This is a genomic window from Rhizobium altiplani (genome assembly GCF_001542405.1).
GTDB lineage: Bacteria > Pseudomonadota > Alphaproteobacteria > Rhizobiales > Rhizobiaceae > Rhizobium > Rhizobium altiplani.
In genome coordinates, this window is the sequence record NZ_LNCD01000005.1 from 1 (window position 1) to 41,290 (window position 41,290).

Consider the following 41,290-nt stretch of genomic DNA (forward strand, 5'->3'; position numbering starts at 1 on the left):
ACGGCGTAGTGATGCCTCCCAGTTCTTCTCGAGCTGGGCGGCAATCAGGCGGTTATCCGGATCGCACGCCGCGTAGCGTCGCTCGGCGAGGGAAGCTTCGTAACGAGCCTGTTGCAACTCGAGTTCGAGAATGCGCTGTTGTTCCCGTTGGGTTTCCATGTGCGTCCGCTCTGCAACAAGCGCTGCTTGAATTGCAATCGGCTGAACGACCCGCACCAACTCACGCGCAATCGCCGTGTCGACTCGCTGGCCGCCAAAACACATGCACCGTGGTAGTCCGAGAGCCGTCCGGCCGACGCATTGGTAGACAGGATAAGGGTAACGCCCTCGATACGCTACCCTCAACCGATGCCCGCATTGACCGCAGGTCATCAATCCGATCAATAGAGATCGGCCACCTCGCCCAGACTTGGCTCCGTCGCGTTTACCATATGCATTGATGGCGAGTTGCTTCTGATTACGCTCGTATATTCCCCAGTCGATATAACCTTCATGGTGATCCTTCAAAAGGACCTCATACTCGTTGAGTGGCAGAAGGTGACCGTACGTCTTGTGGGGGCGGCCGTCGACGACTTCGGTTCTGCTCTTGCTTTTGCCATAGGCGTAAGCTCCAGCATAAAACGGATTCTTCAACACCGAGATCACATTGCGATAGCGGATCGGCGTCCAGTCGAGCGCCGTCAGTTTCCTGCCATCGGAAGGGCGAGGAAAATGCATCCCTTCGCGATGCAGCGCCAAATGGGTCTGACGAGCGCTTCCCAGTTGGCGAAACCGGCTGAATTTCTGCCGTACAGCCTCCTGCACGCGAGCGTCAGGATCCAGGCCAAGGCCGACCTCGCGATGCCAGATATAGCCAATCGGCACGCCAATACGCAGTTCTCCTCGTCGTGCCTTGGAGCGGACCGCTTCGTGCATGCGAGTTCGCAAAATATTTAACTCGAATTCGCTGATACTCCCCTTCATGCCCAACAATAGCCGGTCATTCGGACGGCAAGGATTGTAAACACCGTCGAGGTCGATCACCCGAGCTTCAACAAGGCCGCACAGTTCTAATAGGTGATGCCAGTCTCGGCCGTTACGGGCGAGACGGGAAGCGTCGAGACAAAGGATGGCGCCTACATTACCAGCACACAACCAAGCCACCAGCTTGTCAAACCCAGGTCGCGCGACGGTCCCGCTCGCCGAACGGCCAAGATCGTCATCTATGACCTCGACATCTCGAAATCCGCGCCGCCGTGCCTCCTCGACAAGTTCATACTGGCGCCGCTGGCTCTCGCGATTGAATTGCACTTGGGCGGGTGTGGACTGACGGACATAAACGACGGCCTTGCGCTTCAACAGCGATGCGGGAAGATCAACGGTCGTCATCGCTGCCTCCAGAACCGTTATTCCGCCCGCCTGCAGGATCAATTGCGCGAGGCGCATAATCATCACTTGTCGCTCCGCCGTGTTCATTCGCGTCACCTCGGGCGTTTCCAACGTCATGCTGAGCTGGCAGGGTCTTTTTACGATGGCGGGGTGCTGTCTCGCTTTCATCACATGCCTCCTCGATAACTGTTGCGTCATCTGAAAAGACTTGCCTAAGTCCGTGATCCTTGAGTACCCGATCGAGGTCCTTCAGCGCTTGCACCGATACCTGCGGCTCTCCCAATGTCATCGCGGCACAGGTCGCGCGGTCGAGCATCCACCGTTCCACGGCCGTCGTTACTCCGGGTTCGTGCTCGACAACGACAACTTCCGATCCGCTGCGCCGCTCGCCGTAGTAGCGTCGGGACATGCCGACCATAAAATGCATGTCAGCGGTAATGGATCTCTACTTCTTCCCCGATATGGGCAGAATGTCCGGAAGATTGCTTTGGGAAGAAAAGCCTGGCTGTTTGCAGGTTCAGACCGCGGTGGTCAGCGGACGGCCGCCATGTACAGCTTGATCGTCTCGGAACCGGATTGAACCACAGGCTTTGCTTGCCGACGTCCTTGCCCGGATCGACCTCGATGATCCAATTGTCGGGCGGTGTCCTCCGGGGGCATCGGAGGCCGTGCGGATATGGCGGCAAATGGAAGTGCCGATCACACAAGAAAATTTGATGCTGCGCGCCACGGCGAATGCTTACCTTGGTATGGGAATTTCCCATTTGATCGGCGGGCGGAGCTCGCCTTAGATGCCGCTCTTTATAACTTGATAATACCTAAGTTTATCGCTTTCACCGCTGCGACTGTTCTGCTAGCAACATCAAATTTTCGCATCGCATTTTTTATATGGAAATTGACGGTATTTTCGGATATTCCTAAGATAATACCTATATCCCACGACGATTTCCCTCTCGCGACCCACAAAATACACTCCTTTTCTCTTAGAGAAAGATGGGGAGCGCTTGCAGTCCCACTAGGATTTGCCAATTTCGCAACCTTTGAGTGGAAATGTGCCCCGGCAAGTTGCAAGTAGGTGATTGTTCTGTTGTCGAATTAGCGTTCTACAGGCTGAGCAAAAGCCCATGGTGGCAAGCTGCAGTCGGGGCCGTGGATTGGAAACACTTATGCCAGACCTCAAGCCGACCGTCGGGGCATCGTCGAAAACCCGCCGTTCGATTTCTGTCGTGTTAGCGTCGTTGTACACTTCGCTCCAACGAAAGGCGCGCGCCCGCTTTCGGCTCTTGTTGATGATGGGATCTATTCTGTCATAACCCATTTCGGAATAGCGCTTCAGCCATTCATCAGGATAATTCAGCATCACGTTCGGATCGCGTCGAGCCGGGCTCGAAACCTTCTGGGTGGGTCTAACAGGACCATAGGCAAGCCACGGGCAATCGAAATTAAGGGCAAAGCTAGACAACAGATCGAACAACAGATCGGTTCGGGGAACGGCATCAGCCTGGTCGAGAAATCGGCAAAACTCGACAGCAAGCGCCTCGGTCGCTGCCTTGGGGAAAGGCGGGACCAGAGAAAATGGATCGGACACTCTTGCTGCTGGCCTTCGAAGTTGAGCGACCGCATTCATCCATCGGCGTTCCATAGTCGCTCCTTAAGTGCATCAAATGTTGTCACTGGTGCACGAAGCTTCCGGCTGTAGGCTGCGGCTCTGCCGCCCTTGGCAGGGCGGCATCGCTAATAGCACCGTTATGCGGATTTATGCAGACCTGGGATGTCCCATCAGGTCGACAGTTCCTACCGCCTAGCCACGATGGAGCTTCAAAAATCGTGCCAAATTTGCAGCTACAGCCTCAATAGACTATGTTCGGGTGTTTCATCTCGTCAAAGCCGACAGTAGGTGTCGGTTTCCCGGCGTCATCGGCGACAGAGTTTCCGGCCAGGAAACGGCCTCTAGATACCTTCAGCGGAATTCACCCGTGCCATACCAGCCGCGCTCCGCATTACCCGATGTCGGGGACGTCGCAAATACAACAACAATGCTTACGCCATCTTATTGGTTTAGAACCGCAGCCAACTTTGGCACGGTGCATGCATGATTATTAGCAAATGCATCCGAACCGAGGAGAGATCGTCCTATGATAACTCGTATCAACAATGCTGTCGCCGACCAAACCGCTCTTTCCAAAGTCGCTGAGCCGACGAAGGCTTGGTCCTGGACGAATAATCTGAGGTGGCCCAGATATGATTGCTGAACGGGATCTGCGGGTTGATCAATCCACGATCAACCGCTGCATTGTTCCCGTCTCTACTCAACTGCTGGAGCGGTTCAACGAATGCATGACCCCGCCGGGAACTGTCGTACATGCTGACTTGAAAGCTTCGTGTTGGCGGCAATTCAGTAAGTCTACAATCCTTGTCCACCATTCTGACCGAAATCACGTGGCCTCATCAGCGCAGTCCACTGCTCTTAGCGTCCAAAATTCAAACTCGCGACAGAGGCGCAAATAAAGCGGCCGGTCGAAGGCACATGTGAAGGGTTACGCGATGTCGAATGACGCTACTAGTCCGGGTTCCCTGCCACCGCCGATGGTGCTGATCGCTGCGGCAGACGATAGCTTTCGCACGTTTTTGGAGTATACCGTTAAAAGCAAGGGCCTTGTTGTTACGGGGGTGAGCGATGGCGAGGCGCTGGCCAAGCGCCTTCAGACGATAGCCCCTGATCTACTGCTTCTCGAATCACGTATGCCCGGTGTGGAGACGCAGACGCTCTGTGAACGTCTTCGCCTGGACCGCCGGACGCGGTCGATGTCGATTATCGCGCTTGCGGCCGAAGGAGACGAAGCAAGTCGGCAGAAAATGCTCGAGTCTGGTGCCGACCAGTATCTCAGCAGACCATTCTCACCCGAGACACTCATGACAAGTATTGGCGCGATCTGGCACGACGCAAATCGGGATCTCGCCCTCGGCCCACGAGAACTCTTGGCCTTTCTCGATCTCGAACTGGATGTCAGCAGTTATCGCGTGCGACGAAACGGCCGCACGATTCACCTCGCTCCAACCGAGTTTCGCCTGTTGCACCATCTAATGAAGAACCCCTATACGGTTTACTCCAGGGATGAACTGCGGGACGCAGCTTGGCTGCGCGCTGTTCATGTTGGCCCCCGCACCATCGATGTTCACATCGGCCGCTTGCGAGCGGCTCTCAATACGGTGGGCGGACGGCACCTCATACGAACCGTATGGTCCGTCGGATACGCGCTTTCCGAGTAGGCGCGGGCTACCTTGACTCCAGGTAGCTTCGTCGACCTGCGTCCCTCCCGTGCCCTCAATTACACCAATTGTTGGGCGAGAATCCCCATTCTTCGCAGATACGTTCGTGAACGGAGCCGTTCCATACCATCAAAATCAGTTGGGATGCGACTTACTATTAACAGCGATGGATGACAAGCAAGCTGAATATCCGCTCATTCCTGCTTTTAACGCACTGCCTCACGCGCCGGGCCTCAAGTGTCTTTGTGCGGTGGCCTCATCCTCTTCGGCACCCTCGGCGGCATCATTGTGCACTTTCCGAGGCATCATCTGTCCGGATGAGCATCGAAATATGAGTGGAGCGCTGCTTCGCCGCTCTCGGCGCAACTGGTTCGCCGTCTGTTCCGGGATAGATTCGTTCATGGATCTCGCGCGCCCGGGAAATCGCCCGCGTATAATCGTCTTCCAAGTGGACGCGCGACTTTGAAGAATCCAGCTCAGTCACTGCGGTTCTTAAACGAACGGGGACCGAGCGGCTGCCGGTCAGCGCGACAATCCGAAGGGCAAAATCAACGTCGCTTAAAATGCATATGCCGGCCCCGCGGTTGTCCTCCGTGCAGATTGCGCTGATGTCCTCTTGCTCAAGAAGCGCGCGGAGCCTGTTGCGTTCTGCGATACTGCCGCACGACAACACCGCTGCGTCGCGAGCCAGTGTCACAGAAGGGGCGCTCCCATGCCCTGTAACAACCGTGCCACTAACTACTCCGTCGCTCGTGAGCGATTTGCAAGCAATGGTGACCGAGTGCTTTTCGGCATACTCCACCGCCCTGTGGTGCAGCACTTTCGCGCCATATCTCGACATCCGTGCGATAGTCCCATAGGCAATCTTCGGAATCAGTCTCGCTCCCGGCACAAGATAAGGGTCTGCTGTATAGACGCCCGGAACATCCGAGTATATTTCACACGCGTTCTCTCCTAACATGGAGGCAATTACGATAGCTGTCAAATCAGAGCTATTTCTGCCGAGAAACGTTAACCTGCCCGACTGATCAATTGCCTGTCCGCCCGTGGCAATGACAATGTCATTCTCCTGTAATGCTGCAATAATTGAACTGGGATCTACGCTTTCTACTGAAGCGCGGCCGAAGTCTGAATTCGTACGTATCCCAAGAGAATAGCCGTTTAAAGACATCACGGGAATCCCTTGCCGGCTCACGGCGGCCTCCAACAGGCAGGCACTGAGCATCTCTCCGGTTGCAAGCGCCGCATCGAGGTTCGATGGTTTTGCTTCCTTGTTAACGCCGAGCATGAGTGCTTTGAGGTTGTCGGTCGTTCCCGACATTGCGCTGACAACTGCAACGATTTTGTTTTCGCCCGCCGCGAGTCGCTCGGCTAAATGCCGAGCGACTCGACCGAAGTCTTCAGGATGCCGAAAACTAGAGCCTCCGAATTTCAGAACCGTTGCGTTCATTTTCCACCAACGATGTTGTTGGAAATTGCAAGCTTTGCGATGAGAAGTGCGTTAACCGCCGCACCAACCTGAAGATTATCTGCGACGATCCAGAGCCAGAGCCCGCATGGATTCTCGGGGTTTACTCTAACGCGCCCGACGTGAACAACCATAGGATCTTTCAGAAGGCGCGGCATTGGATATCCTTCGTGAGTTCCGTCTATATAAAGCCGAACGCCTGGCTCTGTCGCCAGCAACTCATGAACCTGTTTGAGGTGAACGGGCTCGTGTAGCTCGAGATACACCGCCTCCGAATGGCCATTTATTACGGGAACTCGAACGCAGGTGGAGGTTAACCGCAAATGAGGCAGACCCAAGATTTTTCGAGACTCTTGAACGAGCTTGCGCTCTTCTAAAGTCACCCCCTCCGAGGCGATCTCACCGACTTGCGGTATTACATTGAACGCGAGAGGAAAAGGGAAACGCTCCGCGCGTGGCGGCGCGCGTCCACGCGATACGCTTCTCGTCCCTTCCAATAGCTCGTCGATACCTTTCAGGCCGCCCCCCGAGGCCGCCTGATAAGTGGTCAAGATGATCTGGTGAACATCAAAGGCAGTTACCAATGGCCTGAGAGCGCGGACCAGCTGAATTGTGGAACAGTTTGGGTTTGCCACTATCCCCGAACGCGGGCGAGCCGCGAGCGCATTAGGATTAACTTGTGGTACGAGGAGTGGTACGTCCGGGTTCATTCGAAAGGCGTTCGAGTTGTCGATCACGAGGGCGCCTTGGGCGGCGAACAGATGTCCATATTTGGCGCTTACCGCGCCGCCTGCGGAAAAGAATGCGATATCGGCTTGGGTATCGTTGATCTCGTCGAGTGGCTCCACTATGCAGATTTCATCTCGAAACCTCAAGCGGCGACCGCCCGAAGTGCGGGATGCCAGCAGCCGTAACCGAGAGACCGGGAATCGGCTCGATTCCAGCAACTTGATCAGTTCAGCTCCGACGGCCCCCGTGGCTCCAATGATAGAAATATCCAAGGCTCTCATGATACTCGACCTCCAGAGGGCAGTTGCGGGCAGCTCGCTGCCCGCGCGGCTATGTTGAAGGCTGTGTCAGGCTCCTACTGGGGTATGGTGGACGATCACCGCACCACCACACTTTATGTGATGATGGAATCATCAAAAACTACCAGGTCCGGTAGGGGCAGTATTGAATGCACCCGCTGTCCATGACACAGAAAACATTCAGCATACTGTACTATTTGTTGCAGGCGCCCTGTCACTGCCGACGTTGGTTCTAAATTTCCGAGACTCGCAAGAGCACCTTCGTGAAGCAATGCAATCACTTAGCGCGTGCGTGCGCCGCAACATCGCCTGGCCTCAGCCGTTGCGAAAGGTATAGCTGTAACCGTTGATGGCCGGCGCGCCACCTAGATGCACATAGAGAACCTTCGATCCCTCTGGAAAAAAGCCCTTCTGCACTAGGTCGACCATCCCTTGCATTGATTTGCCCTCGTAGACTGGATCGATGATCATGCCCTCCAGCCGCGCGCACAAGCGGATGGCCTCGTTCGTTTCCTCGGACGCAATGCCATAACTGGGATATGCATATCCCTCGAGCAAAAGCACGTCGTCATCGTCGATTTCCTTGCCGAGCTCAACGAGCGTTGCAGTATGCCGGGCAATTTTTAGCACCTGCGCCCTGGCTTGGGCGGGGGTTGCGGAGGCATCGATCCCGATCACGTTGCGCTGTCGCCCGTCTCTGGCGAACCCGACCACCATGCCGGCTTGCGTAGACCCCGTCACCGTGCAAACCACGATATAGTCGAAGGCAAATCCGAGCTGCTTCTCCTGTGCACGGACTTCCCCCGCGAAGCCGACGTAGCCGAGACCACCAAATGTGTGAACGGATGCCCCGGCTGGTATTGCGTAAGGTCTACCTCCTCTTGACTTGACCTCGTCGAGTGCCGCTTCCCAACTGCCGCGGATGCCGATGTCAAAGCCCTCATCGACCAGCCGCACCTCTGCTCCCATGATACGGCTCAAGAGAATGTTTCCAACTCGGTCGTAAACGGCATCTTCATGTGGTACCCAGCTCTCTTGCACAAGCATGCATTTCATGCCGATCTTGGCGGCGACCGCCGCGACCATCCGCGTGTGGTTGGACTGCACGCCGCCGATGGAAACAAGCGTATCGGCTTTTGACGCGATCGCAGCGGGGATGATGTATTCCAGCTTGCGAAGCTTATTTCCGCCGAACGCGAGACCGGAGTTGCAGTCCTCGCGTTTGGCGTAGATTTCCACCTTTCCCCCTAGGTGCTTGCCGAGGCGGTCGAGCTTCTCAATGGGCGTAGGTCCAAAGGTCAGCGGGTATCGTTCGAACTTTTTCAGCAATGTTCTCTCCCGTGACGTACCTTAATTAGACTTCGACTACTCGCCGAAGAAGACGCCCAAGAGATCGGTGCAGGCGATCTTGCGCTTGGCGCGGGCTTCGATGGCGAGGCCAAGCTTGCCGCTCACCACTTTCTGCCAGCCATCGCGCAGGCAGCGGACCTCGAGATCGAGGTCGAGCGTCACATTGCTCTCGTTGATCACATGCACATCGAGACTGTTGGTGCCTTCGTCGGTGAAAAGCACCTGCACGGGCCGAAAGGCGCGGCGTAGCGCATACCATGTTAGCTTCGGTTCCCCGGTCGAATCGATCACGTCGCAGCCGGGGCCAGGCAATAAATCCTGCAGCGTCCAGACCAGCGCGCCGTTGCAGCCCGAACCCTGCCGCCACTCGGCATAACACTCTTCTGCGACTTCGCCGGTGACCGCCTGCGACAGAGTAAGATAGAGTTCGGGATCCTCCCGCCGCAGATCGCGGAGATAATGATCGCGCACATCCTCGAAATCCCAGGAGGCGCCCCGATCCCGCGGCACACGCTCCTTCCATAGCGGACTTTGGACTGGAGAAACCGACAGATGCCGCGACAGCGTCCGGGCCTGTGCTACATGCGCGAAACCCAAGCTTTCCGCAGCAAAGCGGACATCGGCGCGGCGTGCGTCATCAAGAGGACGCATATAGGCTCCGACGCCGTAATAATGCGTCACCCCTTGATTCGGAGAAAACGGCATGGCGCCATCGAAGGGCGAATTGACGACATAGGGGACATCCCGCCGAAGCGATCGGGCAACCGCCGGTATGATCTCCTCCACGATCGGGCTCGCCCACAATCGCTCCGGCAGGCCGAGCATCGCCGCCTGCTGATGGATTTCGCTGCCGCCGCAAGCGACTGCGAGTGATGGCGACAGCCGCGTGGCGGAAAGAAACTGCGCCACTTCCGCCTCGACATGGGCGTTCCAAGCCTTATCGCCTTTCGGATAGTCGAAATTGGCGAACTGAAATCTTGCCAGACCAGCAGGCCGAACTCGTCGCAGGGGCGGAAGAAATCCGGCGTCTCATAGGCCATAGTGCCGCCGATGCGGATGATGTTCATGTCGGCCCCCGCCGCCAGCCGCAGCCACGGCTCATAATCGTCGCGGCCGCCGGGCAGCCGCCCGATATCGGCCGTGGTCCAAACCGCGCCACGGCAGAAGATGCGTTCGCCGTTGACCGAGAGGCAGAAATCCCGGCCATCGGCGCAGCGATCGATCGCCAGCCGGCGAAAGCCGGTACGACCGAGCGGGTGCTCGACGTCGTCGATGATCAGCGTGACATGATGGAGGTGCGGTATTTCATGAGTGTGTGGCCACCATGGGGTCACGCGAGGAATCTTCAGGATCGCAGCGCAGTGGCCGTGGCGGTTCCGCTCGAAGGCCTGCTCGATCTCGCCGCAGCGAAGGGTGACGTCGCTGACATACCCTTCGATCGAAACCGAGGCATAGGGCCGTCCCTCTCCATCCTCCAGCAGATCAGGCCGCAACGAAAGGTGTCGAACGATAGGCTCATGCGGATAAAGCAGCGATACCGGCCGCCCGGGTCCGACTGCCTGTATTTCCGGGCACCAGCCAGGCATATGGCCGAGCAGGGTCGTGCGCACCAGCCGCAATCCCTGCGGCGTGATCATTTGTGGCCGCCAGCGGGCGCGCGGGCCGGGTTCGCCAAGGCCCGGCTTCAGCGCACGGAAGCACAATGCCAGTTCGTAGCCGCCATGAAGGTGAACGGCAAGATCATGGGTTTCGAACATGCTCTCGGAGACGAGAATTTTCTGGCCGTTCAGGAAGACTTCGCAGAGCGTTGCCAGACCTTCCAGCCGCAAGACGGCATCGCCGGCATTGACATCGACCAACCGGCAGAGATACCAAGCGTCGCGCTCGTTCAACGGATGCGAATGTTCCCGGTCGAAAAGCCCGGCCTTTTCCAGAGCTTCCGCCACAGTGCCCGGCACCGGCGCCGGGATGACAGCCGAAAGCGACAGATCCGCAGGCGAAGCGCAGGCGCCCGCATCCGTCAGAACCAGATTCCACCCATCGCTCTGCAGTGTGTCGCCGCTGATATCAGCCAAACGCCCTTGCATTGGATCCCCCAACTCAAAACATGATCCCAAGAAGTGAAAAGCGACTTTTGGAGGAGATCATGTTCAACTACAGCTTTTGTGCAAGCAGGCCCATCATGGAATCCCATGCATCCACGGCCGGCTCAAGCACCATCTGCAACTGCTCGAATTTCTTGCGCGTCACGGCTCTGGCAAGCTGGAACTGCACCGATTTCGCCACCTCCGAAATCCGCCGTGCCTCACCAGCCGCCTCCGCGAAATCCGCCGACAGCCAATCGAGATGACTGCCCGTCAGCTCGAAATTGGCCCCGAGCTGGCGCAGCGTATTGAAGGCATATTTATGGAAAAAGCCGAAGGACCGCTCGGCCACCGCTTCCGCCTGCGCCGGGAAAACCGCTGCGAAGGCACGTATGGGGTTGGCCGTGGGGCGGCGGCAGAAATGGAAATCGAGGAGCTGCCGCGATGTTTGCCGAATGGCGGATTCTCCCGGCGCCTTTTCCGGGAATTTAGCAAATTCGGTATAGGGTAGGAACGGCGGATCCTCTTCCGTAAGCTGCAATTGCAACAGTCCGTCGAAATCCTCGCCCGAAAGGCTGAAGAAGCCGCCATTGTGAAAATAGTCGAGCGAACGGCCAGCGATATCAAGCCGATTGATCGCCATCGTCGTCTTGCCGTGCTCGCAGCGATAGCCGAGGCCCCGCGTATCCGGCATAAAGAAGGGGTCCGTCTCCACCAGGCAAAGCCGGCCACGACCGATCTGTTCGGCAACGTGATGATGGACCTCGTCGTAGATCGCCAGCTCCGTGCAGCGGATGCCGTAGATCGCTTCGAGATCTTCGAGCGGCACCTTGAAGAAGGGGAACTGGTCGCCCTCGAAATCCAGAGTCACAGTGAAGCCTAGCATGGCTTCCGGAGGAAGCCTAAGCGTGTTCAGCACTTCGATCCAGAGGTCGATATAGCAGTTGGTTTCGGGCCACATGCGCTCGCTGGCATGCAACGCGTGCGACTTATGGGTAGCGGGATCGAGGTCCCTAAAGACGGAAGCCATGATCAACCCCACAGTGCCTTGCGCACGCTCTCGGGCCAAGCCACGGTATTAAGCCCATGATGATGGAGAAGCGCGAGCGCGATGCGCTCGAGACCGAAGCCGACGCATGCAGTGTGCGCGACGCTGCCGTCCTCGAGGTTCAGACCCCATTTCGCGCCGAAGGCGTCCTGATGGTAGTTGAAGCTCATGCAGGCGGTCGGCTTGGCGGAGGAGGTGATCGGGATCAGCAGCTCGAACTTCAGTTTCTGGTCGCGCTGATTGTTGGCGAGCATCTTGCCGGCGCGGCCGAAGAACGGATCGTTGGCGACATCGATGGTGATCTCGAGACCGACGGCCGTCATCATCTCGACGCCGCGGCTCATCCAGCTCTGGCGGAAATCCGTGACATGCTTGGCGGTGCCCATGCAGACATATTCGCGCATGCGAAATAGCTGCTGGCGGGCCGGGTCCTTGGAAGACTCATGGCGGAAGCAATAGGATTGCAGGTCGAACAGCGCGCCGCTTTCCGGCAAGGGACCGCGCTTCGCGACTGTCGGGTAGAGCGGATAGCAGGCCGCCGGCGTCAGCACGATGTCCGTCGCTTCCTGGTCCTTCGTCCAGTCTTCGCCGACTTCCATGCATTTCAGCAGGCTCATGTGGTCGAGCTCGTTGCCGCAGAAGCTGTGCACGGTGCCGGCGAGCTGCGGAAAGCTCTTCATGTAGCCGCTCGTCTCGAAGAAGGCGCGGTTCATGCCCGACGGAAAGCGGATGACTTCGGCGCCATCGGCGCCGCCGAACCTGTCGATCAGCCGCTCGAATGCGGCGATGACATCTTCGAACTGGGCGCTGCGGCCATAGAGGCCGTCAACGCCGGTGTCGATCAGAAGACCGGATTCGAATAGACGGTCGAGAAAAGACGTTTGTATATCCATGACCATTACCCCAACAGGCTGGTATCTTGCTTATGGACGAGCAGCATGGTCGCCGTATTGCCGAGAATACGTTCGTCCGAGATCATCAATTGAGCGGAATGCGCATCGCGCAGATGGCGACCGAGGCTATAGGGCGTGCCGTTTTGGTAGCCCAAGATGCCGCAGATGAGCATGGCGTGGTTGATGATCGGCAGGATCATCTCCGACGACGCGATTTTGACGTTATTCATGGCGACGGCAAAGGTTATGGAAGAGAGCCGATCGGGATCGGCCCTAGCCTCTTCATAGATTTTCAGGCCGCGAACTATATTGGATTTCACCATCTGCAACTGGCTGGAAACCTCCGCCAGACGCAGCGCCCCGGGCGGCGTGCCGGGCGATTTGCGGGCGGCATCACGCACGAAAGCCTGGGCACGGGCGACCGCATCGGCAGCAATGCCGTACCAAACGCCGCTCCAGAGCAGATGCGAGCTTGCCAGCATCGACTGCGCGGCGATCTCGGCGAACGGCTTCGGCAGGATCTGGGCGGCCAGCGCCTCGCCCTTGAAGAGGAAGCCGTCGGAGCAGGTGCCGCGCATGCCGAGTGCGTTCCACTCTATAGTGCGCTCAAGCCTGTATTGATCCCTGAGGAAGACCGTCAGCACTTGGTTGGAGGAGGCCGCCTCGGCATGGCTGCGCGAGGTGGTCAGGATCGCATCGGCATGGGCACCATAGGAGATGGCGGTCGCATCCTTTTCCAAAAAACAGGTGTCGCCCTCGAACTTGAGGGCGCAGATGCTTGTGCGCAGATTGCCGCCGATCCCGCGTTCCGACGTCGCCGAGGCCAGCAGAAGCTGTTCTTTAGCGATACGGCGCATGAAGTCCCGGTGCCAGTCGCTGCCGGCGCCGTGTTCGACCAGGCTCGACAGCTTGATCTGGTGCATGGCGAAAACCATGGCGCTGGCAGCACAGGTCTGCCCGAGGATCGAGCAGAGCTCGGCGATCTCGGTGATCGACGCACCCTCGCCACCAAGATCGGTGGGGATCTGGATCGACAGAAGCTTCTCGGCCCGCATCGCCTCCACCGCCTCGCGCGGGAAGCGGCCTTCGACGTCGACAGGATCGGCATATTTGCCGGCGATCGCCGAGACGCGCGCGGCACGCATCGCCGCGTCTCCGGCCCTGGCTTCCATCAGAGCGCCCTCGACGTTCATCAGACGACCTTTCGGCTATTAAGGATCATGCAGACTGTCTTTTCGATGGCAACGATGCTGGCAAAGGATTTACGGTTCAGCAGATTGTCGGGAAACTCGATATCGAAAGCCTCTTCGATGCCGAGCATGAGTTGCACCGACGCAAAGGAAGACAAGCCCGCCGCATAGAGATCGGCGTCGTCTGCAATCTGATCCATCGTGACGGGGAGCGCGCACTTGGCCAGCAAATCGCGAATAGTCTCATTCATCCTGTAGGCCCTCTAGGCAATCCGCAAACACTATGACGGTCACGCCGTCTTATCCTGAGCCGAGAAGAAATAGGGAAAGCCCACCTAAGGGGGCGCCGATACTCGGAAGGTTGGACCCGGTTGGAGCGCGTCGGAGCATTCATTTGTTGCCCTCATGATACGCTTGCGACTGATAGCGTCCTTCCTGGCAATGATCGAAACGCTTAGCCTTTTGGCGACCGCTCTGAGCGCGGCTAGACCGCCAGATGAGAAAGAGCATGCTTGCGAAATAAGCCACTTGAAGAAGGAGCCAAGCACCCATCGTTGTGACCACTACGCTGCGGATGGAATGCGAGACGAAGTAGCTCGTTAGGGCGCTGGCGCCTACGATGAGCAGCAGGAGGCAGAAAAAGATTCTGAAGGGCAACTCTGTTCTCCTGATTAGTTCGCAAGATCACGCAGCAACCTTGTCTGCGGCAACATGAGTCTGGCAGTTCTTCGGGCAGACGCGGGCACAGGCTCCGCAGCCAATGCAACGGCCGGCATGGTCGACGACCATGATCATGCGATTGAGCTCGCCATCGAAGTCGTCGTCCTGGCCGTCGCAGACGCCGAGGATTTCACCGCTGTCATCGATGCCGTAAAGGTGCATGACCTCGCGCGAGCAGACCTTAAAGCAGCGGCCGCAACCGATGCAGGTCGTGCCATCGATAGCGCTCAGATATTCCGGCATCCATCCGGAGCCGTCGCGGGTAACGAAAGGGCCCATCATCGTGAGTTCTCCAATGAGCCGAGCTCTCGCTTCGCAACCTCCAACTCGGCAAAAAACCCGAACGTCTTCTCGGCGACCGCCATGATCTCGGTCCAGTTGACCGGGAGGTCCTCGGCTAGGTCGTGCAATTCCATCTTCGCATTGCCCGCCCGCGACTGCAGCATGCGGACCTTCTTCTGCAGTTCCTCAAAGTCTGACATGATCTCCTTCCTCAAAAATCGGGCCCATCACGCCCGCGCCACATTGGGATAGACGTCGATGACTGCGATCGCATCGTCGACCATTTTCGTGCCAACCTCGGCGAGTTTGGCAAGCGTCTCAAAGCCGAACCGGTGGACATCGCGCAGGGTCTTCGACAGAACGACCAACCGCCCAGTCGTGAGAAGCACGCGGCCGAAGCCCTCCTGGCCGATCAACATGATCGGCGATGCCACCAAGCCGGAGCGCTCCTCGATCACAAGCCCCACGCAGGCGTAAAAAATCTGGAGCCTCCACAGCACGTCCGGATCGGGATCGCCGATGATCGGGATCTTACGGCGCTGCTCCTTGGTGAGGATGAAGTCGGCCAGCAGGTCGGCGTCGGATTTGCTTTCCCACGCCCCATGGGTATCCTGAGCGCGGATCAGCCGTATGAGGCATCTGAGGAAAGGGGTAGCAAGGGCCCTATCCTCATTGACAGCAGGGCCATTCGTAATACCAGTCAATGTTTCCATGATTAGTCGTCCTCATCGTCGAACGGTTTCTTTTCGGCGGCGCCTGCTTCCGTTAGCACCTTGCGCAACCAGGGCGGCGGAGCCGTCCTCAGCATCGTCCGGGTTCGGGACAGTACGTCTTCGATTGATTGAGGATTGGGCACTTTGATCGGGTGGATCTTGGCCGAAACAACCTTGGCTGCCGAGGGCCCGCCAATGGCCAGACAAAATAGCAGGTGACAGCCCTTCAATGCCTCTACTTTCGGGGTAATGCGGTCGTCGCCCTCGGTGCGATGCTCCCCGCTCTCGTCGGAAACGTCTTCGAAGTCCAGGACTTCCACAAGTTTCCAGTCGTCGGGGCTCACGTCATAGACGGCGAGGCGCTTGGCCGATCCAAAATGGGCATTGAGGCTCTTCATATCTTGCGTGGCGATCGCTACACGCAATGAACCTGATTTCCCTTTCGGCCCCGGTGGGTGAACCTCGTCAGTGACGAGAGAAAGTCGGCGGGCGGCTGTCATCTGGCACTTCTCGGTTACGGAATGGGTCGAGTGATTGAGGCGTCGGCGCGTGCTGGCTGGCCTGGAAGATATTGGCAACATCGAAGATCAGGTCGCGCGTCCCCTGATAAAGCGTCGTTAGCCTGTGCTGGCTGCCGAGTCGGTCGAAGATCGGGAAGCCCGCGCGCATGAGCGGAATGCCCAGGCGCTCGGCCGCCTGCCGTCCATGCGAATGTGTGACAAGCAGATCAGCGCCCGCTGCAAGACCTTCGAGATCACCAAGATCGCCGACCTGGACCTGCTCAGCCGGCACTTTCTCGAGAATTTTCGAGGTGCCGGTCGTGGTGACAGCCGCGGCGATCTCGGCCCCCATGCCGGTGAAGAACGTCGCGAGCTGGTAAAGTTGGTCCGGCTCGGCGGCGATGGCAATCTTTTTACCGCCGAAATGGAAATGTCCGTCGAGCAAGGCGTCCTGCAGCTGTGAGCGGCGACGGCGGATTCTCGCCGGCGCTGAAGCACGGGAAACCGACGAAAGCAGCGAGACGAAGCGATCTGTGTCCTTCAATCCTGTAATCGACTGGAACAACGCGTAAGGCACTCCGGTCAGCCCCTGCAGTACCTCCGCTGGACGGCGCATATGTTCGCAGATTGCGATGCACTGCATCGCCGTTCCAAGCTCCTGGATGTCCTTGACGGTGGTTCCGCCATAGCTGGTCGGCACCCAACGATCGTCAGGCACCGTACCGTCGAGCGAGCCGGAGAGGTCGGGCAGAATCACTGCCTTAAGCCCGAAGCTTTCTACCGTTTCGCGCAAATGCTCGATGTCAGCGACGGTGAGATTCCACCCTGGCAGGATTGCGATCTTCTTCGACTGCCGCGCCTGCTCACCCCGCAGTGTAATCCTTTGGATCATGGCAGTGACCGCCCTGGCCCAGCCCTCCTCGATCGCGCCATCGAAATCCGGCGTGTTGGCCAGCACGATCTCGGTGCCCGCGAGTTCTCTGGCCCGCAGCATTTTGATGTTCGAGAGATCCCTTGCGAAATCTTCGCCACGGGTTTCCACCAGCGCCGTTGTACAGACCCCGATCAGCTTCGGGTTCGTGCGGGTCTTTAGATTGAGGATCGCCTCTTCGAGATGGTCCATGCCGCCGAGGATCGTGGCCACCTCGTCCATCGCCGTCGTCTGCAACGGAATGAGTTCCTTGAAGTGCCGCACGAGAAGTACCAGGGCGAAGCTGGTGCAGCCTTGGCTGCCATGGAACAACGGTATCGCACCACTGACCCCCAGAAAGGCGAGGGCGGCGCCAAGCGGCTGTGATGACTTTAGCGGATTGACCGCCGCCGATTTGGTTTGGGGAAGAATACGGGTCATAGGCTTTCCTCAGCGCTTGCCGAAGCCAACAGTTGCGGTGCGGATTTTTTTTTGGCGTGGACTGTCTCGGGTCCGCCCTGCGTACTCGGCAGCTCTTCCTCGACACCAGGTTGGTATTCCCAAGGTGCCGGCTCCCTCACCTGGCGCCAGATCGGGTTATGAATGGCAAGGTCGATCTGGCGTACGAGTTCTACCATGCCCTCATAACCAGCATAGGGATGGTGCCGCTCCTGGTTGATATCGAGCCAGGGGGTCTTGGCCTTCAGCGCAATGAATTGCGTGCGCCCGCCCGAGAGCATAATGTCGGCTTTATGGTCCGCGAGCATGGTGTAAAGCTCGCGCGGCGCCATCGACTCGAACATGTGGTTCTCGTCCTTAAGAGCCTGCTTGATGCGTTCCTTGTCTTCGACCGTCGATTTCTTGACCGAGGTACCGACGATCTCGATGCCGATCTCCATCAGTGCATGGACAACCGACCAGGACTTCACACCGCCGGTGTTGAGCAGCACGCGCTTGCCTTGGAGCCTCGGCCGGTATGCTGCGAGTTTCTTCCACGCAATCGCCTCCTCCTCCTCGATCAGTGCCTCGGTGCGCTTAAGGATTTCCGGATTGGCGCCCTTCGCCACGAGCAGTTTGGCGATCTGCCTGAGTGCTTCCGAGGTGTCGGTGATACCGTAGAAGGAGCCCTCGAAGAATGGGATGTCCCAGCGCTCCTTCATCTCGCGGGCGAGATTTATGAGTGCCGTCGAGCACACCAACATCGACGCCTTGGCGCGGTGCGCGCAGGCAACATCCCGGTAGCGCGCGTCGCCCGGAATGCAGGCGCGCACCCGGATGCCGAGGCGATCAAGGAGCGGCTTCACCAGCCAGAACTCGCCGGAGAGGTTGAATTCGCCAAGGATATTGATGTCGTAAGAACCTACATCATCAGGTTCCACCGTGCCGATGACATGGTCCAGCAACGTCTCGCCGGCAAGCTTGTTGCCAAGATTCTTGGAACCGACGAAGCCCGGCGCATTGACCGGCACCACCGGCAAGCCGAACTTTTCCGAAGCGCGCTTGCAGACCGCCTCGATATCGTCGCCGATCAGCGCCGTCACGCAGGTCGAATAGACGAAGATCGCCGGCGGCGCATACGCTTCGTTGATCTCGCGGATTGCTTTGAACAGCTTCCGCTCCCCCTGCCCCATGACCACGTCGAGTTCCGTGAGGTCGGTTGTGAAGCTCGTGCGCCAAAGCATCGGCCCGGACGAAGCCGAGCCGCGGTTGTCCCAGGAGTTGCCCTCGCAGGCAAGTGGGGCATGGATCAGATGCGCGACGTCGGTGATCGGCTGCAGCACGATCTTGGCGCCGTCGAAAGCGCAGCCGCCGGCTGCCGCTCCGGGTATCAGCGGCTTCGAACAGCCGCTTTTGCGCGCCTTGGCATCCTTGCTGCGGTTCTTCTCGCATGCGGGCTCGTTGAAGACATCCTGGATTTTAGCAGTGAGCGAGGGCATTGCGCCGGGTCTCCAAGTCCAAATGAAGTCGGCCGGCCTAAACAGGGCCGACCGCCGCTCTTAGCGGGTCAGATCATAAGAATAGTCCGTCACACCCGGCTCGCTCGTCTCGCGATCGAGCTTGTCGAAGATCTTGTCGAGGATCATCGTTAAGACGCGCAGTCCGCCCAGGTAACCCATGAGCGGGAAACGGTGGTGATGGTGTCGGTCGAAAATAGGAAAGGTCAGCCGGATCAACGGGGTGCCGGTGTCGCGCTCGAGATACTTACCATAAGAATTGCCGATTAGCAGGTCCACGGGTTCGGTGAAGAGCAGCGAGCGCAACGCCCAGAGGTCCTTACCCGCCCAAACCTGGGCATCCTTGCCAAAGGGCGAGGCTGCGAGCAGTTCCTTCATCTCGGCTTCCCAGGCCGCCGTTCCGTTGGTAGCGAGGCAGTGGGTCGGCTCACCGCCGGTTTCCATGACGAACCGGGCAACGGCGTAGACGAAGTCGGGATCACCGTAGATCGCGTATTTCTTGCCGTGCAGCCAGGCCTGACTGTCCGCCATAGCGTCGACAAGTCTGCCGCGCTCCAGGCCGATTTTCCCCGGGATTTCCTTGCCGGAAATCTCCGAGACCTTCATCAGGAATTCGTCAGTCGCCTTGACACCAAGCGGATAGTGGAACGAGGCCGTCGCCTGACCGACCTCGTTGCAGTATTCCAGCGTTTTGCGGGTGTTATAGTGCTGCAGCGATAGCGTCGCTTCGGCGTTTAATGCCGACTTCACGTCCTCGATCTTCGTTCCGCCGTCATACATGCGGTACATACCGTCCGACGGCGTGTCGAACTGGTCGGAGGCATCCTGGATGAAGATGTAGAATACGCCCATTATGTCGAGCAGGCGCTTCAGTTCGCGATTGTTGCCGACGCAGAAGCCGTCGAAGCCGGGAATGATGTTGATAGTGTTAGCAACTTCCTTGCGCGCGCTGCCGTTCCAGAAATGCTCCAGAACACCTTTCACCATGCTGTCGTAGCCATCGACGTGGCTGCCGACGAAAGCGGGGGTGTGGGCGAAAGGAACATCGAAGTCGGGCGGGACCGAGCCCTCGTTCTTGGCGTTTTCGATGAAGCTATGCAGGTCGTCACCGATGACCTCCGCCATACAGGTGGTCGATACAGCAATCATCTTCGGGTCGTAGAGCGCATAGGTATTGGCGAGCCCGTCGACCATGTTCTTCAAGCCGCCGAACACCGCTGCATCCTCGGTCATCGAGGACGAAACCGCTGATGACGGCTCCTTGAAGTGCCGCGACAGATGCGAACGGTAATAGGCAACGCACCCCTGGCTGCCGTGAACGAAGGATATGGTCCGCTCGAAGCCTGCGGCCGCGAACACGGCGCCGAGCGGCTGGCAGGCCTTGGCCGGGTTCACAACGAGGGCTTCGCGGGCGAGGTTTTTTTCGCGGTATTCCCAGGTCTTGGTGTACTCGCTTTGATCGGTAACGATCTCGTCCGGGTGGGGGCATTCAAAATTCAGCTTCTTCTCGGCGAGCATCTGCCTGTATTCCGGCTCGCGGAACAAGGGAGCATGGTCGAGAACTTTTTCGGCCGACTGCGGCATGGTGGTCACCTTTTCCTTCTGGCGCCGGGCGGCGGCACAGGACCTCAAGACGTTTCAGGTTTCCCGCGGATCAAGGGTCGCGGGCGTTCATCGGCCCCCCTGCTCCTGGGAGGCCAGTTTCTTATTCGGCCGCCACCGCCATCGGCGGCACGGCTTTTTTCTTCCAGGGGGCGTCGTAAAGGTCCCAGACAGGATTATTGATGGCCAGATCCATGTCGCGGGCGAAAATGGCGAAGCCGTCATAGCCGTGATACGGTCCGGAATAATCCCAGGAGTGCATCTGACGGAACGGAATGCCCATCTTCTGCACCGGGTACTTCTCCTTGATGCCGGAACCAACGAGATCAGGGCGGATCCCCTCGATGAACTTTTCCAGCTCGTAACCGGTTACGTCGTCATAGATCAGCGTACCCTTGTTCACGTAATGGCCGGTGCGCTGATAGTCATCGTTGTGTGCGAACTCGTAGCCGGTGCCGACGATCCTCATGCCGAGGTCCTCGTAAGCTGTGATGACGTGGCGAGGGCGCAGGCCGCCCACATAAAGCATCACCGTCTTGCCTTCGAGGCGCGGCCGGTACTTGGCGATGACAGCATCGACCAAGGGCCGGTACTTGGCGATGACAGCCTCCGTCTTGTCGACGATTTCCGGCCCGAAATGCTTGGCTATCTCGCGCAGAGAGGCTTCGATCTGAGAAGGACCGAAGAAATTGTATTCCATCCAGGGGATGCCGTACTTTTCCTCCATGTGTCGGCAGATGTAGTTCATTGAGCGGTAGCAGTGAATGAGGTTGAGCTTGGCCTTCGGCGCCCGCTCCACCTCAGCGAGCGTTGCATCCCCCGACCAGTTGCCGACCACGCGCAGTCCCACCTCCTCCAAGAGGATGCGCGTAGCCCAGGCGTCGCCGCCGATATTGTAGTCGCCGACGACGTTAACATCGAAAGGGCCGGCCTCGAACTCCACTTCCGTCTTGTCAAAAACCCAGTCGCGGATCGAGTCGTTGGCGATGTGGTGACCGAGCGACTGCGATACGCCGCGGAAGCCTTCGCAGCGCACCGGCACGATCGTCTTTTCGTGCTCCTTGGCTTTCTTGCGCGAGACCGCCTCAATGTCATCGCCAATCAGGCCGATCGGGCATTCGGACTGCACGGAGATTCCCTTGTTCAGGGGAAACAGTTCTTCTATCTCGTCGATGACCTTTTCGAGCTTCTTGTCACCGCCGAAAACGATGTCCTTTTCCTGGAAGTCTGAGGTGAACTGCAGCGTCACGAACGTGTCGATGCCGGTCAGGCCGACGTAGTAATTGCGGCGTTGCGACCAGGAATAATGACCGCAACCGACCGGCCCGTGTGAGATGTGGACCATATCCTTAACCGGGCCCCATACCACGCCTTTGGAGCCGGCATAGGCGCAGCCTCGGATCGTCATCACGCCCGGAATGGACTTGATGTTCGATTTGACGTCGCATTCGGAAAGGGCCTTTCCCTCCTCGCTCGGCTGGTCGCCGCTCGTTGCGACGCTGAGGTGCTTCTTGCGGCGCTTCGCCGACTTGTCTGGATATTGTGACAGCACTTCCCCTATAAGCTTTTCATGGAGAGCGCTGTCATTCTCGTAATCAAGGCTCATGGGCCTTTGCCCCCTTTCAAGGTTCGGATAACGCCCGCCGATCAGGCATCGTTCGTGGAAGGGCGCGCCGGGTGGTCCAATGGTCCGGCGCGCCCTGTCGACAGCGGCGATTATTGGGCGGCCGCCACCGTCGCTTCCTTGGCCTGAAGTTCGGCAAGCATTTGCTCGTCAGTCTTCATGATGCCGAAATCAAGCAGCATGTCCTCGAGCTCCTCCATGGTGATCGGAGTCGGAACGGTGCCTTGGCCCGAATTGGCATGGATCTTCTCGGCTAGTGCGCGATATTCCCCTGCCTGCTTGGAGTCCGGCGCGTACTGGATCACGGTCATCTTCCTGAGTTCGGCGTGCTGGACGATGTTGTCACGCGGCACAAAGTGGATGAGCTTGGAATTGAGCCTGGCAGCCAGCGCCTCGGAGAGGTCGAGCTCGCGATCCGTCTGGCGCTCGTTACAGATCAGACCGCCGAGCCGCACGCCGCCTGAGTGGGCGTATTTCAGGATGCCCTTGGCGATGTTGTTGGCAGCATAGAGCGCCATCATCTCGCCGGACATGACGATGTAGATCTCCTGAGCCTTGTTCTCACGGATCGGCATCGCGAAGCCGCCGCACACCACATCGCCGAGCACATCATAGGAGACGTAGTCGACATCGTCATAAGCGCCGTTCTCTTCGAGGAAATTGATCGAGGTGATGACGCCGCGGCCGGCGCAGCCGACGCCCGGCTCCGGACCGCCGGACTCCACGCACTTGATACCTTTGTAGCCGGTCTTGAGCACGTCCTCGAGTTCGAGGTCTTCCACCGAACCTTCCTGTGCTGCGAGATGCAGAACCGTGTCCTGTGCTTTCGCGTTCAGGATCAGGCGGGTGGAGTCGGCTTTGGGATCGCATCCGACGATGAGGATTTTCTGCCCGAGGTCGACGAGCGCCGCGAGCGTATTTTGAGAAGTGGTGGACTTGCCGATGCCCCCTTTGCCGTAGAATGCGATTTGACGCAAATCTGACATATTGCCTTCCTTCCTTCGTTCCATCCATCGCGAGTGCCGGTCGACAGTTCCCGCCTCGCAATAAATAGTTTCAATACGCGTGCCAATTTTGTTTGACCGGGGCGAAGGAAAGATTCTTTTTTGTTTTTCAGCTACTTAGTGCGACCAATATCAAGAGATTTGGCTAAACAAGCCTATGTCGCTGACCGGACAAAACCCACAGACGGTTGTCGACATGGATTACTTGAGACCGCTGTAGGTCGATCTCGCGGAGAGAGGACGACGACTGACAGCGAGATAAAGGAGCTTTCAAATGGCGACAATCGCACATCGAAGCTTCCCAATGGAGAAAGGGGCGTAGCTTACGATTCCGCAAACACCGAGGGAGATCGAACGCGAACATGAATTCGATAGGTACCTGCGCTGAACGTCTTTTTCGGGTGTAAGACGACATCGGGCAGGTTGCGCCCTCTTCGGGCGCGGCCCAGGAAAGGCGCGACGATAATGGCTCAGCAGCCGCGTCCGCGAAGGTACGCCAGATAAGAAATGTCGCTCGAGCCTATTGCGTCCCGCAGCAGCGGCAGCCACTTTCCAGCGAAGGCGAGTAAGCCCAAGCCTTGGTCGATCGGGCTACAGAGGCTCAAAGACGGCAATCAGCTGACCAGCCCGCCCGAGACGCTGCTTACGCAGCTGGGCTCTGAATGCGTGTCTTATATCGAGGCCAACCCATTTCCCGCGCGGGAGCAGACGAACCTTGCGTCCGCTGTGAAGCTATCCGCGCTGCGCTCTCACACTGGGTCGGGTTGACCCGCTCCATCGACGACGGTCGCATCGAGAACGAATATCACATCGTCGAACGCTCGATGCTGCGGATCGCCCTCAACAGGAAAATCCCTCTTCGCCGGTTCCAACGCCGCGACCGAACAATGGGCAACCATTCCTTCGTTGATTGACCCTCAGTCTCCGACTCAGAGCCTCAGCTCTCTTCAATGAGTCCGCAGCCAGCAAGGGCTGAGACATAATCGTACACGTCACCACCGGTGACGTCATACCGTTCTGCCTTAAGCTCGCTCAGTATTCTCCGCATTGTATGTTCGCCGTCGAGTTTTGAAATCATAACGGCGACCCAAGGCGGAGGAGACTGGATGAGCTTTTTTGATTTTCCGGGGATCTTTCCGACGCAGATACTCCCGTCCTCTGCTACCAACACCTGATGAGAACGCTTTAATAAAGGTTTAAAGTAATTCACGAGGTGCCTCACTCAAAAACGAGGGTCGACTTCGCCACAGGTTTACAGCCTGGACAAGCACAAAGTCGCCTTTGTTGCAGTATTGACTCTTTTTCGCCAATAGCAAAAATGCGCTTCTCAAGGTCCGAAAATACAATGTCGTTCATGCTCCTTTCCTCTCTTCCTTAAGCCACATCATAGTTGGTGACATTTCGAGCGTATCAAGAAAACATCTTTTTTGACGCGGCTTCGCGAGGGGCCAGACGGTTGCGATGGAACACTCCTGCACTACGCTTGACCGTTTCGGCCGAGCACTTGCTGACACCAAGCTCACATCCCTCGCCACGAGGAGACTCAAAAATCGTGCCAGCTGCGCACAGAGCTTGGAAAACGTTTTTGTTCAATGGCTTAAGCGAGGCTGCATCAGCAAGCTGGTCGAATAGTATCGTGTCGCGGATTCGACCAACTCGGCAGCGCCGCGTCCTCCTCCGTGCCGATCAACCGGAAGCCGAGGGGAAGCCGTCGAGCAGCTTGAGCGCTGGTTGAAATGGCACTTGCGCGTGACCTCGAGGCAGGCGCAAGCGGCGGGCCTTGCGCGGGCTGCTCGCCGCGGAAAACGATATCTAGAAAGCTGAAAAAAGCCCACGTAGCAGCCACGTATGATTTGCATTGTCGGTGTAATCAATTACCGGGCAGTTCACGTCGAGCGCGATAGCGCTGGACCTCCGGGAGAATGACGCCGGTGAGGAGCGTCGCCCACCGAAATCGAATTCGCCATGCCCGACCGTGTCGCCACCATAGTCACATGAGGCTCTGTCGTCATGTAGGCGGCGAGCGTCGTTTTGCGCCACAGGCTGCCTCTCGGGTTTGCGGCATCCCGCCAGAACCTGTTAAGGTATCGACCGCGGCAGGTAATCAGGGTGACCTTGGCCCGTCGAAACTCGCTGCCAAGCGTGTCGCGGTCGCCCCTCGAGCCGCGGCCCACCAAAGTTTGGCAGAGTTCTCGCCGATTGATTGGCGTACCAGACAATGGCCTTCTCGCCATCGATGTCTTCGAGCCAGGGACTTGGATCATTTTCGGGCATTTAGCTTCGGGCGAGGTATATTTCGGTCAAGATCCGAACTACTTCGGATCGAAAATCACTCCGTCGTCCGAGAAGGCGGCAATTCTGTCACTTCGGGCCCATGACCTAGCGACTTGTTGACCTCCGGGATGATCTTGTCTCCCCAGAGCTCGATTTGCCGCAGCATCGTCTTCTGGTCGAAATCTCCCAATTGGGTCTGAATAGCGATCTGGTTCGGTTTCAGGATGTCTATCTCTTCCAACAGCCGATCGATCACATGATTCACGCTACCGATCGGCAGGTTTTCGCGCATCGTCTCGAAGGACAGGTCCTGCTGCGTCGGCGTTTCATGCAGCAGATAGCCATCTAGGCTTTGCTGACGGCGCAGAAGAAGGGCTTCGGACAAGCGGCGTTGGAAGCGGGCATTATCGAGATAGCTGTTGATCTCCGCCTCGTCGTCGCTGGCATAGCAGCAGCGCAGCAGCGATATCTTGGCGTCCGTAACATTCTTACCTTTTGAAACTGCTGCTTTCTCGATGCTTTCGCGCAGCGTGCTCAAAGTGTCCAAGCCGTCGTGGAATGCTGTGACGAAGAGATTGTGTCCCTCACGATAAGCTCGGCCCATGCTGTATCCCGTCGCTGTCGCGATCCAGATTGGCAGTGTTGGCTTCTGGGCTGTGCGCACCGAAATCGCTGTTGGAGGTATCTTCTCATACCGCCCGTCGTGCTCGAAAATCCTCTGATTGAGACCCTTGAGAAGGATGTCCAGATATTCAGAAAAGACAGACGGCGCCTCATTGACATTGACGCCAAAGCGCTCGAACTCGAACTGCTGGTATCCCGAGCCGACGCCGAGCTCGAGCCGGCCGTTCGAAACAATATCGGCCAATCCGATCTCGGAGAGCAGGCGAAGCGGTTGATAGAGCGGCAGCACACAGACCGCGGTGCCGAGGCGAATAGTGCTTGTCAGTGCGGCGCAGTGCGCCACCATCATCAACGGCGACGGAATTAGGCTGTAATTGTTGAAGTGGTGCTCGGCGAACCATGCGGTGTTGAAGCCAGCCTGCTCCGAAACGACTGCCTGTTCGATGGAGTTGCGGATGACCTCGTGGGACGATTGATGATAGCCGCGCCGAGCGGCCAAGAGGAATGTCGCGAATTCCATGGTGTTTCCCTGTTTACGGCAGATTAGCGGTCACGGGTGCGCCAGCCTTGGTAGCGGCGTAGCCGATTATCCTTCCGCAAATCGCTTGCCATTCGACGATCACAGGCGCGCACAGAAGACCTCGAACGACTCCGTCTCCAATTCGGAGCATTTCGCTCATCGATGGAGACGCCACCCTCGATCCCGAACCGCGCTTCGGGAGAATCGCGCAGCTGGATCTGTTCGCGTCTGAATTTTTGGCCTCGATGAGCCGCAGCCAGCCACGTGGAAAACAGTCGAAATCATTCTTCGGCCTCCGCTAAATCTTCTGTGTTCGTCGACGAATCCCGCATCCCCGGACGAGGTCCAACGTCCACGTAAAGCGTTGAGCAGTTGATGTATATGCGTCAGACGATGCCAGGAAAACGCTGTGTCAGCGACCTCTTCCGGCTGTCCCAGCTTTCCGTCGGGATGCACGTCTGATTGATGTCCAGTCGATGTTGCCGAGCTTTACCAACTGGGCGACACCAGGCGTGTGGCTGTAGCCAGGAGCGACGGTGGCTGTCCCGATCAGGTTTACTGCCAAGACGCGTTGGAAGGCGCCCATAGTCGTGTCAACGGTCGCGGCCATAGTGGGCCCTATGGCGTTGTTGACGAGCACGCCAACTTGGCCAAATTGTGCTTCAATCCGTTCATGAATCGCAAGAGATTCTCCTCTCGCGCGACATCGAACTTAAAGCCCAGATGCGGGTCGCCGAGACCACGGGTAAGCTCAAGCACGCCGCTGCCAGGAGGTCCACGGCGAGGACAATATCTCATCACCGGCAAGGACCTCGACCCAGAGCCCGACCGATCCCGCCTGCGGCGCCTGTGATGATGATGATATGTCTTGCTTGTTTCATGGGGGCAACCTCGCGCCATGGATCCTAATGATCCGTCGCGGTACTGCAGCACGTCGCGCTGGCAAGGAGTTTCCGTTTCAGTAGACGTTGTGCGTTCCATCGATCAAGGCTCACCTTCATTTATGCAGCGCTTGCCCAGAGTGTAGACCGGGTCATCTGGATGCAATCCTCCGATCGGCTGCCGGGGGCCGAACCGCTCCTTCTCGGATGCCGCGGACAGGCTCTGTTCCTCGACCAAATCATAGACCACCGTCCGTTCGGCAATTCGCCAGTCCCCTCCCCTCTTCTGAAATAGATCACAATATCGACCGCAGATGAGGACCTGACGTAGCGTCCCGACACCGTCCGGGGCGCGTTGCAGTGCGGCGAAGTAGCTCTCGACAGCGGCCTCTGCCGGGCTAATGAACTCAATCAAAATGTTCGTGATCTGATGGATGTTGCGCGGTCCGGTCTTGAAGACGCCCAGCGCGAACTCAACGAAGCCCTCTGCCGAGCCTGAATAGGCCCCGTGGCTGTCATGCGCATCGGGCCAGTAGGAACCCCGTAGCGCCGCCTCATCCGCGCGGTCTATTCCGCGGCAGTACCGATAGAGACAGTCGCGGATCGCCTCGCGGTCGAGCAATTCGGTAATTTTCTTGTGCTTCATCGCTTTGTCGCAAATCTGAGATTGGAAGAGGCGTTTTCGCGTCTAGTTGCGCACCCGAGGTTCGACTGTTCGGCGGTTTACGCAGTCGCACTGAAGGCAAACCCTCCTGCCGCTTGGGCCTGCATGCGAAACAGCTGCCGTAGAAGTTGACCCAGTGGCGTAGCTGAACGGGTACGGTGTCTGGACAGAGACCAGCGCCGTCATATACCGGTGACGTTCAATTTAACTCCCGCAGTGTTGATTGAACAAAAGGCGATCAAGCAATACATCGGAGGTGCTATCGATTTCCAGCGCACGTTCGGGGCAGGATCGAGCGCCTCGTGACGCGAGCAGTTCGTCTTTCTCCTCAACATCGATATCACCGGGCAGTATGTAGCCGTCGTCATTAAGGTTGAAGATGTGGGGCGCTTGCGCCCAGCATCGAGCATGACCTTGGCATTTGGCATTGTGGACGATGATGCGCATGCGGTACCTCTATATCTGTGTCCCCGCGCCAATGGTCAGGACCAGTCCAGGATTAGATTCTCGATTCCGAACACATGACCGCCATAGGTGATGGGCGCCGTACCTTCCTTGATACGGAAGTCGGGGATGCGAGACAGCCACTCCTCCAGGCAAATGACGATCTCCCGCCGGGCAAGGTGCGAGCCAAGACAACGATGGGGACCGTAGGCAAAAGCGGTGTGGCGATTGTCTTCTCGCGCCAAATCGATCGTGTTGGGACATTCGAATTCCGCGGGGTCACGATTCGCAATCATCGTGGCGCAGGAAATATAGTCCCCCTTACGGATCGGCGCGCCTTCGAAATCGATATCTTTCGTTGCTACGCGGATCATCTGCACTGTCGAATAGGCGCGCAGCAATTCTTCGGCTGCGAGCACCGTTCGACCCGGTTCACTCCGCAGCAATTCCTGGTCTTTGGGATTGCGCGCGAGATAGGCCAGGTCAAAGCCTATCGCCGTTGCGACTGTATCGAGTCCCGCGACGAACAGAAGCACGCCAATGCCGCGGATTTCCTGGTCTCTTAGCGGGCGGCCATCCACCTTTGCCTGCACGACGAAGGTCATGAAATCGTCGGCCGGTACCTTGCGACGCATGGCTGCAAGTTCGTCGATAAACGCCAGAATTGTGCGAGCGGCTGCTATTCGTTTGATGCCGTCGCCGTGGAGCAGATCCTTCCCCCAGCCGACAAATGTGTCGAGTCGCCCATCGGATAAGCCCAGAAAACGAAGGAAGATGCTGACCGCAAAAGGAAAGGCTAAATCCTTCATCACGTCGCAACTTGTGCTCGACGCGGAGATCATGTCGATCAGCGCGACCGCACGCTCACGGACAGCCGGTTCCAGTGCCATCACCCGCTTGGGCGAAAGCAGCGGATTGAGGAGTGAGCGAAACAGGCCGTGCGCAGGGGGGGCGAGTTCAAGCGGGATCAACGGCCAGTTTTCGCCGAGCGCGGAAGCGAAAAGGCTGCGATGGCTGGAAAAGGTTGCGGTGTCTTGCAGCAACCTACGCTGATCTTGGGCACGAGTGATGACCCAGGTACCTCGGCCATCGCGCGTGTTGCAGGGGGAATAAAAGATTGGCGGCCCATCATGGACGCAAGCGACAGCTAAATGCGGATCCCCGTTTTTAGTGCGTTGCATAGCAGGAGACGTGAACAGGCTGAAGTCCCTTACCATTTCGGGCGGGACATGATCCGGAACTGCGTTGCTCACCACTAGGTTTCTCCTGTCAGCAAACCACCCACCAGGCTGCGCGGCGCGGCGCGTTGCTCATCCGACAATATTGTAAGCCCCTCGCCGGGATACGACTTTCTCGGTGAAGAGCGTGGCTTGGTCGCTGGCCCAGCGATCGACACTCGTATTCCACGGGTTTTGCATCCCACCGATAGGTACGATGTGACGCAGACCTGAATTGTTACTTTCCTTCGTTCTCATCCGTAGCGGTCACTGACGAAGTGAATAGATCGACAACACTCGCAGCCTCGATCCAAAACTCATGCCAATTTGACTCATCGAGCCGAGATACCAATTTTGCCATTGCTTTTTCGGTATTTAGCCTGAGGCGAAACAAAGAGATTGGCTGTGCTAGCCTGTGTCGTGCCAGACAAATCGGACAAAGATTTGGACGCGCGTTTGAAACGAGAGTTGGTTAGTTCGCAGTCGCGATCCCTGCCGACACGCACTCCGCCGAAGCTGTCCGCCATCACATAAAGGCGATGATTGCCCCAGAAACGCTCGATGATGTGCTTTCCGACGAGGGGATCGTTGCCCGGCTCAAGGAAACCGGCATCTCCATCGCTCGCCGCACCGTCGCAAAATATCGCGAGGTGATGAACATCCCCTCGTCCGTGCAACGCCGCCCGGAGAAGCGCGCCGGTTTGTGTTGATGACGGCTAAGGCATGACGCTCTCATACCTTTGACGGAAGCGTTCTTAACCTAACTCGATCCCTTCCTTGGTCAGTGCGAGGCGGCTGTTGCCTTCCTCTGCGCCGAAGCAGTCTTTGAGATCATTGCACTCCCGGCAACTGGGCGCGGTACACAGCGAAAAACCTTCAGCCTCGCAGAGCTTGCGGTAGAGGTACTTCTTCCATCTCATCTTTTGGGTATTGCCGGACGCCAGCTTCGGGAAATGTGTGGCAAGCAAGCGGCTGAGCTCGGCCTGGTTGGAGAGGCCGAGGTCCTGCCAGAGATGGTCGTTGCGTAAAGCACGCCGGGCGATGATCTTGGCAAAGCGGGCGCTCGTAATGTCGTCCGCGCGGGCATGCGCCAGCAGCATGCCGCGCAGAAGTTCTTCCTCCGGGCCTAGCGCGGGATCGCTCACCTTTTCTAGGGAGAAGGTCGGGGCAAGCCTTTCGGGGAAAAGGCGGGTTAGGATATCGTGCAAATCGGCACGCGAAAGGCCGGTTGCCTCGGTCGCCGTCGCCTCGCCAGCATCGATTTCCTCCAGCGCGCGCGAAAAGACACAGGCAAGCACATATTCGTCGAAATCCACCTCCACGTCCATCCGCGGCAAACGCCCGGTGCTGGACGACTGGCGTCGTCGCCGATTGGGCTGGTTGGACATTCTGACTCCGTGGGGGATGCCCTTTTCCCAAAAACCGCGCATCCGAGGCTTATCTGACATTGGGCTTACGTTCCTTCGTTCCATTGGTCGATGTCATATCGGTCGGCTCCCGCCGCTTTGTGACGAAGGGGAATTCAAGAATTGTGCCAGCTCGCAAACGAAGCTTTAGAAAGCAATTTATCCAGCTTTCCCAACGACCTAGGTTTAATCAACGGGGGAGCTGAGGCCAAATACCAGATCTCGCCTAATGGACAAGTCCGACAGCAGACATTGGTTCCCCGGCATTTTGCGCAGAACTGCGACGAACTTTCATCCGGCGGAGATGAGGGCCTCGGCCGGAAATTGGCGCACAGAGATGCCTTGGCAGAAGTGTCGGAATCGACCCGTCTTCGGGATTTCCGATGACGTGGGACATCCAGCACCGGGTGGCAGAGACATCCTCCTGTTCCCGAGTGTCTTCTCTCTTTGGCACGGTACATGCACGGTCATCCGCGACCGCGCCATCGACTAAGGAGAAATCATCGCATGATCACGCTCACCGAAAATGCCGTCACCGTCATGAACTCTGCGCTTTCCCAAGCCGCCGAACAGGTGAAAGGTTTTCGCATCATGGTCGAGGCGGGCGGCTGCGCCGGCTTCAAATACGTGGTGGGGCTGGAGAGCTCCGCGCGCGAGGGCGACGCGGTCGTCGAAACAGATGGGGTCAAGGTGTTCGTGGACTTAGGTTCCCAACGACATGTGGCCGGCATGACCATCGACTTCGTCACGGGGCTCGAATCCTCCGGCTTTGTCTTCGACAATCCCAACGCGCGGGAGAAATGCGCTTGCGGCAAGTCCTTCGGCTGATCACCGGATCTGAGGAAGGGCTATGCTGAACTATAGCGAAAAGGTCAAGGAACAGTTTTTCCATCAGAGGGATACCGGCGTTCTGCAAGCAGCCAGTGAGACCGAGGTACGTGCCATGGCCGGCGGCAGTGCGCTTGAATTGAAGAACAGAGTCGATCCGGTGGTGCAACCGATTATGTCCGCGAAATTTCAGATGCGCCGCTGCCTCTACGCTATCGTCCGCTCGTCGAAGCCTACCGAACTCATCATCGGCAAAATCGTCTATGAAGCACTCCGGATCACCAATCAGTATTTGGCAGGATTTTTCAATCGTCTGCCGCCGGAGACGATGCATTGTTCAGCGATTGGTTATGCTGCGACCGCCTTTTTCCGCGGTCGGGAATGCGTCGAGGATCGGGAGGCCGGCGCCTTCTTCTACAAAGACCTCGGTGTCGATGAAGTGTTGATCAGAGGGATGCCCTTATCAACAAGCTCACCACGATTGAGCGGGTCACTGACGACGCCAAGCCTCGCAGCCAGGTCACATGCTTCAAAGCCATCGAAGCAGTGGTTTTCCGGCTTCGCGCAGCGTTGGTCAACGAAGGCCACATTAAGAAAGAGGAGGCCTTCCCGACCGGCACAAAAGAGGTCCGCGCGCTCAAGAGCACGGCGCGGTCGGAGCCGCTGTGAAAGCAGCAATCGTTTCCGGGACCCGTACAACCGCGCCGCCCGAAACAGTTCAGGTCTCAGCGGGAAGGTCCGGCAAATGACGACGCTGCAGCGAATTCGACTGAACGGAACCGCTCCCGAGGGCATGCGTTCTCACCTGCGCGCTGACGGCGGAGACTGCGACCTTGTCGATGGCAACCGCGATCAGGCTACGTCAAACCGTTGTGCGCCGGGACCCCTGGTCTGCTTGCCTTGGTCACTATTAATCGATCCTCAACGAGACCACCGAGCCCTTAGCCCTTTGCGTCATTCCCATCCGCCGAGATTGCACTCATGAGATCTATCTATCTCGACAACAATGCAACGACACGGGTCGATCCTGAAGTGGTTGAAGCCATGCTGCCGTTCTTTACGGATCAATTCGGAAATCCTTCGTCGACGCACGCTTTTGGCTCCCCCGTCGGCGTGGCGGTGAGGAAGGCGCGCCGGCAGTTGCAAGCACTGATCGGCGCGGAGTTCGATGATGAGATCGCGTTCACCTCGGGCGGGACGGAAAGCGACAATGCGGCGATCCTTTCGGCGCTCGAGGTGATGCCCGACCGCACAGAGATCGTGACTTCCGCAGTCGAGCATCCAGCCGTGCTGTCGCTCTGCGCCCATCTTGAGAAGGCGCGCGGCGTCAAGGTGCACAGGATCCCAGTGGATCGCCATGGCAGACTCGATCTTGAGGCCTACGGGACCGCCCTCACTCATCGCGTGGCAATCGTTTCGATCATGTGGGCGAACAATGAGACGGGCACGATTTTCCCTGTGGCTATGCTTGCCGAGATGGCCAAGAAAATCGGCGCACTATTCCACACGGACGCGGTCCAGGCAGTCGGCAAGGTTCCGATGGACCTGCAATCGACTGCAATCGACATGCTGTCGTTATCCGGACACATGTTCCATGGACCAAAGGGTGTCGGCGCACTCTATCTCAGACGGGGCGTGCCCTTCTCGTCGCTGATTAAGGGAGGCCATCAGGAGCGCGACCGACGCGCGGGTACAGAGAATACGCCCGGCATTGTAGGTTTAGGCAAGGCTGCCGAGCTCGCGTTGAAATTCATGGACGACGAGAACATACGGTTGAAGTCGCTTCGAGACCGCCTGGAGAAAGGTGTTCTCCAGCGTGTTCCAGACTCCTTCGTTACCGGCGATCGGCTGGAGCGGTTGCCGAACACGGCAAACATCGCCTTCCAACATGTCGAAGGCGAGGGTGTGCTTCTTCTTCTCAATCGTAGTGGCATTGCCTGCTCTTCCGGCTCTGCCTGTACCTCCGGTTCGCTGGAGCCGAGCCATGTCTTGAGGGCGATGGACATCCCTCATGCTGTGGCACACGCGACAATCCGCTTCTCATTCTCACGCGATAGCTGTGACGAGGATGTCGACCGTGTGCTCGAAGTTATAACTGGCATCGTGGAGAAACTACGGGACGGTTCCCGGTCTCGGCCACGTGGCTAAAAGCTGCAATCCGGTCCCTGCAAAGGAGAAGAGCAGGCGCTCATGAAACGACAAATCTTTCTCAACGATACGACCTGCAAGACGGCGAGCAGTCGCCCGGCGTTATATTCACTGCGGCAGAAAAGCCCGGGCTCGTTCAGTCACGTCGATTGCCGGGTCATCGCCAATGCAGTGGTCATCGAGGACGTCCCGCCCAGTGTCACCGTAATGGGCATCTCGGTCGCATCGGTGGATCGATCTCAGCCACCAGCCAATACGCGATCCAGTGCCGACGCGGCTGCCTTACCTTCGACCGCTTCTCATTCCTCGAACAGCGCATTTCGCAGGTTGCAGCGGCAGCTAGCGGCGAAATGGTCTCGAGATCACCGCTCACGATCAGGGAGAACCCAATGTGCCGTTGCTCAACTGACAGCAATCGCATCAATGTCAACGACATCCTCGAGCGGCTGAAGCGCCTGTCGGCTGCGGAGGAGTTCTTCGCAGTCCTTGGGGTCTCCTATGACCCGAAGGATCTTGATGTCTCACGACTCCATATCATGAAGCGCATGGGGCAGTACCTAGCTTCAGAGGACTTCTCCGGTCTCCCCGACCGGGTGATCGCTACCCGGGCAGGCGCCATGCTGGAACGCGCCTACGATGATTTCGCGAATTCCCCGCCGCTCACGCACCGGGTCTTCAAGGTGCTCAAGGACCACGATCCGGACAACCCCGTCACACCGGGCCGCACCTTCGTCCCGTTGGACTCCTTCCTGAGGCCGTTCGAGAAGGAATGAGCGTGTCACGGTTGCGACACGACAATGTCGAGAAGTCGGCAAATCCAGCCATAGGGCCGCAAGAATTAAAAACGCCTGCATTTCAAAGGGATAGAGGAATGCAACGTAGTTGGCACTTATGATGCTTGCAAGGATATGAAGTGCCAAGCCCGCCATCCATATAGGGAGGGAGTAAGAAATCGCCATGCACATCGTAATCTGTATCAAGCAGGTGCCGGATTCCGCACAGATACGTGTCCATCCGGTGACGAACACAATCATGCGTCAGGGTGTGCCAACCATCATCAATCCCTATGACCTGTTCGCCTTGGAGGAAGCCCTTGAATTGCGCGACTGTCATGGCGGAGAGGTCACCGTGCTCACTATGGGGCCGCCCATGGCAGAGGACGCGTTGCGCAAGGCGCTCACCTACGGCGCCGACCGCGCCGTACTCCTGACGGACCGCCATTTTGCCGGCTCTGACACTCTTGCAACCTCATTCGCTCTGTCTCAAGCAATCGCGAAAATCGGAGAGACCTTCGGCACGCCTGACATCGTCTTCACGGGCAAGCAGACGATCGATGGAGACACCGCCCAAGTCGGGCCTGGCATCGCCAAGCGCCTCGACCTGCTGCAGCTCACCTATGTCGCGAAGATCGCTTCTATTGATCTCAATGCGCGTGAGATCATGGTGGAGCGTCGCTCGGAAGGTGGCACGCAGACGCTGAAGAGCAAGCTCCCTTGCCTCGTTACCATGCTGGAAGGCACCAACGAGATCCGCCGCGGCTCGCTCGACGACGCGCTGCGCGCCGCGCGCAGCGAGATCGTCAAGTGGAGTGCTGCCGACGCTGGCATTGAGGACCTCACCAAATGCGGCCTGCGTGGCTCGCCAACCGTGGTCAAGCGAGTCTTTGCACCTCCTGAGCGGGTGGAAAAGGCAGAGCAAATCGACACCACCGAAAAGACGCCGCGCGATCTCGCGGATGAGTTGATCGCCGGGATCTTCTCGCGCCAGCCGGCGCTGGAAGACGAACTTGCCTTCAACGGCGAGGCGTGAAGGCGAGGAGCGACGATATTGAGCACGAATCGAGAAACCCCTCCTCCAGCCGCTGGCCGCGCCGGCATGAAGAAGGAGCTGCCCGAGCAATTTAAGGCCTATCGGCACGTTTGGGTCTTTATCGAGCTGGAGCGCGGCCAGGTCCATCCGGTCTCCTTCGAGTTGCTCGGCGAAGGCCGCAAGCTCGCCGACAAGCTGGGCGTCCAGTTGGCCGGCGTCGTTCTCGGACCGCCGGGAGAGGCCACCTGGTTTGCCATCGCAGAGGCTTTTGCTTATGGCGCCGACCTTGCCTACATCGTCGAGACCCCACTGCTCACCGACTATCGGAACGAGCCTTTCACCAAAGCGTTGACGGATCTGGTTGTTACCCACAAACCCGAAATTCTGCTTTTAGGGGCGACGACGCTCGGCCGCGACCTTGCCGGTTCCGTGGCGACGACCTTGTTGACAGGGCTCACGGCTGACTGCACCGAACTCGATGTGGATGCGGACGGCTCCCTTGCGGCGACCCGGCCGACCTTCGGCGGCTCCCTGCTGTGCACAATCTACACGCTCAACTGCCGGCCGCAGATGGCAACGGTGCGGCCGAGGGTCATGGCAATGCCGCAGCGCGGGAATAATCAGGTCGGGCGTGTCATTCAACACAAAGTGCCGATGGTCGAGGAAGAGATCGTCACCAAAGTCCTCGGCTTCATGTCCGATGGTCAATCGGCAAAGGCCAATCTCGCCTATGCCGATGTCGTGGTTGCCGGAGGCCTCGGTCTCGGCGCGGCGGAGAACCTGAAGCTCGTGAAGAATCTCGCGCGGGCGATCGGGGCCGATTATGGCTGTTCGCGCCCTCTGGTCCAGAAGGGCTGGATGCCGGCTGATCGGCAGATCGGGCAGACTGGCAAAACTATCCGGCCGAAGCTCTACATAGCGGCCGGCATTTCCGGCGCCATCCAGCATCGCGTTGGCGTCGAAGGAGCTGATCTCATTGTAGCGATCAACACCGATGGCAACGCGCCGATCTTCGATTTCGCGCACCTCGGCGCCGTCACCGATGCGATCCGTTTCCTGCCGTCATTGACGGAACTCTTCACCAATCGGCTTTCGCCGCACAGTCGCGATAAGCTTGCAAACTGAGGGTGCACGGCCATGACCGAGGAAAAGTTCGATGCCATCGTTATCGGGGCCGGCATGGCCGGCAACGCAGCTGCTTACACCATGGCAAGCCGCGGCATGAAGGTGCTGCAGTTAGAGCGCGGCGAGTATCCGGGCTCCAAGAACGTCCAGGGCGCCATCATGTACGCGGACATGCTGGAGAAAATCATCCCGGATTTCCGAGATGATGCGCCTCTCGAGCGGCATTTGGTCGAGCAGCGCTTCTGGATGATGGACGACACATCCCACATCGGGATGCAATACCGGTCGGATGACTTCAACGAGTCGAGGCCCAACCGCTACACGGTCATTCGCGCCCAGTTCGACAAGTGGTTTTCGCGCAAGGTGCGCGAGGTCGGAGCGACGCTTCTATGCGAGACGACGGTGACGGAACTCGCCCGCGACGCAAAGGGCAAGGTGATCGGCGTCCGCACCGACCGCGGTGGTGACGGAATCCTTGCGGACGTGGTCGTTCTCGCAGAAGGCGTCAACGGACTGCTCGGCACGCGGGCGGGTTTGCGTGAAACGCCAAAACCCGAAACCGTGGCGCTCGCCGTCAAGGAAATGCATTTCCTGGCCGAAGAGGTGATTGACCAGCGGTTCGGCCTCAAGGCCAACGAAGGCTGCGTCATCGAGGCAGCTGGCACTATCTCCCGCAACATGGCCGGGCTCGCCTTCCTCTATACCAACAAAGAGTCGATCTCGATCGGCATTGGCTGCCTCGTTTCCGAATTCGCGGCGACAATGGAGAGCCCTTATGACCTGCTCGAAAAGTTCAAGAATCATCCGTCGGTCAAGCCGTTGATCGCGGGTTCGGAAGTCAAGGAATATGCCGCTCATCTCATTCCGGAAGGTGGCTACAAAGCAATCCCGCCGCTCTTTGGCAACGGCTGGGTCGTCGTCGGCGACGCGGCGCAGCTCAACAACGCCGTGCACCGCGAGGGATCCAATCTCGCCATGACGTCGGGGCGCATCGCCGGCGAAGCTATCGTCCAGATCAAGAATCGCAAGAAGCCGATGATCAAGGAGAACCTCAGCCTTTACAAGGCGATGCTGGAGAAGTCTTTCGTCATCAAAGACTTGCGGAAATACAAGGACATGCCCGCCCTGCTGCACACCAACTCCCGCAATTTCTTCACAACCTATCCAAAATTGCTGTCGCAGGCCGCGCAGAACTTCATGCGAGTGGACAGCACCCCGAAAATCGAGAAGGAACGGGCGACCATGGCCGCCTTCATCAAGGCGCGCTCGCGCTTGGGGCTTGTCAGTGACGCCGTCCGATTGGCGCGCGCCTGGCGCTGAAGGAGAGATGAGATGACGGTTGCAGTGTCCAAGATACGCGTAGAGGATAAGCTTTACCAAAACCGCTACGTAGTCGATTCAGGACGCCCGCACATTAAAGTGCGACCGCACCAGCGGCCGAGCGTAAATCTCTACGCCCTGACGAGTGTCTGCCCGGCCAAATGCTATGAATTGAATGATCAGGGCCAAGTGGAGATCACCGCCGACGGGTGCATGGAGTGCGGCACGTGCAGAGTGCTTTGCGAGGCAAGTGGTGAGATCGAGTGGAATTACCCGAGAGGCGGCTTCGGTGTTCTCTTTAAGTTCGGATAACCGCTTGCATTAACTCAGGGGCCTCGAACCAGCATCGCGATTTGCAGCCAAAGCTGCAGCATTTTTGCAAGATCCATGTCGGAATATTGAAAATCCGCATTAAAGGTTCATATGAATACGCGCAAACAGAGGTTTTAAGATTCGCACTAGATAACCAAGGCTTTGTAATGACTCACGTGCCCGCGCGATCGGTCGATGGAGTAGAACCTCTATCTGCACTAAACCTGTGCGCCAAGCGGGCATCCCATTCAGCAGAATCTATGAGATATCGAAGGTTCTGACTGCCCCGGCCCGGCCAGAGATCACGCTTGCCAATGTCGTGAACGTTCGCGAGCGCGACGAACACCCCACCTTTCCTTTTGAGATTAAGGCCGCGAGATAAGCTTCTTCATCGATAGGAGCGGAATGGGATGGTTGGAGATCACGCTGATGCCATGCTTGAAGTCATGGATGAAGGCATGCATGAAGCCAGGCATGAGGGAACGTATCGTCGGATCGAGGTGATCACCGGTCGGCGGCAGCGACGGAATTGGACTGACGAGGAGAAGGCGGGATTCTTGCGGAAAGCGCGGAACCTCGGCCGTTACCCGGCTCTGGGGCGTCAATCGCGGTTTGCTGAACGTCTGGCGTCGGGAAGCTGGCCCTGACCTCTCGTCGCTCTTCCAAGACCTGTGCGCAGCAGGCGATGTTCGTGCCGGTGACGGTGGTTGGCGATCGAACGTCTCCCGAGAGCTCGCCGTCGGATTTTGCCCACTTCGCCGCAGGTCGGATTGAGATCGAGCTTGCTGGCGCGCGCATGAGGGTTATCGGCTCGGTAGCGCCTGAGCTGGCACAAGCGATGGTGGCGGCGTTGCGAGGGCGCCGGTGATCGGAGTTTCGCCAAATGGCGTGAAGATCATGGTTGCGACGCAACCTGTCGACTTCCGGCGCGGCATGAATGGCCTGGTGGCTTTGGTGGCGTCAGCTCTTGCGGCCGATCCCTATTGTGGCGACGTGTTCGTGTTCCGCGCCAAGCGTCTGGATCGACTTCGCTGCATTTACTGGGACGGATCAGGCATGATTTTAGCGACGAAGTGGCTCGAGGCTGGCAAGTTCGTTTGGCCGCCGATCCGCGATGGCGCGATGCAGATGAGTGCCCAGGAGTTCTCGCTTTTGCTTGATGGTATTGACTGGACGCGCGTCAAACGAAACGCGGTGAGGAAACCCTCAAAAGCAGGCTGATCCTATTGGTTTTGCTTGCTGATGCGCCGCAGCCCCGAGCACAGCCCGGTGTCAGTCAAGGCTTTGGCGCGGGAACTGCCGCAAGATGGCTGGCAGACTATTGGCTGGCGGGAAGGCACCAATACTGACCTCAGCTCCCGCTTCGCCGCCGATGCGTGTGAGGCCCGCGTCAAGGGATTACACATTAACCGAGCCTCGCGCCGAGGAATGGCCGCTGATCGAATGGCCCGACGGCAATACCGAACCGCTCAAATACTGGCTCTCCACGCTTGCCGCCGCCGCTTCGCTCGAAACACTCGTCAGCACCGCCCAAGCTGCGCTGGCGCATCGAGCGCGACTTCAGGAACTCAAGCAGGAACTCGGGCTCGGCCATTACGAGGGACGCGGCTGGCGCCCGCCCGTTTCCACGCCAAGGCGCGGGTGGCAATGGTCGGCTGCACGCCCACGACATAGTCGAGGCTGAGCGCCGACAGGCCGGTGCGGAACGCGCCGTCGCGCCATAGCCGGCGTCGGCCAACACCACGCCGGGCGCAACTCCGGCCGCCTGCGCGGCTCGGATCTGGTCGAGCGCAATGGCCGGCTTGGTCTGGAATGCGACGCTGTCAGGGATTTCGCCTTACGCCGCCGCCCGGTATCGTCGGCCCAGATCTCGGGCAGATAGGCAATCGGCAAGCTCGCCGCGACGTTGGCGATTGATGACGGCGACCTGGCAGTTGTCCTGCTTGCCGAGTTGGCCGCAATACTGCCGCGCGACCCCGAGCGAATGCTTGCCCTTCCTGGGAAAGCCAGTGTCATCGACAAATCCACGCTTCAATCGGCCCATGCCGCTCGATCAGCGGCAGCACCAAATCGCGCAGGCATGGCCGATCACATCGACGAGACTATCGACATAAGCCGCAACACCTGCTTCACTTCCAATGCTCGCGCCATTCATCCCAGCTTGCTCCTGCTGATCACGAATCGCCACGTTGCCGAGCGTCTTGGGGTCCACGAGCATACGGTTGGCAAGTGGCGCCGCCGGTTCATACAAGATGGCATTGAAGGGCTGACAGATGAATATCGTGCCGGTCGACCGCGAACTGTCTCTGATGCCCAGGTTGCTCAGGTCGTCGAGCGTACATTGAACACCACCCCCAAGGATGCCACGCACTGGTCCATCCGTTCGATGGCAGCCTCCAGTGGACTTTCGCATACCACCATCCGTCGGATCTGGACCGCCTTTGGCCTGCAGCCGCATCGTGCCGAGACATTCAAGCTTTCCTCTGATCCGCTCTTCGTCGATAAGGTGCAGGACATCGTCGGTCTTTACATGTCACCTCCGGATCGGGCGGTCGTGCTTTGCGTGGATGAGAAGTCACAAATCCAAGCCCTGGATCGCGAGCAGCCTGTGCTGCCTATGGCGCCGGGCGTCGCCGAACGGCGCACTCATACCTATGTCCGCAACGGCACGACCTCCCTGTTCGCCGCGCTCGACGTCGCGACTGGCGC

At 58.3% G+C, this 41,290-nt stretch carries 38 protein-coding genes and 6 pseudogenes; 15 read left to right on the forward strand and 29 right to left on the reverse strand.

Annotation, left to right across the window (positions count from 1 at the left end):
* The 3 genes from AS026_RS01625 to AS026_RS01630 all read right to left on the reverse strand — a co-directional run.
* Positions 1-1,368: recombinase family protein (locus AS026_RS01625; RefSeq protein WP_062368485.1), on the reverse strand; the 1,368-nt coding region annotated here is incomplete at its 3' end.
* Positions 1,369-2,169: 801 nt separating this feature from the next.
* Positions 2,170-2,439, reverse strand: a complete 270-nt coding sequence (locus tag AS026_RS44110; protein WP_342587541.1) for a helix-turn-helix domain-containing protein — start codon at positions 2,437-2,439, stop codon at positions 2,170-2,172.
* Complete coding sequence (locus AS026_RS01630; protein ID WP_245307290.1) at positions 2,384-3,010, reverse strand: autoinducer binding domain-containing protein; 627 nt, start codon at positions 3,008-3,010, stop codon at positions 2,384-2,386. The genes AS026_RS44110 and AS026_RS01630 overlap by 56 nt, the downstream gene beginning before the upstream one ends.
* 902 nt (positions 3,011-3,912) lie before the next feature.
* Here AS026_RS01630 and AS026_RS01635 point away from each other — a divergent pair.
* Complete coding sequence (locus tag AS026_RS01635; protein WP_028748998.1) at positions 3,913-4,638, forward strand: winged helix-turn-helix domain-containing protein; 726 nt, start codon at positions 3,913-3,915, stop codon at positions 4,636-4,638.
* A gap of 283 nt (positions 4,639-4,921) precedes the next feature.
* On the opposite strand, the gene AS026_RS01640 is transcribed toward AS026_RS01635, so the two are convergent.
* From AS026_RS01640 to nifH, 18 genes and pseudogenes are all read right to left on the reverse strand, one after another.
* Positions 4,922-6,088 carry an amino acid kinase family protein gene (locus AS026_RS01640; RefSeq protein ID WP_028748997.1) on the reverse strand — a complete coding sequence of 389 codons (1,167 nt, stop codon included), beginning with the start codon at positions 6,086-6,088 and terminating at the stop codon, positions 4,922-4,924.
* Complete coding sequence (locus tag AS026_RS01645; protein ID WP_028748996.1) at positions 6,085-7,116, reverse strand: aspartate-semialdehyde dehydrogenase; 1,032 nt, start codon at positions 7,114-7,116, stop codon at positions 6,085-6,087. Before AS026_RS01645 ends, AS026_RS01640 begins: the two co-directional genes overlap by 4 nt.
* A gap of 333 nt (positions 7,117-7,449) precedes the next feature.
* Positions 7,450-8,463: a 1-aminocyclopropane-1-carboxylate deaminase gene (locus tag AS026_RS01650; protein ID WP_028748995.1), complete on the reverse strand. Its 1,014-nt coding sequence runs from the start codon at positions 8,461-8,463 to the stop codon at positions 7,450-7,452.
* A gap of 45 nt (positions 8,464-8,508) precedes the next feature.
* Positions 8,509-10,571, reverse strand: a pseudogene (locus AS026_RS01655) (glycosyl hydrolase 2 galactose-binding domain-containing protein); the annotation flags it as partial.
* Positions 10,572-10,638: 67 nt separating this feature from the next.
* Positions 10,639-11,598, reverse strand: coding sequence for a DUF1839 family protein (locus tag AS026_RS01660; RefSeq protein ID WP_081688025.1), 960 nt, complete (start codon positions 11,596-11,598; stop codon positions 10,639-10,641).
* 2 nt (positions 11,599-11,600) lie between these two features.
* The gene (locus tag AS026_RS01665; RefSeq protein WP_062368486.1) at positions 11,601-12,509 is read right to left on the reverse strand and encodes an amino acid--[acyl-carrier-protein] ligase; all 909 of its coding nucleotides are present in this window, start codon (positions 12,507-12,509) and stop codon (positions 11,601-11,603) included.
* A gap of 5 nt (positions 12,510-12,514) precedes the next feature.
* Positions 12,515-13,702, reverse strand: coding sequence for an acyl-CoA dehydrogenase family protein (locus tag AS026_RS01670; RefSeq protein WP_051321172.1), 1,188 nt, complete (start codon positions 13,700-13,702; stop codon positions 12,515-12,517).
* Positions 13,702-13,950, reverse strand: a complete 249-nt coding sequence (locus tag AS026_RS01675) for an acyl carrier protein (RefSeq protein WP_028748992.1) — start codon at positions 13,948-13,950, stop codon at positions 13,702-13,704. Before AS026_RS01675 ends, AS026_RS01670 begins: the two co-directional genes overlap by 1 nt.
* Positions 13,951-14,089: 139 nt before the next feature.
* Positions 14,090-14,263 (reverse strand): hypothetical protein, encoded by a 174-nt coding sequence (locus AS026_RS42870; protein ID WP_412770348.1) that lies wholly within the window; start codon positions 14,261-14,263, stop codon positions 14,090-14,092.
* A 120-nt stretch (positions 14,264-14,383) separates the two neighbouring features.
* Positions 14,384-14,701 (reverse strand): ferredoxin III, nif-specific, encoded by a 318-nt coding sequence (fdxB, locus tag AS026_RS01685; protein ID WP_028748990.1) that lies wholly within the window; start codon positions 14,699-14,701, stop codon positions 14,384-14,386.
* A complete protein-coding gene (locus AS026_RS01690; protein ID WP_028748989.1) occupies positions 14,698-14,901 on the reverse strand; it encodes a CCE_0567 family metalloprotein in 204 nt (67 codons plus the stop codon). Before AS026_RS01690 ends, fdxB begins: the two co-directional genes overlap by 4 nt.
* A 27-nt stretch (positions 14,902-14,928) precedes the next feature.
* Positions 14,929-15,414, reverse strand: a complete 486-nt coding sequence (locus AS026_RS01695; protein WP_028748988.1) for a NifX-associated nitrogen fixation protein — start codon at positions 15,412-15,414, stop codon at positions 14,929-14,931.
* A gap of 2 nt (positions 15,415-15,416) precedes the next feature.
* Entirely contained in the window at positions 15,417-15,914 is a 498-nt protein-coding gene (nifX, locus tag AS026_RS01700) for a nitrogen fixation protein NifX (RefSeq protein ID WP_028748987.1), read from the reverse strand.
* Entirely contained in the window at positions 15,880-17,265 is a 1,386-nt protein-coding gene (nifN, locus tag AS026_RS01705) for a nitrogenase iron-molybdenum cofactor biosynthesis protein NifN (protein ID WP_028748986.1), read from the reverse strand. The genes nifX and nifN overlap by 35 nt, the downstream gene beginning before the upstream one ends.
* Positions 17,262-18,761, reverse strand: a complete 1,500-nt coding sequence (gene nifE / locus AS026_RS01710) for a nitrogenase iron-molybdenum cofactor biosynthesis protein NifE (RefSeq protein WP_028748985.1) — start codon at positions 18,759-18,761, stop codon at positions 17,262-17,264. Before nifE ends, nifN begins: the two co-directional genes overlap by 4 nt.
* Positions 18,762-18,821: 60 nt before the next feature.
* Positions 18,822-20,363, reverse strand: a complete 1,542-nt coding sequence (gene nifK, locus AS026_RS01715; RefSeq protein ID WP_028748984.1) for a nitrogenase molybdenum-iron protein subunit beta — start codon at positions 20,361-20,363, stop codon at positions 18,822-18,824.
* Between the two features lie 121 nt (positions 20,364-20,484).
* The gene (gene nifD, locus AS026_RS01720; RefSeq protein ID WP_028748983.1) at positions 20,485-21,987 is read right to left on the reverse strand and encodes a nitrogenase molybdenum-iron protein alpha chain; all 1,503 of its coding nucleotides are present in this window, start codon (positions 21,985-21,987) and stop codon (positions 20,485-20,487) included.
* Positions 21,988-22,097: 110 nt separating this feature from the next.
* A complete protein-coding gene (nifH, locus tag AS026_RS01725; protein ID WP_016558425.1) occupies positions 22,098-22,991 on the reverse strand; it encodes a nitrogenase iron protein in 894 nt (297 codons plus the stop codon).
* Positions 22,992-23,737: 746 nt separating this feature from the next.
* Between nifH and AS026_RS42875 the strand changes: the two are divergent.
* Positions 23,738-23,924: pseudogene (locus AS026_RS42875) on the forward strand (IS66 family transposase); the annotation flags it as partial.
* A gap of 22 nt (positions 23,925-23,946) precedes the next feature.
* Here the strand turns inward: AS026_RS42875 and AS026_RS01735 are convergent.
* From AS026_RS01735 to AS026_RS01755, 6 genes are all read right to left on the reverse strand, one after another.
* Positions 23,947-24,219 carry a hypothetical protein gene (locus AS026_RS01735; RefSeq protein ID WP_007539051.1) on the reverse strand — a complete coding sequence of 91 codons (273 nt, stop codon included), beginning with the start codon at positions 24,217-24,219 and terminating at the stop codon, positions 23,947-23,949.
* 8 nt (positions 24,220-24,227) lie between these two features.
* On the reverse strand, positions 24,228-24,365 hold the full coding sequence (locus tag AS026_RS41910) for a hypothetical protein (protein WP_157224562.1): 138 nt from the start codon (positions 24,363-24,365) through the stop codon (positions 24,228-24,230).
* 973 nt (positions 24,366-25,338) lie between these two features.
* The gene (locus AS026_RS01740) at positions 25,339-26,427 is read right to left on the reverse strand and encodes an LLM class flavin-dependent oxidoreductase (RefSeq protein ID WP_007539055.1); all 1,089 of its coding nucleotides are present in this window, start codon (positions 26,425-26,427) and stop codon (positions 25,339-25,341) included.
* A 984-nt stretch (positions 26,428-27,411) separates the two neighbouring features.
* On the reverse strand, positions 27,412-27,954 hold the full coding sequence (locus AS026_RS01745; protein WP_007539058.1) for a nuclear transport factor 2 family protein: 543 nt from the start codon (positions 27,952-27,954) through the stop codon (positions 27,412-27,414).
* A 222-nt stretch (positions 27,955-28,176) separates the two neighbouring features.
* Positions 28,177-28,419 carry a ferredoxin gene (locus AS026_RS01750; RefSeq protein ID WP_028748982.1) on the reverse strand — a complete coding sequence of 81 codons (243 nt, stop codon included), beginning with the start codon at positions 28,417-28,419 and terminating at the stop codon, positions 28,177-28,179.
* A gap of 35 nt (positions 28,420-28,454) precedes the next feature.
* Positions 28,455-29,633 carry a cytochrome P450 gene (locus tag AS026_RS01755; RefSeq protein WP_051321175.1) on the reverse strand — a complete coding sequence of 393 codons (1,179 nt, stop codon included), beginning with the start codon at positions 29,631-29,633 and terminating at the stop codon, positions 28,455-28,457.
* A gap of 476 nt (positions 29,634-30,109) precedes the next feature.
* Between AS026_RS01755 and AS026_RS38995 the strand changes: the two are divergent.
* Positions 30,110-30,343 (forward strand): annotated as a pseudogene (locus AS026_RS38995) (RNA polymerase factor sigma-54); the annotation flags it as partial.
* Between the two features lie 45 nt (positions 30,344-30,388).
* Here AS026_RS38995 and AS026_RS01760 read toward each other — a convergent pair.
* Positions 30,389-31,081 carry a nitrogen fixation protein NifQ gene (locus AS026_RS01760; RefSeq protein WP_028748980.1) on the reverse strand — a complete coding sequence of 231 codons (693 nt, stop codon included), beginning with the start codon at positions 31,079-31,081 and terminating at the stop codon, positions 30,389-30,391.
* A gap of 465 nt (positions 31,082-31,546) precedes the next feature.
* Between AS026_RS01760 and AS026_RS01765 the strand changes: the two genes are divergently transcribed.
* From AS026_RS01765 to AS026_RS42890, 11 genes and pseudogenes are all read left to right on the forward strand, one after another.
* Positions 31,547-31,867 (forward strand): HesB/IscA family protein, encoded by a 321-nt coding sequence (locus tag AS026_RS01765; RefSeq protein WP_007539067.1) that lies wholly within the window; start codon positions 31,547-31,549, stop codon positions 31,865-31,867.
* A gap of 22 nt (positions 31,868-31,889) precedes the next feature.
* Complete coding sequence (locus tag AS026_RS01770; RefSeq protein ID WP_007539070.1) at positions 31,890-32,852, forward strand: iron-sulfur cluster scaffold-like protein; 963 nt, start codon at positions 31,890-31,892, stop codon at positions 32,850-32,852.
* Positions 32,849-34,015 carry a cysteine desulfurase NifS gene (nifS, locus tag AS026_RS01775; protein ID WP_028748979.1) on the forward strand — a complete coding sequence of 389 codons (1,167 nt, stop codon included), beginning with the start codon at positions 32,849-32,851 and terminating at the stop codon, positions 34,013-34,015. The genes AS026_RS01770 and nifS overlap by 4 nt, the downstream gene beginning before the upstream one ends.
* A gap of 389 nt (positions 34,016-34,404) precedes the next feature.
* A complete protein-coding gene (gene nifW / locus AS026_RS01780; RefSeq protein ID WP_028748978.1) occupies positions 34,405-34,788 on the forward strand; it encodes a nitrogenase stabilizing/protective protein NifW in 384 nt (127 codons plus the stop codon).
* A 184-nt stretch (positions 34,789-34,972) separates the two neighbouring features.
* The gene (locus AS026_RS01785; RefSeq protein ID WP_007539075.1) at positions 34,973-35,824 is read left to right on the forward strand and encodes an electron transfer flavoprotein subunit beta/FixA family protein; all 852 of its coding nucleotides are present in this window, start codon (positions 34,973-34,975) and stop codon (positions 35,822-35,824) included.
* Between the two features lie 15 nt (positions 35,825-35,839).
* Entirely contained in the window at positions 35,840-36,949 is a 1,110-nt protein-coding gene (locus AS026_RS01790; protein ID WP_028748977.1) for an electron transfer flavoprotein subunit alpha/FixB family protein, read from the forward strand.
* Between the two features lie 12 nt (positions 36,950-36,961).
* On the forward strand, positions 36,962-38,269 hold the full coding sequence (locus AS026_RS01795) for an FAD-binding protein (protein ID WP_007539080.1): 1,308 nt from the start codon (positions 36,962-36,964) through the stop codon (positions 38,267-38,269).
* A 12-nt stretch (positions 38,270-38,281) separates the two neighbouring features.
* On the forward strand, positions 38,282-38,581 hold the full coding sequence (locus AS026_RS01800; protein ID WP_007539082.1) for a ferredoxin family protein: 300 nt from the start codon (positions 38,282-38,284) through the stop codon (positions 38,579-38,581).
* Positions 38,582-38,991: 410 nt separating this feature from the next.
* Positions 38,992-39,228, forward strand: coding sequence for a hypothetical protein (locus AS026_RS42885; protein WP_245307291.1), 237 nt, complete (start codon positions 38,992-38,994; stop codon positions 39,226-39,228).
* Positions 39,229-39,445: 217 nt separating this feature from the next.
* A complete protein-coding gene (gene tnpB, locus AS026_RS01815) occupies positions 39,446-39,802 on the forward strand; it encodes an IS66 family insertion sequence element accessory protein TnpB (RefSeq protein WP_028748976.1) in 357 nt (118 codons plus the stop codon).
* 18 nt (positions 39,803-39,820) lie between these two features.
* Positions 39,821-40,196: pseudogene (locus tag AS026_RS42890) on the forward strand (IS701 family transposase); the annotation flags it as partial.
* Between the two features lie 54 nt (positions 40,197-40,250).
* Here AS026_RS42890 and AS026_RS39005 read toward each other — a convergent pair.
* Positions 40,251-40,625, reverse strand: a pseudogene (locus AS026_RS39005) (transposase); the annotation flags it as partial.
* Between the two features lie 144 nt (positions 40,626-40,769).
* Between AS026_RS39005 and AS026_RS01825 the strand changes: the two are divergent.
* Positions 40,770-41,290: pseudogene (locus AS026_RS01825) on the forward strand (IS630 family transposase); the annotation flags it as partial.

Bases quoted from the DNA above. Each gene is read 5' to 3' on its own strand.
- AS026_RS01770 (WP_007539070.1), top strand. From the start codon at position 31,890: ATGCTGAACTATAGCGAAAAGGTCAAGGAACAGTTTTTCCATCAGAGG.
- AS026_RS01660 (WP_081688025.1), bottom strand. From the start codon at position 11,598: ATGGCTTCCGTCTTTAGGGACCTCGATCCCGCTACCCATAAGTCGCAC.
- AS026_RS01785 (WP_007539075.1), top strand. From the start codon at position 34,973: ATGCACATCGTAATCTGTATCAAGCAGGTGCCGGATTCCGCACAGATA.
- nifK (WP_028748984.1), bottom strand. From the start codon at position 20,363: ATGCCGCAGTCGGCCGAAAAAGTTCTCGACCATGCTCCCTTGTTCCGC.
- AS026_RS01640 (WP_028748997.1), bottom strand. From the start codon at position 6,088: ATGAACGCAACGGTTCTGAAATTCGGAGGCTCTAGTTTTCGGCATCCT.
- AS026_RS01690 (WP_028748989.1), bottom strand. From the start codon at position 14,901: ATGTCAGACTTTGAGGAACTGCAGAAGAAGGTCCGCATGCTGCAGTCG.
- AS026_RS01800 (WP_007539082.1), top strand. From the start codon at position 38,282: ATGACGGTTGCAGTGTCCAAGATACGCGTAGAGGATAAGCTTTACCAA.
- AS026_RS01750 (WP_028748982.1), bottom strand. From the start codon at position 28,419: ATGCGCATCATCGTCCACAATGCCAAATGCCAAGGTCATGCTCGATGC.
- nifW (WP_028748978.1), top strand. From the start codon at position 34,405: ATGTGCCGTTGCTCAACTGACAGCAATCGCATCAATGTCAACGACATC.
- AS026_RS01695 (WP_028748988.1), bottom strand. From the start codon at position 15,414: ATGGAAACATTGACTGGTATTACGAATGGCCCTGCTGTCAATGAGGAT.
- fdxB (WP_028748990.1), bottom strand. From the start codon at position 14,701: ATGATGGGCCCTTTCGTTACCCGCGACGGCTCCGGATGGATGCCGGAA.
- AS026_RS42885 (WP_245307291.1), top strand. From the start codon at position 38,992: ATGGTTGGAGATCACGCTGATGCCATGCTTGAAGTCATGGATGAAGGC.
- AS026_RS01635 (WP_028748998.1), top strand. From the start codon at position 3,913: ATGTCGAATGACGCTACTAGTCCGGGTTCCCTGCCACCGCCGATGGTG.
- AS026_RS01645 (WP_028748996.1), bottom strand. From the start codon at position 7,116: ATGAGAGCCTTGGATATTTCTATCATTGGAGCCACGGGGGCCGTCGGA.
- nifX (WP_028748987.1), bottom strand. From the start codon at position 15,914: ATGACAGCCGCCCGCCGACTTTCTCTCGTCACTGACGAGGTTCACCCA.
- AS026_RS01740 (WP_007539055.1), bottom strand. From the start codon at position 26,427: ATGGAATTCGCGACATTCCTCTTGGCCGCTCGGCGCGGCTATCATCAA.
- AS026_RS01630 (WP_245307290.1), bottom strand. From the start codon at position 3,010: ATGGAACGCCGATGGATGAATGCGGTCGCTCAACTTCGAAGGCCAGCA.
- nifD (WP_028748983.1), bottom strand. From the start codon at position 21,987: ATGAGCCTTGATTACGAGAATGACAGCGCTCTCCATGAAAAGCTTATA.
- nifH (WP_016558425.1), bottom strand. From the start codon at position 22,991: ATGTCAGATTTGCGTCAAATCGCATTCTACGGCAAAGGGGGCATCGGC.
- AS026_RS01795 (WP_007539080.1), top strand. From the start codon at position 36,962: ATGACCGAGGAAAAGTTCGATGCCATCGTTATCGGGGCCGGCATGGCC.
- nifN (WP_028748986.1), bottom strand. From the start codon at position 17,265: ATGACCCGTATTCTTCCCCAAACCAAATCGGCGGCGGTCAATCCGCTA.
- AS026_RS41910 (WP_157224562.1), bottom strand. From the start codon at position 24,365: ATGAACGACATTGTATTTTCGGACCTTGAGAAGCGCATTTTTGCTATT.
- nifE (WP_028748985.1), bottom strand. From the start codon at position 18,761: ATGCCCTCGCTCACTGCTAAAATCCAGGATGTCTTCAACGAGCCCGCA.
- AS026_RS01760 (WP_028748980.1), bottom strand. From the start codon at position 31,081: ATGTCAGATAAGCCTCGGATGCGCGGTTTTTGGGAAAAGGGCATCCCC.
- AS026_RS01755 (WP_051321175.1), bottom strand. From the start codon at position 29,633: ATGGTAAGGGACTTCAGCCTGTTCACGTCTCCTGCTATGCAACGCACT.
- AS026_RS01745 (WP_007539058.1), bottom strand. From the start codon at position 27,954: ATGAAGCACAAGAAAATTACCGAATTGCTCGACCGCGAGGCGATCCGC.
- nifS (WP_028748979.1), top strand. From the start codon at position 32,849: ATGAGATCTATCTATCTCGACAACAATGCAACGACACGGGTCGATCCT.
- AS026_RS01675 (WP_028748992.1), bottom strand. From the start codon at position 13,950: ATGAATGAGACTATTCGCGATTTGCTGGCCAAGTGCGCGCTCCCCGTC.
- AS026_RS01670 (WP_051321172.1), bottom strand. From the start codon at position 13,702: ATGAACGTCGAGGGCGCTCTGATGGAAGCCAGGGCCGGAGACGCGGCG.
- AS026_RS01665 (WP_062368486.1), bottom strand. From the start codon at position 12,509: ATGGATATACAAACGTCTTTTCTCGACCGTCTATTCGAATCCGGTCTT.
- AS026_RS01765 (WP_007539067.1), top strand. From the start codon at position 31,547: ATGATCACGCTCACCGAAAATGCCGTCACCGTCATGAACTCTGCGCTT.